The organism is Cupriavidus sp. UBA2010 (assembly GCF_002335265.1).
Lineage (GTDB): Bacteria > Pseudomonadota > Gammaproteobacteria > Burkholderiales > Burkholderiaceae > Cupriavidus > Cupriavidus metallidurans.
Genome location: NZ_DDCI01000004.1, coordinates 1 through 55,757, shown reverse-complemented (window position 1 = coordinate 55,757; position 55,757 = coordinate 1). Strand labels below are relative to the sequence as shown.

Genomic DNA, 55,757 nt, shown 5'->3' with positions numbered 1-55,757 from the left:
GAGCCGTATGAGGGGTGACTCTCAAGTACGGTTCTTAGGGGAGGCAGGAGTGGTAACACTCCTGCTTTACCCGACTGAAGGCGCACATCGGTGTCGATGATGAGTCGGGCTTGGTGCACAGCGTGGTGGGCACGGCGGCCAACGTGGCCGATGTCACCCAGGTCGATAAGCTGCTGCACGGCGATGAGAACATGGTCGGTGCCGACGCGGGTTACACCGGCGTCGAGAAACGCCCTGAACATGAAGGCCGGGAGGTCATCTGGCAGATCGCCGCCCGCCGTAGTACTTACAAGAAGCTTGATAAGCGCAGTGCTTTGTACAAAGCCAAGCGCAAGATTGAGAAGGCCAAGGCTCAGGTACGAGCCAAGGTCGAGCATCCGTTCCGGGTGATCAAGCGCCAGTTCGGTTATGTGAAGGTGCGCTTCCGTGGTCTGGCGAAGAACACGGCGCAACTGGTGACGCTGTTCGCGCTGTCGAACCTGTGGATGGCGCGCCGACATTTACTGGCGAATGCAGGAGAGGTGCGCCTGTAATGTGGGAAATGGCTGCCGCGAGGTGCTCGCGGCGGCTAAAAACACAGAAATAGGCGGGTGATCTGAGCGTTTTTGATCGATTTGCCGCTTTTAAAATCGGCAGGGGCTGAAGTCAGCCAGAAATACACAACTACTTCAGACCATCCCTAGTAGTCGCCCTGGGCGCGGGCCTGGAGTCCGACGCGCCAGTCCTGGTCAAGCTGGTCGTCGGTGCCGAGTTGAGAGATGTCCTTTTCTACCGGTCGGGGACCATGCACCTCGGGGAGCATTTGAAAGTGTCCGTTCGAAGGCATACAATCGAGAGTCTACATGCAAGCTACAGCGCCGCCACGGTGACACCACGCCGGATGCGGTCAGCAGACCGGGAGGTGTTACTTGAAATGCACAACCGATATGCCCGCCAGTGTCATCACGACACTCACCTACCTGGTCAAGCACGATGCGAAGCCCTATGTGCATACCGAGGCTCTGACCGGCGACAGTGAACCGCATTACTTTGCCGAGCAGGAGGAGCGCGAGGTCACGATACACAGCGGTCGTCCGTTGGCAGACAGCCTTTCTCTGGACAAGCAGGGGTTCGAATTCCATCGGCGGGATACGGTGGTCGACGACCTCTACGACGATACCTCAGTGGAAAACGTCTACTATGAAGAGGTCAAGGCCTTGATCAAGGAGTTGACGGGCGCGAGCCGGGTCATCATCTTCGACCACACCAGGCGCAGCGACGCCGAGGGGCGGGATGTTCGCGGCCCAGCCAGCCGTGTGCATAATGACTACACAGAGCACTCGGGGCCTGAACGTATCCGCGACGCGCTGGGCATGGATCAGGCCGCCACACTGGCAGCGGTGCCGGTGGCCCAGATCAACCTCTGGCGCCCGATGAGCGGGCCCGTTAAGCGCTCGCCGCTGGCCGTGCTGGACGCCTCGACGCTCGACCCCAATGACCTGCTGGCCACCGACCTGGTCTATCCGGATCGTATCGGTGAGATCTACCACCTGGCCTACAATCCGCACCAGCGCTGGTACTATTTTCCGGACATGCTCCGTGACGAAGTCTTGCTGATCAAGGGGTATGACTCGCGTCACGACGGCCGAGCCCGCTTCACGCCCCATACCGCCTTCCGGGACCCAAATACGCCGCCGGGAGCCCCACCGCGCGAGAGTATCGAAGTTCGCACCCTGGCCTTCTTTGATTAAGTTTTTGCCACCTGGCGGATAGCTGATCCACCCATGACTGCAGAGCCCTCGGCTACGGTGTGGGTGATGCCAAACCGATGTCGCTCTCTAGGGACACGCTGATCGATTACGGGTTCCGTTTGCCTTCATCGAAGAACAACCGGCCATTGAACTTTGACGAGTTCGAGAAGGTCAAGCCTCAGACCATCTTTGTTTCCGCTACTCCGGGCGACTACGAGCTGAGGGTGTCGAAAGGCAGGGTTGTCGAACAGGTTATCAGGCCAACGGGACTGCTTGACCCCAAGGTTGAAGTGCGGAAAGCGGATGGATACATAGATGACCTGCTTGCCGAAATATCGAAGTGCGTGAAGAGAAAGAATCGAGTGCTTGTGACTACGCTGACGAAGGTCAGTGCAGAAGAGCTAACGGATTTCTTGACGGACAACGGGATTCGAGCGCGCTACATGCATTCGGACATAAAAGCGGAGGATCGTGTTGAGATCATCAATGGCCTGCGCGCAGGAGAGTTCGATGTTTTGATTGGGATTAGTCTTTTGCGCGAAGGGCTGGATATTCCAGAGGCATCATTGGTTGCCATTCTCGATGCAGACCGTGCAGGGTTCTTGCGTTCGGCCCATGCGCTCATTCAGATGATCGGTCGAGTCGCTCGGAATGAAAACGGCAAGGCGATCTTGTACGCCGACGCGGTGACGCCGGCGATGAAGCAGGCGATCGATGAGACCAATAGGCGCAGGCAGCTTCAAATTGCCTTTAACGAGGAAAATGGGATTTCTCCAGCCTCGTCTGTGCGAAAACTAGCAGGGGAAGAGACGAATACGGAGGAGCCCACCGTTCATTCCGAGGCTTTCTGCGAGAACTTGTCCGACCTTTGCGATCAGATCACTGCCAAGGAACAGCAGCTACTCGAATTTACCGATACCGGTGACGAGCAGCGCGTCGAAGACATTCGTCGTCAGTTGGATGGGTTGTACCGGCAATTCATTTACATCTAATCGTTCGCCGGCATTGGGTTGCATGGCCGACCGATCTGCATCTGGGGCAAGCGGGCAGACGGTCGGCTCATCATTCAACCGGAGGGGTGAGCCGCCGAGGCTCAGTGCCCCGCTTTCCAAGATGTGTGCCCTACAGCGTCTTGCGAGGAGTCAGGGCAAAGCTGGCAACGATCCCACGGCGAGCAGCATTTCATCAAATACCGCTCGAACCCGTCCTGGAATGGGGCCACGCTGAGGCCGATAGACGTACAACCCCCATGCCGGAGGTTCTTCGTTCTCCAGCACTCGCACCAGCTTCCCGTTGGCAATGTAGGGGGCAGCCATGTAGTCCGCCAGTTGCGCGAAGGCGATTCCGGCCAACGCTGCCCCCATTTCGATGTCGGCATTGTCAGCGACGAGAGTGGGTGCGGTAGGTGTCCACTGGCGTCCCGCCTTGAAGTGCCAAGGCTAGGGGCGGCCGGTATTGATATCCAAGGCCACGGTAACTGGCAGGCTGCTTAGCGCATCGATGTTTGCAGGTACGCCCACTTTCTTGATCAGGCGCGGAGCGGCAACGATGGGGAGTCTCATGTCGGCGGCCTTGCGTGCGACGAAGCGGCTATCGCGCATGAATCCGACCCTGATCCCGACGTCAATCCCTTCGTCAACCGTATTGCTGATGCGATCGGACAGGCGCACATCCAGCGTGATGCCGGGATGACGCGCGGCCACGCGCTCCAGTGCCGGTAGCACCGCTCTGGTGCCCAAGCTGTGCGGTGCGGTGATGCGAACCGTGCCGGACAGAGAGGCCTGCTGGTCGGAGCTAGGCGTTCGCCACAGATCCTCGAACCGCTCCAATGCGGGGCGCACTTGGTCTAGCAGCCCTTCGCCGAAGGCGGTGATGCGCACCTGGCGCGTGCTTCGATGAAACAACACCTCGCCGTAGTGTTGCTCCAGTTGCTGGATGGCACGGGTTACACCTTGCGGAGAAGTCCCCAGCCGGACGGCCGCATCGCCAAAACTGCTGCTTTCGGCCGCCACCCGAAAGATGCGCAGTAGTTCCATTTCTTTGTTCATGACGCACGCCTCATGGCCGGTTTCGCTGCTCGTTAATTGTTCCAGATTGTGGAATTATAAAATCGCAACAATTCCATATACAAGGAGAGCGCGGTTGCCCAGACTGACAACACCCCGGAATGCTCCGCTCCGAACAACCCAACAAGGAACGCGAATGAACGCTGCGACTCTCATCACTGCCTACTACGACGCCTTCAACCGCGGCGACCGCGAGGCCATGCTGTCAATGTTGACCGATGACGTCGCGCACGACTTGAACCAGGGCGCTCGTGAGGTCGGTCGCGAAGCCTTCCGCGCCTTCCTGCAGCGCATGGACCGCTGCTATGGCGAGCAACTGCGCGGGATCGTGGTGATGGTCAGCGCCGACGGCCTGCGTGCAGGCGCGGAGTACGTGGTGCATGGCGAATACAAGGTGACGGACGACGGGCTGCCGGAAGCCCAGGGCCAGCGCTACGTGCTGCCGGGCGGCGCGTTCTTCGAGATCCGCGATGGCAAGATCGCTCGTGTCACCAACTACTACAACCTCGGCGACTGGATCGCACAGGTTGGAGGGGACGCCTGAAATGACCAGCGACGTGCAGGTGCTGGTTCGTCGTGGCCCGGACATTGCCGAATGGTTCGATGCCGTGGCAGGCCTGCGGGCGAGCGTCTTCCGCAGCTTTCCTTACCTGTACGAGGGCGACACCGAATACGAGAAGCACTACCTCGCCATGTACGCCCGTTCGGCAGACAGCCTGCTGGTACTCGCGCTCGCTGATGATGTGGTCGTGGGTGCGTCCACGGGGTTGCCGCTCGGCGATGCGGAGCCGGCCTTCCATGTGCCGTTCGCCGATCGAGGAATCCCGGTGGAGGCAGTGTTTTACTGTGGCGAATCAGTCCTGCTCCCGGCCTTCCGGGGCCTTGGCCTGGGCCATCGCTTCTTTGACGAGCGCGAAGCGCATGCCCGTTCGTTGGGCGGCATGCAGTGGGCATCGTTCGCGTCGGTGGATCGTGCAGACGACGATCTCCGGCGTCCTTCCAACTACCGCAGTAATGACCCCTTCTGGACCCGTCGCGGCTACGTGCGGCAGTCGGACATGAAGGTTACGCTGCCCTGGAAGCAGGTGGGTGAGCCGAGCGAAACCGAGCAGACGCTCACGATGTGGCTGCACTCCCTGGAGAACGCGAAATGAAAGTAGCAGTTGCGAAATACTCAGTGGGTCAGCCCGCGGGCTTCGAGGCATTTGCTGCGCGGCAGCGGCTGGTTCTGGAGGAGGCGCGCCGTGGCGGGGCGGAACTGGCCGTGTTGCCCGAGTATCTATCCCTCGAACTGGCTGCAACGTTCGAGCCTGGCATCCGCCATGATTTCAACGCCTCTCTGGCCGCGCTGCAGGCCTTGCAGCCTGCGTGGCTGGCACTGTATGCCGACCTGTCGCGCGAGTTGTGCATGACCATTCAGGCCGGTACGTTTTTGACCCAGGTTGGATTGGACCGCTACCGCAACCGGGCTTGGTGGTTTGCGCCTGACGGCACACGCGACTACCAAGACAAATTGCAGTTGACGGGGTTCGAGAAAGACGCCGGCGTCATCGAGGGTGGCGACGAACTGAAGGTGTTCGATTTGAAAGGCGTGCGTGCCGGCATCGCTGTTTGCTATGACAGTGAGTTTCCATTGCCCGTGCGAGCCCAGCGAGAGGCGGGAGTGCGCCTGCTGCTGGTCCCGAGCTGTACCGACACCCAAGCAGGTGCAACCCGGGTCCGTGTGGGCTGCATGGCGCGGGCACTGGAGAACCGAATGTTCATCGCGCAGGCCGTGACGACCGGAGCTGCTGACTGGAGCCCGGCGCTGGACACGAATACTGGCGAGGCCACGATCTATGCACCCATGGATCGCGGATTCCCGGAGGATGGCATTCTCGCGACGACTTGCGGCACGCAGACATGGGCGATTGCTGATCTGGACGTTGAAGCCCTCGAACGAAACCAGGAACAGGCCCAGGTTGCGGTCGATCGTGACTGGGACGGCCAGATGTTGCCTGCACTGAGGAAGGCTCGGTACTCGGGTCGTCAGGTCGCCTAGCCGGTCTCATCTTGATAGCTTCAGCTCGATGAGTTGGCTTAGATAGGCCATATCTATCTGCGCATAGATTTTTCCAGTTTGACCGGTTTTGAACTTGCCCCGATGCTGTCGATACATGCAAGAAATATTCATTGATTTGAATGTTTTGCGCTTCTTGGGAACAAATCTGTACTAGCCTGTAATAGTGCTCGAAGAGCACAGAATTTGTGGCGAAGTTCGGCCGCATATACTATGGTGGAGTATTGTATAATGCGGCGGTGTACCCAAGTAGAGAGGTGTTCGATGCCACACAGCCCGGAAGAAAAGAAGCAAGCCCTGACGCGCATCCGGCGCATCAAAGGTCAGGTAGCGACTCTTGAGCAAGCGCTCGATGCAGGTGCGGAATGCCCTGCAATTCTTCAGCAGCTTGCGGCCGTTCGTGGGGCAGTCAACGGATTGATGGCAACCGTTCTGGAGAGCTATCTGCGGGAAGAGTTTCCCAGTAGCGAAATCAGGAGCGATTCGCAGAACAAGTCCATTGACGAGACCATCTCTATCGTCCGCTCCTATCTGCGGTAGAGGCACCAGGGTGCCCTCGGTGAGGGCAAATTTAGTTAGCTAGTAAAGGAAGCGACATCATGAAATCACGTGCAGCAGTTGCCTTCGGGCCAGGAAAGCCGCTGGAAATCGTCGAGATCGACGTCGAGCCGCCGCGCAAGGGCGAGGTGCTCATCAAGATCACGAACACCGGCGTTTGCCATACCGACGCCTTCACCCTGTCGGGCGACGACCCCGAAGGTCTCTTCCCGGTCGTGCTGGGTCATGAAGGTGCGGGTATCGTCGTGGAGGTGGGTGAAGGTGTGACCAGCGTGAAGCCTGGCGATCACGTCATTCCCCTCTATACCGCCGAGTGCGGCGAGTGCCTGTTCTGCAAGTCCGGCAAGACCAACCTGTGTGTCGCGGTGCGCGCCACCCAGGGCAAGGGCGTGATGCCCGATGGCACCACCCGCTTCAGCTACAACGGCCAGCCGATCTACCACTACATGGGCTGCTCGACCTTCAGCGAATACACGGTGGTGGCCGAAGTCTCGCTGGCCAAGATCAACCCGGACGCCAATCCCGAGCATGTCTGCCTGCTGGGTTGCGGTGTGACCACCGGCATCGGCGCTGTTCACAACACGGCCAAGGTTCAGCCGGGTGACTCTGTGGCCATCTTCGGCCTCGGCGGCATCGGGCTCGCTGCGATTCAGGGGGCACGCCAGGCCAAGGCAGGTCGCATCATCGCCATCGACACCAATCCAGCGAAGTTCGAGCTGGCTCGTACCTTCGGCGCGACCGAATGCCTCAACCCGAAGGACTTCGACAAGCCGATTCACGAGGTTCTCATCGAGATGACCGGTTGGGGTGTCGATCACACCTTCGAGTGCATCGGCAACGTCAACGTGATGCGCTCGGCACTAGAAGCAGCACATCGTGGCTGGGGCCAGTCGATCGTCATCGGCGTGGCTGGTGCAGGCAAGGAAATTTCGACGCGCCCGTTCCAGTTGATCACCGGTCGCACCTGGAAGGGCTCGGCTTTCGGCGGGGTCAAGGGCCGCACTCAACTTCCCGGCATGGTGGAGGACGCAATGAAAGGCGAGATCGATCTCGCCCCGTTCGTCACCCACACCATGGGCCTCGACGACATCAACAAGGCCTTCGACCTGATGCATGAAGGCAAGTCGATTCGCACGGTGATCCACTACTGACCGCCCACTACCCATTCAACACCAACCACCAAGGAAATTAATCATGTCCACTCCTGTCATTTCTGGCGATGGCATCTTTTCGCACATTTTTATCGGCGCTGCCGACCTTCAGAAGTCGGTCGCGTTCTACGACGCCGCTCTGGGTGCTCTTGGCATCAAGAACCTCGGTCCTTTCAACAACGGATGGGTACTTTTCGGTCGCGAAAAGCCGGCTTTCATCATCGCCCGTCCGGGCAATGGTGAAGCGCCCTCCAGCAACGGCGTGACGATCGGCTTTGCGGCCGCCACTCCCGCCGAAGTGGATGCCTTCCATGCTGCCGGCCTTGCCGCAGGCGGCACCGACGAGGGCCAGCCTGGCGCACGTGGTCACCTGCCGGGTGCCTATGCGGCCTACCTGCGTGATCCGGCGGGCAACAAGGTCTGCTCGTACACCTTCGTCTGAAAGCAAGGAAGCTGAGGGCGTTCTGAAAGGGCCAGCACAAGCCTCTATACGGCGAGCCTATTAGACGGACCGTGTAGAGCGGTGCCTGCTCATGAAGATCGGCCCGCAGCCATGTGCGAAACGCATGGCTGCGGGCATTTGCTTTGAAGCGTGTTTTTCAACCAATGAGAAATGAGGTCGTTATGCAAGAGCCGGCCAACATCAATGCGACGACCGTACAACCCGCCCCGACCGCCACCGTGTACGGCATGCCGGCCTATGCCGATCGTGCTGCGGCCGTGGGTGAAGTGCATGCGCGCCCGCATCTGTTGATTCAGGCCCCCCGCGGCATATTGCAGCTCGCTTTCATGACCGAAGGCGATCAGGCCAGGGATCAGATGGCGATGAGTGAGTTGTCTCATCGCTTCGGCGTTGCCGAGCCCGACCACGCTACGCCGCTTCACGGCATGACATGGGATGAGGGAGACCTGCACTGTGAAAAGCACACCGAGTTCTCAACGTATCTCTGGTGCGCTTCGCTGGATTCCGAGACGGGAGAGCCGTGCGGCGAAAATCCGTTCAAGCATGGATTTGTTCCTCCCGGCCCGGTCGTATCCGGCATCCGTTTGAGACTTCTTCCATGGACGCCGGAAACGGAGAAGGAGGCCGATCGCTTCGATCCTGCCAGCCTGTGCTACTCGCTGGTGGAGAACGGCTCTGCCGCCATCCTCACCGACTTCCGACAGGATGAGGATGGCCTGACGCAGATCCTCGTCCTTGCCCGCGATTTGACCCCGGCGCGGGCGGGTGCGCTGGCTCAACGTCTGCTGGAGATCGAGACCTACCGTACCTTGGCGTTGCTGTCCTTGCCGTTGACGCGGTCGATGACGTCGGAGCTGCGGCGCATGGAGTCGCGCCTTGCGGCGATCACCGACGAGATGTGTACGAGCTTGGTGGAACGGCGCGACAGCGACGTGCTGCTGTCCGAATTGACCGGCCTGGCTGCCGAACTGGAAGCTGGCGTTGCGGCGAATCTCTATCGCTTCGGCGCCAGTCGTGCCTACTACGAGATCGTCGAGGAAAGGCTGGCAGCGCTTTCGGAAGAGGCCGTATCCGGGTACTGCACCTGGGCGGATTTCCTGCAGCGTCGCATCGCTCCCGCCATGCGGACATGCCAATCCGTAAAGGAGCGCCAGACCAAGCTCTCCGACAAGCTGACCCGGGCCATCGCGTTGCTGCGTTCCTGGATCGACGTCGAGCTTGAACGCCAGAACCGCGATCTGCTTGCGTCGATGAACAACCGGGCCAAGATGCAATTGCGCCTTCAGCAAACCGTCGAAGGCCTGTCGGTCGCGGCAATTTCTTATTACGTCGTGAGTCTTCTCGGCTATTTGCTCAAGGGCATTCCGATGGTTCACGACAGCGTGGCGCCGGTGATGGCGGTTCTGGTGCCTGCGGTGATGCTGACGATCTGGTGGATCGTGCGCAGGATCAGACACGCCCACGGCGACACGGCAGCGGAAGAGAAATCTTCCTGACGAGCTGCCGTCCTGGCGCGCGAGAGCTGCGCCGTTCCTTTGAACATAGGAGAACTACATGGAACGCATCGAACATCACGCCAGCTTTGATGGTTGGCAGGACGTTTATCAGCATGAATCCACGACGCTCGGTTGCACGATGAAGGTCGGCGTCTATCTGCCTCCGCAGGCACAGCACGGCAAGGTGCCGGTGCTGTACTGGCTTTCAGGCCTCACCTGCACCGAGCAGAACTTCATCACCAAGGCCGCCGTCCAGCGCTACGCGGCCGAACATGGCATTGCCGTCGTCGCGCCCGATAGCAGTGCTCGCGGCGAAGGCGTTGCCGACGATCCTGCCTATGACCTCGGACAGGGGGCGGGTTTCTACGTCAACGCCACACAGGAACCCTGGGCTGCGAATCATCGGATGTACGACTACGTCGTGCAGGAATTGCCGGCGCTGATCGAGGCCCACTTTCCCGTGACAGCGGAGCGGAGCATCAGCGGCCATTCCATGGGAGGACACGGCGCTCTGGTCATCGCCCTGCGCAACCCGGGCCGTTATCGAAGCGTCTCGGCCTTCTCGCCCATCGTCGCCCCCACCCAGGTTCCCTGGGGGCACAAGGCCTTCGAGGCGTACCTGGGCAGCGATCGGGAAGTGTGGAAGCAGTACGACACCGTGGAGCTGATTCGCACCGTGCAGGAGCGTTTGCCGTTGCTGGTTGATCAGGGCTTGGGCGACGAGTTCCTGGAGAGCCAGCTTCAGCCCGACCTGCTGCGCAAAGCCTGCGACGAGACGGGGCACCCGCTCACGTTGAATCTGCGCCCAGGCTACGACCACAGCTACTACTTCATTGCCAGCTTCATTGGCGAGCATATGGCACACCACGCATCGGCGCTGAAACGCTGAGAGAGGAGATCAGGTCATGACAAAGACCTCCAAAAACCGACATCACGTCGTCATTATCGGAGCGGGCTTCGGCGGGATCGAGGTTGCCAACCAGCTTGCTGGTGTCGAGGTCGATGTGACGATCATCGATCGGCGCAATCATCACCTGTTCCAACCCTTGCTTTACCAGGTCGCAGGTGCGTCACTTTCGACATCCGAGATCGCCTGGCCTATTCGCTATCTCTTCCGAAATCGCCCGGAAGTGAACACCTTGATGGCGGAAGTGGAAGGTATCGACCAGGACGCGCGTCAGGTCATTCTCAACAATGGAATGCGGCAAACCTACGACACGCTCGTGCTCGCGACAGGTGCTACCCATGCCTACTTCGGACACGACGAATGGGGGGCTTTCGCGCCGGGGTTGAAGACGCTGGAAGATGCCACGACCATTCGGGGCCGAATCCTCGCGGCTTTCGAGGAAGCTGAGCGCACGAGCGATCCTCAGCAGCGTGCCGCGCTGCAGACGTTCGTCATCATCGGTGGTGGTCCCACCGGGGTTGAATTGGCCGGAACCATCGCCGAGCTGGCACGAGACACGCTGGCGCGTGACTTCCGCTCGATCGACCCGAGCACATCGCGGGTTGTACTGATCGAGGCTGGCCCGCGTCTGTTGTCGGTCTTTCCAGAGGATCTTTCGGCCTATACGCGCCAGGCACTCGAAAAACTCGGGGTCGAGGTCGTGCTGGGTACTCCGGTCACCGAATGCTCGGCCGACGGCGTGGTGTATGGCGGCAAGCCCCTTTCGGCCAAGACCATCGTCTGGGCCGCCGGAGTCCAGGCGTCTCCCGCGGCTCGCTGGTTGGGCGCTGCGTCTGATCGTGCTGGTCGAGTGGTCGTTGGCCCTGACCTGACGGTGGCCGGTCGCCCGGAGGTCTTCGCCATCGGCGATACAGCCTCGTGCACCATGGCCGATGGGAAGCCCGTGCCGGGCATCGCCCCGGCCGCCAAACAGCAAGGGAAGTACGTCGCTAACCTGATTGGACGGCGTTTGAAGGGCAAGCCCGCTGACGGGCCTTTCAAATACCGGCATCAGGGGAACCTGGCCACCATCGGCCGCAGCCTGGCGGTGATTGACATGGGGCGGGTGAAGCTGCGTGGTGCCTTTGCGTGGTGGATCTGGAAGCTGGCGCACATCTACTTTCTGATCGGCACGCGAAATCGTCTCAGTGTCGCTTTGAGCTGGGTATGGAACCACAGCATCGGCTACCGCGGCTCTCGCATCATCATGCATGCGATTGCCGACAAAGAGCCCACGGCGTTGGATAAATCCGGCTCTCTGGATTGAGGTGCCCACCTTATCGGAACGTCAACTATCAGAAATGCCAGGGAGAGGAACTTGACCGATCTATTCACGACAAAGCCCAAGCCTCCCTTGGCCGAACTCCTGCGGCCCAAGACGCTGGACGAATTCGTCGGGCAACGGCACTTGCTCGGCCCCGGCAAGCCGCTGCGTCTCGCGTTCGAGGCGGGCAAGTTGCACTCGTTCATCCTCTGGGGGCCGCCAGGCGTGGGCAAGACCACCCTAGGGCGCCTGGCCGCCAGTGCGACCGACAGCCGATTCATCGCCATCTCGGCCGTGCTGGCCGGGGTGAAGGACATCCGGCAAGCCATCGACGAGGCCCAGGCCGAACTGGACAACCATGGTCGATCGACGGTGCTTTTCGTCGATGAGATCCATCGCTTCAACAAGGCGCAGCAGGATGCCCTGCTGCCCCATGTCGAGTCGGGGCTCCTGACCCTGGTGGGGGGGACGACCGAGCATCCGGGGTTGGCGGTCAATTCCGCACTGCTCTCGCGCGCGCAGGTCTATACCCTCGAACCGCTGTCCAGCGACGAACTGAACCAACTCTACGAACGCGCACTGCCGCATCTCCAGGGCGTCACGTTGGACGCGGACGCGCTGGATCTGCTCAAGGGCTTTGCCGATGGCGATGGCAGGCGCTTCCTCAATCTGCTTGAGCAGGTGACGAATGCGGCGTCGGGCGCTGGCAAGACCGTGGTCGATGGCCAGTCCGCCAAGCTGTCCACCAGTCCATCGCTGCGCAGGTTCGACAAGGGCGGTGACGAGTTCTACTGGCAGCTCTCAGCCTTCCACAAGTCGCTACGGGGCTCCGACCCTGATGCGGCCCTGTATTGGCTGGCCCGCATCCTTGACGGTAGCGGCGACGTCAGCCAGGTGACCCGCCGCATGGTGGTAGTGGCCAGCGAAGACATCGGCAATGCCGACCCGCAGGCGCTGCAACTGGCGCTCAATGCCGCGCTGGCTTATGAGAGGCTGGGTTCCCCCGAAGGCGAAATACCGATTGCCCACGCGGCGACCTACCTTGCTGCCGCCCCCAAGTCGAACGCTGCCTATGCCGCCTGGAACAAGGCGAAGACCTTCGTCAAGAACAGCGGCTCCCTGCCTGTGCCTCTCCATCTTCGCAATGCGCCGACGAAGCTGATGCAGCAGATGGGGTATCACGAAGGCTACCGCTACGCTCCTGACGAGCCCAACGGCTACGCCGCTGGGCAAAGCTACTTTCCCGAGGGCGTGGCGCGGCCGGGCTGGTATCAGCCAACGGACAGAGGTGTTGAGCGCAGGCTGGGAGAATGGCTTACTTGGCTGCGCTCGCTGGATGATGGGACGCTGCCAGAGGCGGACGCCTGACCGGTCGCCTCCGAAACCTGCCCATCGTGATCTCACAAACTACAGGATAAGCACATGCCAGCCTCTTCTTTTGGTGAGTCCTCGGCGCATATCAGACGGAGACGCGTTGCCCACTATCTACGCACGGAGTCTGGCGCTGCGGTGCTGCTGGTGATCGTCACGGTTGTGGCGCTCGTGTGGGCGAACTCGCCGCTATCTAACGCCTATTTCGAGTTGTGGCACCTAGACGTCGGGTTCAACTTCGGGCCACTGCGCCTACACATGGATCTGCATCACTGGGTCAACGACGGCCTGATGGTCGTCTTCTTCTTCCTGATCGGACTGGAGGTGCGTCAGGAGTTCGCCCACGGATCGCTCCGTGACCGCAGCCGTGCCCGCCTCGCCCTGATCGCGGGGGTCACGGGAGTCGTGCTTCCCGCGCTGGTGTATGTCCTGATCGTGAAACTAGCCGGAAGTGAGGGCCTGCACGGGTGGGGTGCGGTGGTCGGCACCGATACGGCGTTCATGCTGGGCACCTTGGCGATCGTCGGCCCGCGGCTATCGGGTCAGTTGCGCGTGTTCCTGCTCACCCTGACCGTGGTCGATGACTTCCTCGCAGTGTCCATCATCGGCATCGTCTATAGCGAGGAGATCCGGATCGTCCCGTTGCTTATCGCCCTCGCCAGCCTCGTTGGATTGTGGTTGTTGGGGCGCACCCGCCAGTGGCGGGCGACGCCGTATGTGTTGATCGTGATCGTGCTGTGGTTCGCAACCGTGTATTCCGGCATCCATGCCTCCCTCGCCGGGATGGCCGCGGGGCTGCTGATCCCCGCCTATGCGACGCAACGTCACGGGGTCGTTGCGGCAAGACAGTTGTTCCGTGACTTCTGGCAGTCGCCGAGTGCCGCATCGGCCCGCGCGGTGGACTGCGGGCTGTCCCGGGGTATCTCGGTGAACGAGCGATTGCACGAGTTCCTGCGGCTGCCGACGGCGCTGCTGATCGTGCCGATCTTCGCCTTGGCGAACGCCGGGGTGGACGTGCGTGGCGGGCTGCTCGCCGAGGCCTTTGGCTCGCCAGTCACGTGGGGCGTCATCGCAGGGCTCGTGCTCGGCAAGCTCTTGGGCATCGGGCTCACCACGCTCGTCGCCGTCCGTCTCGGCCTGGGCCGGCTGCCCGAGGGCGTCGGGGTGGGGAGCGTGTTCGGTGGGGCGGCGCTGTCCGGGATCGGCTTCACCGTGTCGCTGCTGATCATCGGGCTCGCGTTCGGCACGACCTCCGACCTGGGCCGCCAGGCGACGGTCGGCGTGCTCGTGTCGATGGTGTTCGCCACGTTGCTCGGGTGGCTGATCTTCAAGGTCGCCGCCCAGCGGTGGGGTGAGAAGACCGCTGACCTGCCGATGGTGCTTGAGCCGCCGGTCGATCCGGAGATCGATCACATCCGCGGGCCGGAGGACGCCCAGCTCACACTCGTCGAGTACGTGGACTTCGAGTGCGCGTACTGTGCGCACGCCACCGGTTCGTGGGACGATCTTCGCGCCCACTTCGGTGACGACCTGCGGTATGTGGTGCGCCATCTGCCGCACCACCCGCACGGGCCGATTGCCGCGCGGGCGTCCGAGGCAGCGGCGAACCAGGGGATGTTCTGGCCGTGGCTGGACTTCGTGTTCACCCGTCAGCATGCGCTGGAGCGCGAGCATCTGATCGGCTACGCCGCCGAGCTTGGGCTCGACGTCGAACGGTTCATCGCGGATCTCGACAGCCCTGCGGTGATCGAGCGTGTCGAGCGCGACCTCGCCAGTGCGGTCGCCAGCGGTGCGCACGCCACGCCGACGTTCTTCGTCGAGGGTCGTCGTCTGCGCGGCAGCTACGACGCCCGCACTGTCACCGCAGTGCTCGAAGCCAGCCGCCGCGGCACCCGAACTCAGGAAGTCCCGTCCTGAGCGGGACGAACTACAGGATAAAAACTTGCCAAACAATTCTTTCGGTGAATCCTCTTGTACCGCTGCGGCCAGCGGCATGGTGGAAGTGCGCGGTGCGCGCGAGAACAACCTCAAGGAGGTGGACGTCTCCATCCCGCGTAACGCGCTGGTGGTGTTCTCGGGTGTCTCCGGCTCCGGCAAGTCCTCGCTGGCCTTCGGCACCATCTATGCCGAGGCCCAGCGACGCTACTTCGAGTCGGTGGCCCCCTATGCGCGGCGACTGATCGAGCAGGCCGGCGTGCCGGACGTCGATGCGATCGACGGCCTGCCGCCGGCGGTGGCGCTGCAGCAGCAGCGGGGCTCCAGCAACGCGCGTTCCTCCGTGGGCAGTGTGACCACCTTGTCCAGCCTGGTGCGGATGATGTATTCGCGCGCCGGCGCCTATCCGGCCAACCAGCCGATGCTGTACGCCGAGGATTTTTCGCCCAACACGCCGCAGGGAGCGTGCCCGACCTGCTACGGCCTGGGCCATGTGTACGAGGTGACCGAGGCCATCATGGTGCCCGATCCCTCCCTGAGCATCCGCGAGCGGGCGATCGCCTCCTGGCCCCCCGCCTGGCAAGGCCAGAACCTGCGCGACATCCTGGTCAGCATGGGCTACGACGTTGACCGACCGTGGAAGGACCTGCCGAAGAAGGATCGCGACTGGATTCTGTTCACCGAGGAAACACCGACGGTGCCGGTGTACGCCGGCTTCACGCCCGCCGAAACCCGCGCCGCGCTCAAGCGCAAGATGGAGCCGAGCTACATGGGCACCTTCACCGGCGCCAGGCGCTACGTGCTGCACACCTTTGCCAACACCCAGAGCGCGTTGATGAGAAAGCGCGTGTCCCGGTTCATGGAGGGCAAACCGTGCCCCACCTGCCACGGCAAGCGGCTCAAGCCCGAGGCGCTGTCGGTCACCTTCGCCGGCGTGGACATCGGCGCGTTCATGCAGATGCCGCTGGACCAGTTGGCGGCCTTGCTCGAACCCATCGCCCAGGGCGATTTCCGCGCCCATGCAGCGGGGGCGGCTACGGACAAGGAAGCGACCCGACGCGACCGTGCCGAACGCGCGGCCTCCGGCCGCGCCGTCCATGCGGTATCGCCCGACGTGCGCCGCACCTCGGCGCTATCGGAAGAAAAGCGCCTCGCCGCGCAGCGCCTGGCCGGTGGCGTGATGGCACGCCTGCGCCAACTGCGTGGGCTGGGCCTGGGCTACCTGACGCTGGACCGGGCCACGCCGACGCTTTCGGCCGGCGAGTTGCAGCGCCTGCGGCTGGCCACGCAATTGAGTTCCCTGCTGTTCGGTGTCGTGTACGTGCTCGACGAGCCCTCCGCGGGCCTGCACCCCTCCGATAGCCAGGCCCTGTACGACGCGCTCGACCGGCTGCGCGACGCCGGCAACTCGGTGTTCGTGGTGGAGCACGACTTGGACCTGATGCGCCGCGCGCAATGGCTGGTGGATGTCGGGCCGGATGCTGGGGAGCGTGGCGGCCGCGTGCTCTACAGCGGCGAGCCGGATGGCCTGCGCAAGATTGCCGAATCGCGTACTGCACGCTACCTGTTCGATGAGATCCCCGCGCCGGGAAGCCGGGCACGCGAAGCGACCGGCTGGCTGGAGCTGCAGGACATTCACCGCCACAACCTGCATGGCGTGAATGCGCGCATTCCGCTGGGCGTGCTGACGGCCGTCACCGGCATCTCCGGCTCGGGCAAGTCCAGCCTCGTCGCGCAGGCCCTGCCGGAGCTGGTGCTGCTGCACCTGGGCCACGAGCCGGAAGACGATGTAGCCGAAAGCGCCACCAGCGAAGGGCCGGCAGTGATCGAAGCGACCGGCGGCCATCTGGCGGGCGACGTGGACGCCGTACAGCGTCTGGTGCAGGTGGACCAGAAACCGATCGGGCGCACGCCGCGGTCGAACCTGGCCACCTACACGGGCCTGTTCGACCATGTGCGCAAGCTGTTCGCTGCCACGCCCGATGCTCGACGCCGCCGCTATGATGCCGGACGGTTCTCGTTCAACGTCGCCAAGGGGCGCTGCGAGACTTGCGAGGGCGAGGGTTTCGTTAGCGTGGAACTGCTGTTCATGCCCAGCGTGTACGCGCCGTGCCCGACCTGCCATGGCGCGCGCTACAACGAGGCCACGCTGAAGGTGCAGTGGAACGGGCGCAACATCGCCGAGGTGCTGCAGATGACCGTGGACGAGGCCAGCGAATTCTTCGCGGGTGAAGACGCGGTGGCAAGGCCCCTGCAACTGCTGCGCGACATCGGACTGGGCTATCTGCGCCTGGGACAACCAGCCACTGAGCTTTCCGGTGGCGAGGCGCAGCGCATCAAGCTGGCGACCGAGCTTCAGCGCAGCCAGCGCGGCCGAAGCCTGTACGTGCTCGACGAGCCGACTACCGGGCTGCATGCGTCGGACGCCGACCGGCTGCTGGTGCAGTTGCAGCGCCTGGTCGATGCCGGCAATACCGTAGTGATGATCGAACACGATATGCGCGCGGTGGCCCAGGCCGATTGGGTGATCGACGTGGGGCCTGGTGCAGGCGCTGCCGGCGGCAGCATCGTGGTGGCGGGCTCCCCTCAGCAGGTGGCCCGAACGTCTGGCAGCAGAACCGCTCCGTTCCTTGCACAGGAGTTGGCGCGGGCCGAGTAGCTCAGTTCGCCAAATGTTGCCAATTTTCGCGGGGCATTGATCGTCGCCACACGACGGTGGCGATCAATGCCCGAATCGCGTCATCCTTCCTGAGTCAGAGCAAGATAGGGATTGTTGGGCGGTATTTCGGCGAGTGCCAAGGACCCATCTTCGAGGAGGTAGCCATGCAGTCGGCGGGACTTCCTCGGGCCCGTGACTTCACAGGTCCAAATGTTCAGGCCATTGGGCTGCTTTCGATGTAGCTGCAGCTTCTCGAAGCGCTTCTGCACCCACTGCCAATCCTGTTGATTCTCCTGCTTGGCGAGTGCGGCCACTTCGGGATGCTCCTGCGCATAGCGTTGGAACACACCCGGGCTGACCAGGTAGGCCGTCTCATTCACCGTATGCACGAGTGCCTTCGCGTCGTTGATGATGAGCCGTCGTGAGGCGATTCCCTGCTTCAGCCAAACCATGAACTGTTCCCCGGATGGCTTCGTTGCCGATGACCCAGGCGTAGGCGCGGGTGCAGGTGCAGGCGATGGAATGGACGTCGCGGCTGTTGCTGGCGCGGGGGTGTGGAGGAACTCCTCGGCATCCTGGCCAACGCCGGCCGACTCACCCAAGCCCACCATCGCGAGCAAATCCTCCATGACGTCGGGCACGGGCTGGGCTGCGGGCGGTGAAACGATGGTGGTGCTGTCGCCCTCCCAAATCGGAGGCTCTTGACCTCCCTGCGCTGGGTTCACCGAGACGGTAGGCGCGGGAGCCGACATGCAGGCGTCGTTTTCCGCGGGCGTCGCGTCGATCTCTACCGTGCCCGCGAAAGGTGCTGGTCGCTCGCCAGACTCCCAGATCAGCGCGGGAGCGAGACGCAACAGGGTGAACGAATGGGACCAGCCGGTCGTGCTGGTCACGGTCGCGCGCCAGACCGCTTTGCCGTCCGAGGTGGGCTGGAGCATGCCGTGGTCTTGCAGCACGTTGAACACGGCGGTGTTGTTCGCAGGAATGCCATCGATCCCCTGAGACAGGAGGTGTGCGCGCAGTTTGTCCGAAACCGTCTTGCTCACCAGCCACAAACCATCCTCGGTGAGCCAGCCATCGGAGGCTTCCGGCTGGTTCAGCTTCAACTCTTCCTTGAGCAGATAACGCAGCCCGTCGAGCAGCTTGCGTTGCAGTGCGTGCTTGGGTGCTGCCATGACGCGGGCCGGATCACCACCCAGCTCCTGAGCCACAGAAGCGCGATCAGCCTGCACGACAAGCTCGCCCAGGACCCCGGCATGCTCGTACTGTCCGGCCAAGACGTAGAGCAGCGGGGCCCATAGCGCCGGGTAGCCACTGAGCCAGTCCAAGACGTGCCGATCGAGCAGTTGGCGGTAGAGCAGACCTGTTGCAGCACTATGCAAGCGGTATTCACGATCCTCACGATAGCGGAAGCGGTACGGCTGGAGCAGCGGCCCGTGCCAGGGATGCCAGGTGTTGCCGTCGGCGAGTTCGACGTGCAGATCGACAGCGATCTTGCCGATGTCGTGCAGTAGTGCCGCGTAGGCGACGGCGGCGGTCCAGGCCTCGGACTGCGCCGCCTGGTCCTCGGGGCTGGCACCGATGGGCAGCAGATGGGACTGGCGCAGCTTCAGGCTGTAGGCGACGATTTCCAGGCCGTGGTCGAGCATGCCGCCCGGGTAAGCGTGATGGTGGCTTTCGGAAGCGGGAAATTGCTGGACCAGCTCGGCATATCGTTCCAGCGGCGTGCGGTACAGGGTGACGAACTGCTTGCGCGAGAGGGAGGTGCGCTGCCAGATGTATTCCAGCAGCTTCTGCCGGCGCGGCGTGGCCAGCAGCGATGCGGCCGACTCGGGCCGCAGCAGCCCTTTCGGGAGATCGAGGGCGGGCGCTGGCGACGGAGCGGCAGCGACCGGAGGTCGTTTCCGCTGGAACAGAAAGAGCATGCGGGTGTCCTGGTGGTGGGCCGAGCGGGGGGCCTTTTCGCCTTTTCGAGGTAGGGCCTTTCCCCTTGCACCCCATTCCCTTGCCCTTTCGGCCCTTTAGCCTTTAACCATTTGGGTATAGGGCGTGGGGCATTGACCGTCCACGGCCAATGCGAGGTTCGGCGGGCCGGATTGATGCGTGAAGGCTTGGTGTTCCCGCCCTACGATGGGCCGATTCTTGGACTCGGGAGGACGCCATGAGACCCCATATTGACATGGTAAGGAATATTCCTTACCATCAGGGCATCGCTATTAGGAGAACGGCCATGCCTGCCATTCATGAAGTTGCCACGCTGACCTCCAAAGGCCAGATCACGCTGCCCAAGCCCATCCGGCAGGCGCTCGGTGTCGATGCCGGCGGCAAGGTTGCGTTCGACCTGCGTGACGGAGAAGTCGTCGTGACCCGTGCCGACGCCGAGCACGAGGACCCCGCCATCGGTGCGTTCCTGAGTCTGCTGGCCCGCGACATCGAGGCGGGCCGGAACGTCCATGGTCTGCCCGAGGATCTAACTCGCGCCATGCTGGAGCAAGCGGGTCACGGCGTGAAGCTGGACGAGGAAATCGACGGCGAAGTGGAACTCTGATGCAACGGCATGGCTGGGCATTGCTGTTCCACGACTGTGTGATCGAGCAGTTGCAGAAGCTGCACGCAGCCGCACGGCGCGCGCAGGAGAACGACCCGGAGGGCTTCGAGTCCAACGCCAACGTCAAGCTCTTCCGGGCCTTGAACCAGTTGATATTAGATGTGGTGCCCGGTGATCCGGCACGCGACGAGTACCGCCAGGGCAACACCCTGGGGCTGGCCCACCGGCACTGGCGAAGGGCCAAGATCGGAAGGCGGTTCCGGTTGTTCTTCCGGTACGACTCGAAGGCCAAGGTCATCGTGTACGCCTGGGTCAATGATGAGCAGACCTTGCGGTCTTCGGGGAGCAAGTCAGATCCCTATGCCGTGTTCGAGAAAATGCTCGGACGTGGAAATCCACCAGACGATTGGAACGTATTGGTGCAGGCAAGCAAGCAGGATTGGAGCAAACTGGAATAGGCATTCCTCATGTAGCAGGAGACGACCATGAACACGACAACCCGCATCAGCACCGCAGAACGCCTCGGCCGCAGCGTTGGCCGTGGATGGCGCGCCTATGCGCGCGGCGAGCGAAGGTTGTCGTGTTGGCTCGCCTCCAAGGGGATGCCGCTTGCCGGGGCCACCGTGCTCGTATGGGTAGTGAAGCTGGTCGCGCTGGGATTGCTGTTCTACGCCGCGTTCTGGCTGGCGTTGGTGCTTCTGGTTGGGGTTGCCGCAGCATGGACGGCCAGCAATTCGACGGTCAATGATGATCGCTGGACGCAACCGGACGAACTGCGAAACGGCGAGGCAGGCTTTGGCCTGTATTCGTCCAGCGGTCAGCGGATCGACCCGCACGACCCGAACGATCCGTTCAACGACTGAAATGGGCGACCGATCAAAGCACCTTGCCGGTAACCTTGTTTACGCCTGATCCCGCGCTGTCGCGTGCTTCCTTGGAACCGACAGCCAGGTTCTGAGCGATTACCCCGGCTTTTACTCCGACCCACCCAAGCGCTGCCACCCAGAAAGTCGGCAGGACCAAGAACATCGTGCCGGTGACGAACATCAAAAGCATGTCGCCGAAGGCATTGTTCAGCCCCACCAGCGGGTCGAAGTTGGTATGCGGCCGGTTCCAGCCAAAGCCCCACCCGTAGAGCGCATCGAGGATGGTGCTGTCGATCCAGCGTGCGAGCTGAAACCAGAAGTCCGTGAAGAACAGCGCGAACTGGACGGTGCTGACGGTGACGACCATCTTCAGGTCATAGGTGCCCACGACCAGCACTAGCGGAATGCAGATCACGAGCGCCATCTTGAGCAGCGCGAGCACCATGGGCAGTGCTTGGCGCACTACGTCCATTGCCGGGAAGGCGGCGAGAGCCCCAACCGCCAAGCCAACATCGCTGGTGGCACGGTTGACGACATTGGGCAATGTCTTGTCGATCTGACCGCCGTAGTCCGTATAGACGCTGCCTTGGTTCAATTTCTGCTGCCGCGGTGACGCGATGGCGCGGATCACGGAGTCGTCCACCTCGGCCCGGCTCAGGAATCCAGCCCAGCCCGCCAGGCGATTCAGCAGGCTTGGGTCCACTTGCCCCAGCAGCCGCGCGCGCAGTCCGTTACTGCCGTCGGACCACCACTGCCTGCAGGTCGGGTAGCCGCCACCATTGGCAACCTGCGCAAGCCCAGCGTCGCGGGTGTCGTCATAGGGCCATGCCTCGCGCGCCGTGCTAGAGCGGTAGCTGTCGTAGTAACCGCCCGTGTCCGTGAAAAACCTCGAACCGATCCAGGTCACATCGTTCATCTGCGTTTCGTCCAGCTCCGGCCGCGCCATGAACAATTTGGCGCGAGCCGGTCCATAGCAATCGTGCGTGAAATCCGCCACTTCTTGGGCCAGCACCGGGTCGTCGATGCGTGTGGCATCGATCTCCATCCGCATCTGCCGCAGATCCGTGCCGCACGGGATCGCAGCCACCGAGGCGCTCGTGACGGCGCGCGAAAGCGCGTGCATGAAAGCCCACCAGACCGGAACCTTCGCCGACTGGTTGTTGATGGTGCTGAAGGACTGCGACCAGCCAGTTTGCGCGGGCTGCGGCACGCTGACCTGGCACTGCGCCGAGCGCGAGCTGTCGTACTGGATAGTGCTGAGGTCGACGTCGATGAACGGAATGCCGGCGAACATCACGACCACGATGGCCACAAATACTCGGTTCTCGATGCGCGCCGCCGAGAGCACGCCCTTGTTGCCTTCGTCGGCGCCCTCCGCTCTGGCCTTGAGCCATTCCTGGATGACGATCGCCACAAAGGGCAGCGCAAACACCCCGCTGGACACCAGCACGGCCCAGATGCCGTTGTTGACGATCCAGGACACGAGGGTGAGGTAGTACTCCAGGTAGTCGGTCGTGAAAAGCGTCATTGCCTCGATCTCCCCTCAAGCGGCCTGCATCAACAGGCTGGCTTCGAGCGCCACAATGGCAAGGACGCCGGCGACCTCTGCGCGGATCAGCCGACGTCGCGCCTGCGTGCTGTCTTCGCGGGCCAGCAGCCGACGGCGCATCCAGACCCATCCATAGGCCGTACCGCCGTACAGGCACAGTCGCCAGATGAAGAAATACCCTGCGGACGCCGCCAGCCACCGCTCCCAGGCCGCGACACTGCCGACCAGGTAGATGCCCGCGACGTTGGCCCCTACGGCGGCGGCCACGACCAGCACAAGCCATAGCAGGGTTTTCGCCGCGTGCCGGCTGAACAGCCAGCGTAGTGGACGCCAAGTCATGCGAGCCTCGCTCATGGCCGACCTCCCGGATTGCCCTTCTGGAGTTGGTCGAGACGGTCGGGCACCGGATCGCCCTCGTAGATGCCGCGCGAACCCGAAGCGCGCGTGCTATGGCGCTGAATGATGGCCATCGGCGAGTTGTTGGCCAGCTCGCGGCGCAGTTCCAGTTCCGTTTTGAGGTTCTGGATCTCGCGGTCGAGCGTATCGCTCTCCTTGTTCACGGCCTCCACCGCAAGCTCGTTGGCCGCGACGTTGGGCTCTTTCTTGCCCGTGAGCAGCGTGCGCTGTAGCAACAGCGCCTTCTCCAGCACGGAGGACAGCGCGACCTCGGACGCCAGGCGCTGCGACAGCAGGTGCTGGTCCGGCTCGTCACGCAGCGCCTCGATCACGCCGCGGGTGATGGGCAGCGATGCACTGCCAGCCTCGCGCAGGTTCTCGGGCGTCGTGTTCTTCGCCTTGGACACCAGATCCTGGAGCGCCTGCAGCTTGGCGTCGTATTCTTCTTGGATCAACGGCGTCAGCCCTACGCCGGGCGTCGTCTCGGTCTTGGTGCAGGCATCGCAAGTGCGCTGTTCCTTCTCGCCGAGTACGCGCGTGGCCCACTCGACGGCGGCCTGCGGCGAGGTCCAGGTCTGGCACGAGAGACTGCTGCAACTGGTCGGTGCGATGGACGATGTATCGGTCACGCCGCGGCCGTTGACCAGGTTGTAGCCGGCGCGGGTGACATCGCCGACGACCTTGATCGCGGGCTGGCCGGAGCCTCCCGCGTTGCTGCCCCCGACCCACGGCACACCGTCATTGCCGCGGCGCGTCTCGGCCTGCTCGACGGCCGAGACCGCATCCGTGCTCGACACCGCATCGCGCAGCGCCAAGCCTTCTGCCATCTGGCTCCAGCCGAGCTGCCCGCCCGCCGTCTCGGCCATCCTCTCCGCCATGGCACGGCACGTCAGCTTGGAGCGGTCGAAATCGAGCCGTGCCTGCAACACGCCATTGGTGAGCAGGTTGTAGAGGCCGGGATCGGCCCGCTGAATGATCAGTGCCGGCAACGACGCCACCGCGCTGGTGGCGCTTTGGATCACCGATGACATGATTTGCTGGAAGCCGTTGGTGACGCCGTTGAGCTGATTCTTCAACGTGGTCTGGATGCTCATGTCACCGCAGATCAAGTTGCTGTTCCAGCCCACGCCGACCCCGAGAGAGCGCATGCCAGCCGCACGTCCCATCGACACGGCGTTTCCGCCGCCGATCGAGTACATGACGTCATCGCCGATGACACTGCCGCCGGTCTGGTAGCCCAGTTGGCTCCAGGCCACACCGCTCGTCAGCGCGAGCGCACCGGCCACCGCCATGACGATCCTCGTGCGACGTACCCGGCGGGAGAACGGATTGAATGCAGGACGGAACTTCATGGCACCACCTCAGAGGAAATCGACGCTGCCGAGAAACACCTGGCCCCGGCGTTCGCAGCACGCATAGGGCCGCCACAGCGCCCAGGCGTAATCGCCTTGCCGGGCCTGTGTCAGGGCGCCGCTGCGCGGGAAGACCGAGCAGGACGAGGACAGGACTGGCGTGAGTTCCTGCCACTTGCCCGTCGAGGCATCGCTCTCCATGAGCGCGCCAGCCGGCCAGTAGCCATCGCGGGAGTTGGCGAGCAGCGGCTGATAAACGTGGATCTGTCCCCGGCGCGTGACGACATCGCCTGCGCGCTGGGCCACCACTGCACTGGCCTTGTGGTCGTCGGTCTGGTGCAGGAAACCCCCGCGGGGATACACGTTGCCCCAGAGGTTCATCGTGGTGCGTGCACCGACCTCACGCATGCCGGGAATTAGCGCCTCCGGGTAGGCCATCTCGGGCACGTTGTAGCGCCAGGCCAGCGTGTCCAGGGTGCCGAGCAAGTACGGCATGAACGCCGTGCCCGCACCCTCGCAGAAGTAGCCCGAGGACGACACGAACTGGTTGAACACCTCGACGCCCGGGTGCCCGATGACGTCCGCGTTCTTGAACTTGGCGAGGTTGTTTTCGTGGTCCTCGTTCGTCGTTCCGTCCCCGCCGGTTTGGGCGGATGGGTTGGGCGTGCTCATCGGCCGGACTTCGATCCAGGGGTTTTCGCCGGTGTTGCTGTAGCTGGAGACGATCGCATCGGGGATGTAGTGGCGGACCTTGATGGACGTGCGTACCGTACAGCCCGTCCAGGTGCAGTAGAGCCAGTAGCAGATCCCGACGACGCGGTATTCGAGGCAGTCTGGCGATGCCACCGAGCCGACGATGGTTGCGGTGTTGAGCGCGTAGCTGCCCGTGGCGCTGAGCAGCAGAACGGACGCCACGCCAGCACGCAGGCGGCGCATCAGGTCGAATGGGCGGGTCACGGCTGGGCCCTCCAGTGCTGCTCGATGCGAGCGACTGCGCGGGCCACATCCGGTTCGCCATAGACGACGTAGCGTTGATCCACCACGACGGCCGGGATGCTGGTGATGCCCAGGCTCCACGCGTCGGTGACGCCCTGGTAGGCGGAAGCGATGCGGCGTTGGAGATCGGTGCCGCCGCTGTTCAGTCGGCGCTTGACGATGGCGGTCGCCTGCTCGGGTTCGGCGGGCAGTTCCGCAGAAAGCTCCGCTTCGATCCGGTGCGCTTCGTCCAGCTCGATCAGCCGCTCGCCGCCCATGGTCTTGACCGGATGGCGGCTGTCGGTGATGACCAGCACATCGGCAGCGAATGTGGCCGGACTAAAGACACCCAAGGACACCGGCAGTGCAACGGCCAGGCCAAGGGCTCGCCAGCTTGGCGCGAACCTGGGAAAAGATGCTGGCATGACACGTGCCCCGGAAGTTGATCAGGGCCATAGTCAAACGCCGAATCCGGTGCAGCCCCCACAAACAATGCGCATCGCGGACACCCCGCATACCTGCTTGCTTCGGGGCAAGGAAGAAACGGAGGCCGAAGCCCCCGTTGTGATCAATGAACGATGCGCTACAGCAAGCTGTGCTCCGCGAAGGAGTACGGAATCCCCTGGCCAACGATGATGTGATCCAGTACCCGAACATCGATCAGCGCCAGCGCTGCCTGCAGTTGCTGGGTCAGCGCACGATCGGCGCTCGACGGCTCAGTGACACCCGAGGGGTGCTGGTGCGCGAAGACCACTGCGGCGGCTTTCAGCTCCAATACACGCTGCACGACGACACGGGGATAGACCGCAGTCGAATTGATCGTGCCCCTGAACATCGGCTCGTAGGCCAACACTTGGTGCATGCTGTCCAGGAAAACGATTGCGAATACCTCGTTGGGCTCAGCGACCAGTTTTAGACGCAGGTAGTCCCGCACGGCGGCCGGTCGGCTGAGGCACGGTCCGACTTTGAAGATCCGTCTCTCCAGCAGCGCGATAGCCTGCTGGATGATCCAGTCCTCACGCTGGGCTGCGACAGCGGAAAGCGACTCCACGCAGGAGTCATTGACGACGAGAGACATGGCGAACCTCCGGATGATGAGATCAGAGGGCGCACGCCCTGGGAGGGCAAGCCCTCCTGGGGATGAGAACAACGGAACAAGGTGCATCCACCACCACGCAGAGGTGATTGTTCGCGGCCAGGATGCGGAGCGAACGGGGAGCGGTCAGCGCAGAAGACTGCGCCGTAGCCTCAAGGACCGCGGGCTACCTGGGCATGTCGCCGACAACGTCGGCAGGCATTTCGGTGGCGGGTGTGGCGGGTGGTTCATCAGCGGACAGCATGTCCATGGCCGACAGCAAGGCATCGCCTTCGATCGGTCCCTGCAGCAGGATGGACTGACCCGTCTGGCGATCGAGCAGGCGCAGCGACGGCGTGGCCGTCACGCCGCTTTTCGTGGCTTCCGCGGCCTGGGCGCGGATGGCCGCGTCGACCCGCTCGCTTGCCATGCACTGCTCGACGGCCGGCGTCGATTCGGGGTAGCGCAGGCCATCGGGCAGTCCCAGGCCGTCGCTGCGCGTGTGGGCATAGACCCACTCGACGGCTCGCCAGAAGGCAGCATGCCCGCCGGCTTCGGCGACGCACTCGACCAGACGCGCCTCGGCCAACGCGGCCGGCTCGTGCGCAGCCAGCGGCTGGTGATGCCATTGCAGGGTCACGTCGGCGTTGCTGCCGACCCAGCGCTTGAGCTGCGGGAAGTACTCCCGGCAGAACGGACATTCCAGATCGGCATAGAGCGTCAGTGTGAAACGGCCCTCGGGGTTGCCCATTTTCCAGGGCGGCCCGGCCATCTGCGCCGTGCTAGCCGGCGTGGGCGACTGCGATGAGGATTCGCCGGGCGACCGGGACACGAGCCAGATCAGCAGCAGCGCGACCAGCGCAGCAGTCAAGGCCCAAGGCCAGCGGGGCCGCCTGTGGCGACGGCGGAACGCCTGGACTTGTATCGGAATGGAAGGACGCTTCTGCTCCATGGTGTTCTCCGGCTTACGACAGTTCCAAGGCCGGCGACTCGATGCCGCGTGCCTGGTCGATCTTCTCGGCGACCTTGAAAGCTGCTTCCAGCTCGGTGCAGCCGTATTGCTGCATGAGCTGGTAGCGCTCTGCCTTCTCTTCGGGTTCGGTTTGCGCGAGCGCGAGGTAGAGACTTGGCGGCACGGCGCGGAACAGCACTTCCATGCTCTTGGAGAGGATGACGCCCTCGGTGAATTTCCCCGCCTCTTTGCGCGCCGAAAGCATCAGCGCTTTCTGCGCGGGCGAGAGTTCGCGGAACCGGGCGATCTTCTCTACCTCGTCCGGCGGCATCGACAGGCAGATCCACCACTCGATCATGTTGAGCATGGGTTCCGCGGCGCGCGGCAGATCGTCGATATTCTGCGTCGCGAGCCAAAACCAGGCACCCAACTTGCGCCACATCTTCGTGATCTTCACGACGTAGGGCGCGAGCAGCGGGTTCTTGGTGATGATGTGCCCTTCATCGGTCACGTTGACGATCGGGCGGCCCAGGTACTGGTCGCGCTCGGCGATGTTGTTCACCGTGCTGATCAGGCTGATGTAGGCGATGGAAAGCTGCGCGTTGTAGCCTTCGCGGGCATAGGTCGCCAGATCGACCAGGGTGATGTCGGCCTCGGGCCACGGCGTGCCGTCGCGGTCGAACATTTCGCCATCGGTGCCTTGACAGAACATGTCCATGGCATCTGCCATCTCCAGCAGCCGCACGCGCCGCATCTCTGGCAGCGTTGGGTCCTGGCCGCGCTCGCGCAGCGCGTTGCGCACGTCGCGCGTGAGCACCGTGCGCTTCTCGGCCACGCAATGCTCGGCGGCGTCGAGGATGCACTGGCGGATCAGCGAGCGGTCGGCCCGCGTCATCCGCGCTTCTTCCTTGTCTTCGCCGCCCGTGATCATCAGCCGCGCTGTGATCTCCAGTTCGCCCAGCACGTCGCGCTGCTCGTCCGCTTCCATGGCCGAGGCATCGGGGGGCAGGTCTTCGTCCAGCGCGTCGGCATCGAGCGTCTGTACGTCGCTGGGCGTTTCGATCAGCCGGCGTGCGTCGGCGAACGGCGCCAGGCTGATGCCCGATCCGGGGGCCAGCTTGACCCGGTTCACGGTCAGGCCCAGGCGCCTGGCGAAGTCGCTGAACAGGCCGAAGCTGTTGCCGGCTTCCACGATGAAAAGCCGCGGCCGGTAGATGGCCGTCACCTGGTTCAGCAGGTTGTTGAGCGTGGCGGACTTCCCCGAGCCGGTGGGGCCAAATAGAAACAGATGGGCATTCATCTGCCGATCCAACCTGTTCAAGGGGTCGAACGTAATCGGGCCGCCGCCGCGATTGAACATCGTGATGCCGGGATGCCCCGTGCCCTGGGCGCGGCCCCATACTGGCGACAGGTTCGCCGCGTGCTGGGCGAACATCAGTTGCGTGTACCACCGGCGCCGGTCCTTGCCGGGGTTGTAGCAGCACGGCAGCCAGCGCAGGTAGCTGTTGAGCGGCGCCACCTCGTCGTCCTCGCGCACCGGCTGCAGGCCGGCGTTGAGCATCACGTTCGCGAGGTCCAGGCCGCGCCGATCCAGTTCCGCCTCGTCGCGCCCGCGTAGGTAGAACGCCAGAGTGCCCCGGTAGAGCTTGTGCGCGCTGCCGATCAGGGAGCGGGCTTCATGCACGTCCTTGAGCGTCTGCTCCGACGCCAGCGTCTCGCCCACAGCTTTCTTCGCCAGATGGTTGAGGTCCGATTCGAGGACGTCCTGCGGCGTGGCCACCATGGTGAGACACATCAAGGTGTCCTCGGGCATCTGGTCGAACAGCGTGTTGATCGCGTCCCCCTTGCGGGTCTCGCCGGTCAGGTGCCCGGTGCCGGGCGGCATGCGCAGCCGGTCGGTGATCAGCACGCGGTGCGGCATGCCGTCGAAGTACCAGGCCCCTTGCGCCACGTCCGAGCGCGGCTGCCCAAAGAACAGCCGCTGGCTGAAATCCCGCCCGCTCGCCAGCTCGATCTCGCCGGCCTCGCTTTCCTCGGTACTGTCCGGATAGCGCGCCAGCGCATAGAAGCGTTCGCGGTCCTCGACCCCAGGGCCGAGCAGCGTGGGACGCGGGTTAAACCACCGCAGTAGCCAGTCATGGACGTCGGCCGCGACCATGCGCCGGGCCTGGATGCCGGCGTTCGCCAGCCCGCCACACAGGCGATCACAGACGATGCCCAGCATCTGCTCGGGCGTCTGGCCGCGGCGGCTCGCCTGCCCGGTGGCCCGGCGATAGACGACCATGCGCACGCGCCGCGTCTGGCCGCGCCAACGCAGCCGCGTGACCACCGTGTCCTCGAACAGCCCGCCCGGCTTCGCTACCGCGCGCAGGTGGTGTCCGAAGAAGCGAAGGTAGAACTCGGTGAAAGCCGTATTGCGGGCGCGCGGCTGCACGTAGTCGCGCAGGGTCTGCATGTACTGGTCGAAGCTGGGTTCGTCCTGGGCGTAGAGCTGGAGTACCCAGGGGTTCTCGTCCAGTTCATCGAACGAGTCCTGGAGCGCGTTCTCCAAGGCGTCGCGGGCATGCGCGAGCCAGCCGGGTTCCCGGCCCTCGGTGCCCAGCGGCACCAGCTCGTAGAATGCCGCGACCGATTGCCCGTCTTCCAGCAGCATGGACTTCGAATCGGGCAGGAACTCCACCCAGGGCAGGAATTCCGCGAACGACGGCGCGACGTCGTACAGCGCCTGCTCGTCGGCCACGGTCGCCGGCCTGCGGCCATGGACCGCCGTGCCGGGTTCTGGGATGCCGGCCTGGCGCAAGGCCTCGACGTGGCGTTGCCAGCCCTCCGGCCGCTCGTCATCGCCTGCGCCGGATGCGGCCAGCTTCGGCGCGGCCGACTTGTGCCAGGGGAGTTTCCAGCGCATCAGTAGTCCTCCACGCGCTCGCCCGGCATGGCGTACTGCACGCGCTGGTACAAGGGAAAAACCGTCGTATAGCCCGGCACGGGCACCGGGTCCGTGCCTGCCAGGTGCGGGTACACGTACATCACCAGGTCGGGATTCGGCAGGCGCTGGAACTGGCGATAGACCTCGTTGCGCGCTGTGCGCGTGTAGCGCATCTGCTCGGCGGGCGCGGCCTGTACATCCATCTCGGTCAGCGGCCGGCGCAGGCTCTGGCGCGCGTCGAGCAATTGCCTGCGTGCCACCTGGCCGGCGCCACCGCCGCCGTCACCGGCGTTCTGCTGCCAGATGTCCATCATCGTGCTGTCGCCGTGGGGCAGCAGCTTTTCCTTGCTGGTGGCGCAGCCGCCGAGCACCGCGACGGCAAGGGCCAGCGCCAGGCCCTTATTCAAGTTCGAGAGCATGGCTTTCTCCTGCACGGTGATCGACCTTGCGACCTTCGGGATCGAAATCGATGGCGAGCGGCTTTTCGAGGTGGACGGCGACCTTTGCGCCGGGTTGGACATAGACGGCGGCGAAGGCCTGGCCGTACAACTTGTTCACCCAATCGGCCATGTCGCGCACGCCACCGGCCAGGATGCGACCTACGGCCTCGTTGCTGGAAATGCCGACGCTGCCGATGGAACCGTCTGCGCCCACGTAGGACATCTGACCGCTGTCGCTGTCGATGAGCGAGGCCACGCCAGCACCCGCCGCGGTGATCAGCGCCTGCGAACCGAGGTACTGCTGGGCGTTGCTGCGCCGCTCTCCGCTGACGCAGGGAATGCCATAGGGATCGCTGATCCAGCCCAGGCCCCCACTTTGAGAGTTCTGCTGCTGGTTGTTCTGCTGGTTGCCGTCGCGGTCTTCGGGAATCGTCCGAATGGTCCCGTCATGGAACACAAAGGTGATGCTGCGCACCTGGCCGCGCACGCAAGAGAGCGTCCAGTCGCCCGAGGCCGTGCCGGAAAACACGGCGCCCGCCACGTCGGGAATGTCGATACCGTTTGCCGTGAGATTGTCGGGACCGACCAGGACTTTGAACGGATACGGATCGTTGACCGTACCGTCGATCGGCACGCGGCCGATCAGCGCCGTCATTGCCACCGATCCCATCAGCGTCGAGTTGGTCGGCACCGTATAGACCGGCTTGGCGCTCTTGACGCCTGCGGCGCGGGCGCCCGCGTTCGCCACGGTTTGTGCCGTGGTTTCCAGCGTGCTCTGCGCGGGGCCGAAGCTCGTCGGAAAGCTCATGCCGCCACCCGTGCCGCGACTGCCGTTACGCCCATCAGCGGGCTTCGCGTCGTCCGGCTCGACCCAGCGCACGCCGCCTTCCATGCCTGCCTCGTCGCCGTTACGCAGCCCCAGGCCCACGGGTAGATCGGCGTGGCCGCCGCCGCGCCCGCCGATGCCTTCCAGGCGCCGCTGCAGGTCGGCGAGCAGTCCCTCGGTCTGCTGGCGTTCGCTGGCTGCCTGCTGCTGGTCGCGGCGCAGGTTGGAGCGCTCGGTCTCCAGCGCCGAATTGATGCGCTGGTCGATCGAGTTCTCGCGTTGGCGCAGGCGCTGGTTCTCTTCGCGCTGGGACTTGTTGTCGGACAGCGCCGTCTGCAGTTCGGTGCGCAACTGCTTCACTTGCGCCACGAGCGTCGCCACGGTATCGCGGGGGGTATCGCCCTCGATGCCCAGCGCCTTCATCTCCTCCGGCGTGAGCTTGGCGCCGGCATCCGCAGCGGGCGGCGCCGACGAGCCTCCACCCGAAAACAGCCGGATGGCGACGAACAGCACCAGCAGGGCCACGGGGATCATTAACCACTTCAGGAGTCCGTTACTGCGCATGGCGGGCCTCCTTGTCGTCGGTGGCCTCGGCTTCGGGCTGCGGCAGATGCACGGCTGGGTCGAAGCGGTTGATCGCCGGCAGCAGCGATTGCGCGAGGCCGTGCCCCCGCGTCACCAAGTACAGGACGGTCGTGTCCTCTGGCGTCCCGCGCGGGCCGAGTGCTTCGTGCTGGAAGGTGGCGGTGAGGAAATCGCCCTGCAACACGCGCGGGTCCAGGGTGATCCAGCCGCCGCTGCTATTGGTGAGGCGCACGGCTGTGACCCACTGGTCTTCCAGACGCCACGAGGCGAGCGCAACTGCGCGCACCGGCAGCGTCGGCACCAGCGTGCCGAGGTCGAGATCGCGGCGCAGGTTCACCCGCATGACGCCCGGCAGCGGCTCCACGGTGCGCAGCGGTGCGTAGAGGTTCTGCGCGGCGAAGCGCGTCAGCACGACCGGAACCGGGGTTTCACGCCGCGCTGCCCGCGCGCCTGCCTGGTCCTGGGCGCGCGCCGGGGCGTCGTCTGCTCCGTCGGCTTGATCGCCATAGCGCGTCGGGGCGCTGTCGCCCTCGACGATGCGCACCGGCTCCAACTCGGCTTCGCCGTCCTTGGCCGGCTCGGCCGCGATATCGAGCAGAATCAGCGCGCCCGTGTCGGCATCCTGCAATTGCAGCCGTGTGGGCTCGATCGGCTCGCTCGCGCGCAGGTACACCGCGCCGCCCGCACTCTGCACCCGCAAGCGCTCGCCGACGCCCGCGGGCACGCCCACGCGGACGTTCCGGTTGATAAACACGACGCGCTCCTGCCCGACACGCAGGGGCACGGCCAGGGGCATGCGTTCCCAGCGAAGGATCTCCACGGCCTGGGCAAAAGGAGCCGAGGCGACGGCCAGCAGCCCCAGCAGTGCGAGTACAAGGTGCTTCATGGGGTTTCTCCTTGAGGCGCTTGCGGAGACAGGCCGCCAGGTGCCGGGCGCGACGGCTCCGGTGTGCTGATGCGCTGGGGCGCACCCTCGTAGCAGTCGAGCGCCAGGCCAAACGGATTGCGAGCGGGATCGATGTCCACCCGCGTGACTTTCACGGGGTAGCGCACCAAAGCCCGCTTGACTTGTTCCGCCCCGTAGTACTCGTCTGCGGTGATGTCCAGCGTCACCACCCAGTCGCGGTCGGACACCACGCGCACGCGCGCCGTGGGGTCGTCACCGTAGCCGCGACCGGGGATTTCGTAGATGCCGCGCACGCGCTGACGCAGCTCGCCCGTGGAGCGGCGATAGTCGTAGTCCGCCCGCAGGAAGGCCTGGCAGGATGGGGTGAGGTACGGCGAGAGCGTGTGGAGATTACGCGCATAGTCCTCTTCGCCATTCGTCGGCCAGCGGTTGAGGGTCTGAAACACGTAGAACGTGAACGCATAGACCGATTCGGGCGGCACTTCCCACCACTTGCGGGTACTGCCGGAGCGCAGATCAGGCGGGACGTGGATGGTCAGGTCGCGCGGAGCGCTCCACCAGCCGCCGCCCATGACCAGGGCGACGATGACCAGCGCGCCAGCACCCAGGCGAAGCGTCTTGATGTGCGCCTGCAGATGGGTGATCTCGTTCTTGAAGCGGCTCATCGTGCCCCCCTTGCAGCAGACCTTCGGGTGGTCCAGAAGCCGGAGCGTGAGATCAGCACATGGCCGCCCACCCAGCCCGCCACCAGCGGATAGCGCGTGGCGATGCGCCACTGGAGTTGCCGATACAGCCAGGTGTCGGGACGCCCACGCTTGAGGCGACGCAGGATGCCGCCCCCGATGAACACGCCGAAGGCCACGCCCAGCACGACGAACGTGGGCGCGAGCGCGATCGTGCGGAACACCCAGGACAGCGGCGCACCGACCAGCAGGCCGGCGGCGCCGGACAGGCCGCAGCAGATCCACAGCTCGTCGGCGGTGAGGCCGCGCACGACAACGGGATGGCGGTTGAGCCGGTGCGGAAGGAACGTGACCGTCCCGTCAGCACGGACGTGCTGCTGCTCGGACATACCGGCCTCGCCTTACAGGATGCCGGTGGCTTCGGTGAGCAGCCAGATGCCGATCACGAGCAGCACCGCGCCGATGGCGACCGTGAGGCCGAATTGGCCCCAGGTTTTGCGACCAGTGTGGATTTCCGCGTAGGTGCCGTAGGCGTGGTAGCACACGCCAATGAACATCGACGCCACAACCAGCAGGGCCACGAGCATGATGATGTCGTAGCCGTAGTTCCTGATCGTTTCCATGATGCCGTTGCCCGTGCCGCGGGTCGGGTTCTCCAGTTGCGGCAACCCCTGCGCGAACGACAGCGCGGGCAGCGCGGCGGCGCCCAGAGCCACGGTGGCGCGCTGGACAAAACGGGAAGTGAGGATGCGGTTTTGCATGGTCAGGCCTTTCAGGTCAGGAGAGGAGGAAGAAACTCAGGACGAGGTACATCGCGACGAAGCGGATGCAGACGCCGAGGAACTGGCGCTGGTTGAGGTGGCTCTCGGACCACCCCACGTAGGCCGTTCGGATGGCCCAGACGCCCCAGACGAGCAGGACCGCGAACACGACGCCGACCAAGACGGTCGCCATCGCGGAAGGCGCGATGCCGCTGTTGGCTTGAAATGCCGAGACCTGGGCGCCGTTCATGGCTTGACCTCCGCGGTCGTCGGCGATGGCTCGACGGCCCGCTCAGTGCGGTAGTCGCCGGCCAGTTCGGAGGGGTCGCGCGGCTGGGCACGCGAAGGTGAGAGGTGGGCCTGGATACCGGCGCGCACGCGCGCTAGGTCAGCCAGCAGCCGCGGGTAATCGAAGTGGTAGCGCTCTCCCGGCTGGATGGGGGCATGCGCGGCGCTGTCGGCGACGGTGCGCTCCAGCGCGTCGAGCTGGCGCAGCGCCGCGACCAGTTCCTGGCGCTGCGTGGGGGGCTCGGCCAACGCCATCGGGGACTGGCCCAGCAGGAGGGCCGTCACGAGAAAAGTGGGCACGCCGCGATGCGCGGCGCGCAGCCAGATCGGAGCCAACATCGCGCCATTCCTGTGAAATCAGCAATGGCTTGATCGTGGAGATCAGGGCTGCTTTAGGCCACAAACAATAGGAACTGGGGCCGACCGGATTAGGTGCGCAGCGATCCGCAAATACAGGAGCGAACGACGCTTTGTTCTACAGTGCGTCCCAAGAAGATGGCTGTCCAGCACCCGGCCACAAACCCAGGGCGACGAGCCGTTGTTCCTTATCAGGCCACTCTTGTTTGCTGCGGCATGCGACTGTCCATCGCGCCGCGGCAACGCTGGGCTGCTGAAGGAGCGCCTGGAAGTAGATCGCATCCACGGGGGACAGAGAGTGGCCAAGCACGACGACCTTCTGGATGGCTCCCAACGCCTGAAAAAACGTCCTATGCTGGGCGATCAGTTCCTCGGAACGCTTGAAGGTGGCTGAGAAGTAGTCGTCGATGATGTCGTTGGCTTCAGCCACCCGGGTATCGATCTCCTCGATATCCGGACGGTCGTTGAGCGAGGGGCGGGATTGGGGATTCCAGGCGTGGCCCAAGACCAACTCATCGTCTGCCGCATCGGATCGGCCGTGGATGTGCAGAACACGTGCCAGATCGATGCCATAGAGAGTGTCCAACGTGCTCGTGTAGTTGAAGGTCAGGAACAGCGCCTGTGGATCCAGCGTCGCAAGCCGTCGCGGGGCGGTGTCGTGTGTCGGGATGGGCAAGTCTCGGATCCATTCGGCAAAGCGCGTCCGAAGCCCCTTGGACAGTCGCTCGACGACGTTCCCCACCTCGTACTGAAAGTCGTGGTGCCCTGAATCACTCCAGTCCTCGGCACCATAGGCCCCCATGAAGTGCCCCAAGTTGTCGACCAGCATATCGGCATCCAGTTCAGCCAGGGCTAATTCCAAGTCGCACCAGTCGTCTCCGGCTGGAAGGTAGTCCTCGACCTCGCGATGAATGTCCCGGTCTGTGGCCAGGACATACTCCTTGAACTGTCCGAGGCCCGATGGAATGCCGTGCCACAGGTCGAATCCATTGCCGACTACATAAAGCGTGGTGGGGTGCACGGTGTGCTCCTTAGGTCCCAAGAATCCGAAGTGTCTGGGCATTGAAGGTTATGGTCGATATAGTAATATCAAATAGCGTAAATAACCCATTTGAGGAGTCAGTCATGAGCGTCGTTGCAGACCGTCTCGGCGTGTCGACCCTTGTGGGTACGCCCAAAGAGATTCAGGCTCAACTCGCTCGGTCGCAGGCTGACCACGTGCTGGTGGTGGCGTTCGACCACATCAAGCCCAGTGTTTTCGCGGCATTGGCGGAAAACTTCACCAACGTCGCTTCATCCATGTTCGAGGTGCTGCTTGAACGTCAGGACCGCGAATCGCTCGAACGGCTGGCAGAAATGCTCGTGCCGCGCAATCCGCTGTCGCCCCGGCTGCTCAAGGAAGCGAGCCTGCTGGTGCAGGCGCGTAAGGCGGTGTTGGAAAGTGGAGACTGGTTGACCGCCGCGAACATCGCACAACTCGCGGAACTGAGCACCCGGAACCCGAGCGCTCAGCCCAATAAGTGGAAGAAGCAACGCCAAATCTTCGCTATCAACCACGGTGGCATCGATTACTTTCCGGACTACGGGCTGGATCGTGACGCTGGTTTCCGTCCACTGAAATCGCTGGCCAAAGTGATTGAAACCTTCGAAGGACACAAAGACGGCTGGGGCATGGCTTATTGGTTCCGCTCCGAAAACAGCTTCCTGGGTGGAAATCGTCCCCAGGATCTACTCGCTTCGGCACCGGACCGTGTCATTGCGGCCGCTGTGGATGAAATTCTTGAAATGACCCATGACTAAGCGATGCGCCAATCTGCCCGCCGATGGCGAGCCACCTAGTGAACCATCCTCGGCCGCGTCTGAGCCTTCGCACAACGACGTCGGTGCCTACGATGCCGTGCTCGAATTGGCCGACAGGATCGGAGTGTCCATTGTCCAGGGGAAGAGTTGAATGGAATGCTTCCGGATCGATGAAAGTGGTTATACCGGCTTTGACCTGATGAACCCTGAGCAGCGGTTCCAAGGAGCGACGGCCATCGCCATTGAGGATGACGAGGCCGGGCGCCTGATCCGGGAGCACTTTCCCAAGCTTCAGGCGGACGAACTCAAGTACCGGGCGTTGGCTCGGCGCCCAGCCAATCACCCCCGTCTGATGGCGCTGCAGCGCGACTTGCTAACCGACCACAAGTGCGTGACCTACGTCTGCGACAAGCGCTACCTGTTGCTGCTGATGTTCCTGGACTACGCGGTCGAGCCGTTCTACTACGAGCGCGGCATGGACTTCTACGAAGACGGGCAGAACTACTCGCTTGCGTCGCTGCTGTATACGGTTGGACCGACGCTCCTCGGCAAAGGCGCGCTCGACCGGCTGTTGGTCAGCTTCCAGCGCGCGGTGAAGGAAAAGAGCTCGGAGGCGCTTGGGAACCTGATCGATGCGGCGTGCGCATCGCGCTGGTGGGAACTGCCGGAAGCGCTTGGCCCGCTTGCGCAGTTCGCTGCCCCTGAATGCCTGAAGGCGATCGTCACGCCGGGCGTCAACACCGATGCTGCTTTCGTGGTGCTGCAGTCCCTGGTCAGTCGGATGGAAATCATGGCTGACGGCCCGTATCGGGTCGAGCACGATCAGTCCAAGAACCTGCTCACTTATCACGACCTGCTGCAGCGGTACATCCGCCATGAGAAACCGATCACGTTTCGTCAATCGGAGATCGCCAGCATCACCTTTCCGCTCAAGCTTCAGTCCGTGACTCAGATCGATTCAAAGCACAGTCCTGCAGTGCAAGTGGCGGACGTGATGATCGGCGCGGCCATCGAAGCGGCGAATACGCTTACCGGACAACGCGCCGGGGTACTGGATGCCGAGAAGGTCATGGCGCTGTACGCCGATCATCAACTGATCCATATGCTGCCCTCGATCGACTTCGAGGAGCAAAAGCGTTTCCGTCAGGGATCCCAAGCGGGGCAGGTCATCGACTATTTTGCTGAGAACTTCCACAAACCGTAATAGCGAATGGAAGCATGACCCGCCTGTGCCTACTGCGCTGGCGACCGATCAACATCATCAAGGACGCCATCGAAGCGTCTTCCTGTGTAGAGGGGGCTGCATGGCAAGCATTCATTCGGAGTACCACCGCTTCTTGGCGCACTTGGCGCAACGCCAGGTGTGTTGATTTCCAACCAGAATTGACCCACTAGCCCCCGGTTTTTCCATCTCAATCTGACCCACGCATTAACCCTAGCCTGCTGCTTTTATGTGCAGCAGGAGACCAGGAGTGATTGACGTGGCTACTTTGAGTGTCATCCGGCGCTGGGCTCTGCGTGAGCACCTGTCCATCCGAGAGATCGCCCGCAGAACTGGGCTTTCTCGCAATACCATCCGCAAGTATTTGCGCTCCGACGTTGTGCAACCCCAACTTGCACAGCGCACCATCGCCACCAAGCTCGACCCCTTCGCCAGCAAGCTGTCTGGCTGGTTGCGCACAGAAGCCAATCGCTCTCGCAAGCAGCGGCGCACGATCAAGCAGATGTTTCTGGACTTGCAGGCATTGGGCTACACAGGCTCCTACAACCGAGTCGCTGCCTTTGCCAGAGTGTGGAAGGCTCAGTGTCATGCGACTGAGCAGACATCAGGGCGAGGCGTTTTTGTGCCCCTGGTCTTCGGCGCTGGCGAAGCCTTCCAGTTTGACTGGAGCGAGGATTGGGCTGTCATTGCGGGTGTGCGCACCAAGCTGCAAGTGGCTCACTTCAAGCTCAGCCACAGCCGAGCCTTCTATCTACGGGCCTATCCGCTACAAACCCATGAGATGCTGTTCGATGCCCACAACCGTGCCTTTGCGGTGTTGGGAGGCATCCCTAGGCGAGGTATCTACGACAACATGCGCACAGCCGTTGATCGTGTCGGCCGTGGCAAGCTCAGAGAGGTCAATGCCCGCTTCAGTGCGATGGCCAGCCACTTCCTGTTCGAGGCACAGTTTTGCAACCCGGCCTCGGGATGGGAGAAGGGTCAGGTCGAGAAGAATGTTCGGGACGCTCGCCATCGTATCTGGCAATCTGCACCAGCGTTTCCGACACTCAGAGCCCTCAACGATTGGCTAGAGCAACGGTGTCAGCAGTTATGGCAAGAGATTGCGCATGGCCAATTGCCTGGCTCTGTCGCGGATGTTTGGGTCCAGGAGCGCCCAGCCTTGATGCCCATGCCTCGTCCGTTTGACGGCTTTGTCGAGCATGCCAAACGGGTCTCGCCCACCTGCCTAGTTCACTTTGAACGCAATCGCTACAGCGTGCCAGCCTCTTATGCCAACCGGCCTGTGAGCTTGCAGGTTTATGCCGACCGCCTGGTCGTCGTGGCCGAAGGCCAGTTCGTCTGTGAACACCCGCGCATCATTGAGCGCAATCACCAAGGCTCTGGGCGTACGGTCTATGACTGGCGCCATTACTTGGCCGTATTGCAGCGCAAGCCTGGCGCATTGCGCAACGGTGCGCCGTTTGCCGAGTTGCCAGACGCATTCAAACGACTGCAAGCTTTGCTCCTGAAGCAACCTGGCGGCGACCGTGAGATGGTGGAGGTGCTTGCCTTGGTGTTGCAGCACGATGAGCAGGCCGTCCTGGCCGCTGTCGAGTTGGCTCTTGAGGATGGCGTACCCCGCAAGACCCACATCATCAATGTCTTGCACCGCCTCATTGATGGAACACAGGAACCTGAGCCCATCCATTCACCCCAAGCCTTGGCCTTGATCGTTGAGCCACAAGCCAACGTCGTGCGCTATGACCAACTCCGACAGGTGCGCCATGCGTCATGACCCCGCCATCGCTGCGATCATCATCATGCTGCGCCAACTCAAGATGTTTGGCATGGCCCAGGCCGTGACAGAACTTGCCGAGCAAGGCTCACCAGCCTTTGAAGCAGCACACCCCATACTGTCGCAACTGCTCAAGGCCGAGAGTGCTGAGCGAGAAGTGCGCTCCATTGCCTATCAGCTCAAGGCAGCCAAGTTCCCTGTCTACAGGGACCTGGCGGGCTTTGACTTCGCCCACAGCGAGGTCAATGAAGCCTTGGTACGCAACCTTCATCGCTGTGAATTCATCGATAAAGCCAACAATGTGGTGCTTGTCGGTGGACCCGGTACTGGCAAGACGCACATTGCTACGGCACTGGGTATTCAGGCCATTGAGCACCACCGTCAAAGGGTGCGCTTCTTCTCTACTGTGGAATTGGTTAATGCCTTGGAGCAAGAGAAGGTACAGGGCAAAGCCGGACAGCTCGCCCACAGGCTGGTGCATACCGATCTGGTGATACTCGATGAACTGGGCTATCTGCCCTTCAGCTCATCTGGTGGTGCGCTACTGTTCCATCTGCTGTCGACGCTTTACGAACGCACCAGCGTGGTGATCACCACCAACCTGAGCTTTAGCGAATGGGCCAGCGTGTTTGGCGACGCCAAGATGACTACGGCCCTGCTGGACCGCTTGACCCACCACTGCCATATTCTGGAAACAGGCAACGATAGCTACCGCTTCAAGCACAGCAGTGCAGTCCAACAACCGTCCACAAAGAAGGAGAGAAACAAAACCTTATCCACATCTTGAGCCTTACGGCTCAAGCCAAAGGGTGGGTCAGTTTGAGATGGAAATTGCGGGTCAGTTCTGCGTGGAAATCAACAGTCCGGGGTTCGGGCGACCAGCGGACGCTCCTGGTTCTGCGCATTGCGGGCCGGGGCGGTGACCGGCTGCTGCGCCCAGGCGGGCAATTGGGCGGATGCCAGCAGGAGCGCGGAAAGGATGATCGACGGATTCATGTGGTGTGCTCCGGTCAGGGAATCGCCACGCGACGGGTCTGGTTGCCGGCCTGGAACACGGCGGTGTTGCCCTCAATCGCCTGTAAGTGCCACGGGCCGAGCGCATCACCTGGCAGCAGCACCTGAAGCTGGTCAGGCGTGAAGTCCGCACTGCTCGGCGCAACGGACACGCTGCGCTGGCCAGCGCGCAATTCGGCGCCGACGACGCGGAACGGCAGCGGCGGCGGTTCGGGCTTGGCGGCGGCCTTGCCCGATGCGCGCGGCTGGGCGGGTGCTGCGGCGCGCGGAACGGGCGCAGCGGTCTGGCGCGCCTTGATCTGCTCGACCTCCGCGCGCAGCGCCTGGAGGTCGTCGGCCGCTGCGTAGCCACTGAGAGATTTCTCAACCTGGGCAGCGCGTGCTTCCAAGACTTGGCGGGTGTCTTTGAGGTCTGCCGCCGTTGCGACGGCCGAACGCTGCTGGATGGCCTCGATCGACTCGACCAGGCCCGCCGCCCGGGCTTCCAGGCGTTGCAGGCGGGAATCCAGCCGTTCCTGGTCGGCCTGGTCGTTCATGGTCTGGTAGCCCAAGGCTACGAAGACGCTGAGGCCGATCAGCCAGAGCCACAGAAGGCTCTGCACCATCACGACGGCGGCCGGGCGCCGGGCAGACTGTGGGGCGCTCATGGCTGGCCTCCCGAAACCGAAGGCTCCAGCGGGAACGTCTGCACCGCCTCGGCGGCGGGTGGCTCGGATGCGGGTTCGATGACCGCGCTGTCGGCGGGCCGTTCGAAGCAAATCTGCCGTGCGCGATCATCCGCGTGCAGTTCCCAGGCCGGGCCAGCCAGTGTGAGCAGCGCATCGCGCAAGGTCATGGGGCCGAGGTGCAGGTGCGCCGCCGGCAGCGGCAGCGCGTACAGCTCGATTACCGCGTGCGCCGTCTGGCACAGGCTGTAACCGCTGCGCTTGAGCACATGCCGCAGCCCATCGCCGACGGTGGCGCGGGCATCTTCGGGCATGGACACGTCGATGGTCTGCAACAGCAGGTCGCGTTGCGCCGCTCTGGGTGCCAGCTCGACCAGCGTGTAGCGACCGTAGCGCACGACGGGGATGTACTCGGGCGCCTCGGGTTCGGGCGTGGCCAACACTTCCTCGATGGCATCAGGTGCGGGCGGCGCAGTCGTCGTAGCGCAGCCGCCAGCCAGCACCGACCAGAGCAGGCCGAGGACTCCTGCCAGCAGGCGGCGTTCGGGATGGTGAAACCAAGGTGGAGAGGGGCACATAAGCTCGGCGTCCTGAAACAACGAGCCCTCACCATCGCCGCTAAGGCCCGGGGCAGCAGCAAACAATGCGAACCACGCTGCGTCCGATTTGCCGGCAGCGGTCTAGTCGAACAAAAGCGGCCTTGAGGGCGCCGAAACGGAAAAGCTCAGTCGCGGTCGGCGGATGGAGGCCGGCCGCTTGACTGCTACTATTTGTTAAAACACCAGTGGACGGGGGCGTAAATGAGGGTTTCTCGGGTCAGGTTGATCAATTTCGCCAATTTCTCGGATGTTGATGTCGAGACGGGGGAAAGTATCGTCATCGTGGGAGAGAACAAGGTTGGCAAGAGCAATTTCATTCGCGGCCTGCAGTTGATCCTTGATCCGGGCTTGTCTGAACGCGATCGACAACTGGGGCTTGAACATTTCTGGGACGGACTTGGCGAAGACAAGGTTGGTGCGACCATTGAGGTCTCTGTGGATCTAACGGACTTCACAAACGATCCCCGGCTGATGGCTCACCTCAACGATTGCGTGATTGATCCTGGCCCACCCATGGTGGCCCGACTCACCTACCGCTTCCAGCCTAAGGCGGGCCTGGGGCGCGCCCCGGAATCGTTGAAGGACTATGAGTATGTGATCTTCGGTGGCAACGATCCCGAAATGCGTATCGGCGGCGCACTTCGCCGGATGTTGCCAATAGATGTTCAGGTAGCCCTGCGTGACGCTGAGAAGGACCTTGCGAGCTGGCGCAATTCGCCATTGAGGCCACTCATTGAGGATCTTGCCGCGTCGTTGGATGATGACGCCCGTGAGGAGATTCAGAATCAGGTCGACCAAGCACAGCGAGAGCTGGCTGGACACGAGGAAGTGGTAGCGACAGCAGAACGGATCAGCGAACGGCTGATCGCAATCGCCGGGGGGCAACATGCTGTCCCGGTATCGCTCGGACTTGCACCTACACGAGTGGATGCATTGCTGCGTAGCCTTCGGCTGCTTATCGACAACGGTGTTCGCGGTGTCGGCGATGCCAGCCTAGGAACGGCGAATCTGATCTTCCTGGCCTTGAAGAGCCTCGAACTCGACCGTCTCGTCTCCGAGGGGGAGCGCGACCACACATTCTTCGTCGTCGAGGAGCCCGAAGCGCACCTGCATCCGCATGTCCAGCGTCTTGTCTATCGCTACTTTCTCGGCACAAGAGCGGAAGATGAGGACGAAGCCCCTCCACTGACGACAATTCTCACTACTCACTCGCCGCATATCGCAAGCGTTACACCGATTAGGTCCATCGTTCTCCTGCGTCATAACGCAACGGACGGGAAAACCGTCGCGGTTTCGACCGCGAACACACCTTTCACACAGAGGGATGAAGACGACCTCCAGCGCTACATCGACGTCACTCGCGGAGAAATATTATTTTCCCGGGGAGTGATTCTGGTTGAAGGGGACGCCGAGCGCTTCATCATTCCCGCGTTCGCCGACGCCCTCGGGATTCCTTTCGACATACTTGGAATCACTGTGTGCTCGGTCGGGGGGACGAACTTCACTCCTTATGTGAAGCTTTTGGGCCCTAAAGGGCTAAATATTCCACATGTAATTTTGACAGATCGCGACCCGGTCAATGGCAAACCTCCACTAGCCCACAGGCGATTAATTAATCTCTTAAACGAGGTCGATGACGAATATGGTTACGATGACCTGGATATAGATGAGGTGCTCAAATACGCCGCAGAGTTTGGATACTTCGTCAACGAGAGCACGCTGGAATCCGACCTATTTGCCGCCGGAATGACCGAGGCGATGAAGTCGGTAATCGAGCAGGAGTTGCCGCTGAGGCAAGTCACCCGGGACGCATTGCAAGAGTGGGTGGATGATCCGGATCAGGTCGATGAAGACCGGCTGCTGAAGTTGATTGAACGGATTGGCAAGGGGAGATTTGCACAGGCACTTGCGCCGTCGGTGTCTGAGGACGTTTGCCCGGCCTACATTCGCTCTGCGCTGGAGCATATCCGCGATGCCGTCGCGTAACGTCGGTACAGCCTACCTGGCGCAGGCTGCCGAGTTGGCTGGAAATCCAGGGCAGTTGGCAGCTTACAACTCTCAAGGACATTGTGTGGTACTCGCTGGTCCCGGGAGCGGTAAGACCAAGACACTCGTCCTAAAGCTCGCCCGCATCCTGGCCGAAGACGTCGAGGCCCCTCGTGGCGTTGCGTGCATCACTTATAGCCAGGAGTGCGCTCGCGAACTCGCTCGCCGAATTGAAAACTTGGGACTTCAGCAGGCACCTAATCTTTTCATTGGTACGGTCCATGGGTTCTGTCTGCGTCATCTCTTGATGCCGTATGGACGCCTGGCCGGCCTGCCCATATCTTTCCCACTTTCGGTAGCCACTCAACGAGTCAGTGATCGGTTGTTGAAGCAAACTGGAGATGCGCTTTTCGGCCAGAACCATCCGTACAAAGTTATTGACCTCGGGCGGCATCGCCGTTCCGTGCTCAATCGAAATAGCGTCGCTTGGCGTAGCGAGGAGGAACTCGCTGCCTGGGCCGAGGCCTACGAGGCCGCTCTGCGCGACGAGGGGCTGATTGACTACGATGACATGGTTGTCTTCGGCCAGCGTTTGATCGCCGAGCACGACTGGGTACTACCTCTGGTTCAGGCAAAATTCCCCGTGCTCGCGGTGGATGAGTACCAGGATTTAGGCGTGGCACTGCATCGCATCGTCAAACGCCTTGCCTTCGACGGGGGTGTCCGACTTTTCGCTGTCGGGGATGCGGATCAGTCGATATATGGATTTACGGGAGCTGATGGCGCGTTGCTCATGGAATTGGCGGCTCGCAGAGACATTGAGCCTGTCCAGCTTCAATTAAATTACCGTTCTGGTGCAGGGATCGTGACTGCGTCAGAGATGGCGCTTGGAGAAGCCCGAGGCTATCAAGCGAGCGATCCTGCGCGACAAACGACCATCGAATTTGTCCTGCGCCCGGGTGGTATGGCGGACCAGGCTGCGCACGCCGTCGCGCAGATCATTCCGGCGGCCTTAGCCTCCAAGCCGGGACGAACACTGGGCGATATCGCGATCCTATACAAAGACTATCGCGCAGGCGATATCGTGGCTGAAGCTGTGGCAACCGGTGGTCTCGATCACATCCGTGTGGATACCGCAGCACCTTACCGCAAGGTTGCCCTAACAAGTTGGGTAGAAGATTGTGCGGCGTGGTGCGCGGGTGGCTGGCGTGTTGGACGCCCACAATTGCGTGGACTACTCGACCGCTATCGCGCATTTCATCGGGCGAGCTTGGACGATTCACAGGCCAAGCGCGAAGAGCAAGAGCTAACCGCCTTGCTATGGGAGCTGCGTGCTGACCAGCAACCTGCGCGAGAATTTGTTGCTTCGCTGCGCAACGGTGTAGTGGATCATCTGCTGGCGGCTGAATTGGCGCTCGCTGATCAGAAGGAGCAACTGGATCGCATGACGGCAGCGCTCGCTGAAGGCGGTGCACTGGCTTCGCTAGACATCACGAGTTTGGGCGGTCGGGACGGTTCGCCCGATCACCTGAATCTGCTGACACTGCATTCCGCAAAGGGCTGTGAGTACGACGTCGTCATCATGGTTCGACTCGACCTCGGAAATCTGCCGTGGCGCAATGAAACTCCAGAGAAGTTGCGCGAAAGTCGCCGGCTCTTCTATGTGGGACTCACACGTGCTCGCGACGAGGTCCACATGCTGTATTCGGGCTTCGTTGATGGCCGCTATGGCCCTATGCGCTTTGGGCGCTCGCCATTCCTTGATGAGCTGGAGGCGCGAATGCGTGCCGCTGGCATTTGAGTGTGAACCCGGGAATCTGGAGTGTCGGTGCTGCGTCGGCGCATGTCGAGCAACACCACAGTCGAGCTACATCTTTGCAGCCAAGCGATTGGCTGCGAAACGCTCGCGCGCGAGTCTGGCGGCGTTATTCATCGAGTCTAGGTTATCGATACACCATAGACCGTTGATGCAAAGAAAGCGCTCACTAAGCACTGCTTCAAGTATGTTTGGAAGGGTTGCGTTGAAGAATCCGGCACCCTTGACCGTTGGGGCCGGATCTAGCTCAAGCATCGCGACCGGCAGGTCAGAAAGGCACGGGCCGAAGTGGCCGGCCGAAGGGAACTTGCCCCCAAACTCGGTGCGCAGACGCTCCTTTCCCATGCTCTTGGTGAGAGTGCTATATCGCTCCTGCCGCAGCAACCAAAGAGACTTGATGCCCGCCTCGCGGTACCGCTCTTGGCGTTTACGGTAGTCACGGAGCGACTGATACGATCTTTGGATCTCGACAGCCAACCTAACCCCATTGCGCTCACCCCAGACATCAGCCTGCCAGCGACCTGCATCACCCGAACCCGGCATTTCAACCGAGGCACGGAATCCAAGATCTTCAAGCACGCTGCGCACAAGTATCTTGGCCGCCAGGTGCCATTGGCTTTCTTCGGAAGTACTGCACGCACCTCCTAGATGCGCGAAGAAGGGGTACCCATTAGCACTAACCTTGGGAATCGCTGGAGCGTTGCAGCAAGGCATCAGCAGATCACCGACGCAGTACGCCCGTTGCAACTCTTCCCACTGCGCCTGAGACATATGCAGTGCGTTGGCTGCACCAGTACCATCTGCATATGCTGCTTCGATCACCATAGCCATAGTGCCTCCTTGAATCTCGGTATTGTCTGATCAGTTTAGCCTTCCCCGCGCTGGGACCGGGGCGGTGATCGAATCCTCCGAGCAGCAATTTCCTAGAAAAATGCCGGCACCCCCGAAAGGATGCCGGCAGACAGCAGATCACGCAGTTACCAATTGCCGGGCCAATGCGACCTCGACGGAATCACCATCCTGGTTCAGGACATCGAGCCCCGATTCGGGTACATCGCCCGAAGTGGACTGCGAGACCATGATCTTCTTGGCCATCAGCTCCAGGCAGGTCATCTGCGAGGAGCCGGCGTAGCCCAGGTAGATCACACGCACGGGCTGCTTCTGCCCGATGCGCCAGGAGCGGCGTGCCGCCTGCTGGAGCGAGTACACGTTGTAGCCCGACTGCATGAACACGATCGTCGGAAACTCCAACAGGTCCAATCCCGTCTTGACAAGCTCGGGATTGGTGATGAGCACGTCGATGCCACGGTCCAACTGCTCGGCGATCCAGTCCTCGCGGCGGCTGGCATCCACGCTCGCGCGCAGTACCGCCACTTTGAAGCCTTCCTGCTCCAGCAATACCTTCAACCGGCTAGTCGTGTCGCGCGTGCCGGTATAGACCGTGTAGGCCAGAACCTTGCGGCCCTGTGCTTTCTCTTCCCTGCAGATGTCGATCAGCTCACGCTCCTTGGGGCTGATCTCGAACTCGTTGAACTGAGCCGGGACGAACGCCAAGGTATTGCGTGTGCGCGGATGCACCACGGTCTCCGACCGGAAGCAGCAGTCCGGCCAGGCCAGCAGCACGTTGAGGACCACACCCAGCAAGGTTGTATCGCGTCGCGCCAGAGCCTGTTTCAGCTCCGCGGTCAGCCGACCCGCCAAATCGCGGTAGGCCGCGGCTTGCGCCGTGTCCATCGCGACTTCACGGAACTCCTCGTCATACGGTGGCAGAACGTTGCCGCCGATGTCTCTGAGTTTGAGGAAGATCGTGAACGGCAGGATGCAGCGCAGCACGCCCTTGGGGCCGAAGCCCGGAGCTTTGACCGTTCTGACACTGACTTTCGTGCCTTTCGCGGTCTTGTGCGCCGTCCCGGTGCTCTCGGAATAAATGTCCTTCAGGACACCGTGATCGCGCATGAACGCCATCGCGGCCGAGGTCATGCTGCCGCTCGTGGTCGGGCGGTAGCCGTCTTCGATCATCCGCCCCGGAAGGGCTCGGAACAGCAGGTGAAAAAGATCATCACCGTAGCCGCCCATCAGCGTGCCAGTCAGCAGCAAGGTCTTGCGAGCCTTCGCCGCCAGCACGCCCATGGCCTGGCCCTGGGCACTGCCCCCGTTCTTGTACTCATGCGCTTCATCAGCGATGAGCAGGTCGAACGTACCTTGCGGCAAGTACCTCTTGATGAACTCCGAGGGTTGATAACCGCCCTCGCCAAAACCGAACTCCATGTTGGCCATCGCACGTTCCATGCGCGTGGCTTGACGGTCGGAAAACACCAGCTCGCCGTTGCCGTCCATGAGGTTGATGAACTCATGGATGTTGTCGCCCAGCATCGACGCCAGGAACCCGTCGCCGAACTTCTGCATCAGCTTCTGCGCGGTGACTTCCCCGATCGTCGGGATGCGCTTCAACGCTTTCAGCACGGCCGAGGACTGGTCGCTGCCGGACAGGCTGCGCGGGCGGATCAATGTCCACAGGGGCGCGGCGCAATGGCTGCACTTCCTGCGGTACTCCTCGGCTTCGAGCGCGACCGGGTTGACCGGCTCGCCGTCGAGGTCGGTGATGACCGTGCCGCAGTCAGGGCACGCTGCCACGTCGCCATGGCGGGTGCGCCGCGTGGTGAAGACAGGCTTCCAGTGGAATCCCATCCGCATCCTGACGCGCCCCAGGACAAAGAACTCCTGGCCCGTGGGCTGCACACCCAACTGCTCGCGCAGCTTGATGAGCTTGACGAGCGTATCCGGCCCATTGAGCACCCAGACCTTGGCGCCTGCCACCGTCTCCTGGATCTCGCGCCGCCACTTGTAGACCAGGTGCGGTGGAGAAAGAACCAGGGTACGGCGATAGCCTTCGGCGTTGAGCACGGCGGCTGTGGCGATACCAACGGTCGTTTTGCCGCAACCCATCTCGCCGTTGACGATCGCGGCGTGTTCGCCACGGTCGATCAGCAGCTCGGCGGCGGCATGGACGACTTCGGCTTGGGCTTGGAATAGCTTGCGTTTGAGGCTGGCGACGACGAGTTGACGATGCGCCTGCGGCTGGCCGGTATAGACCGGCGGATTGGCGCTGTTGAGGGCGTCGAGCAGTTCGTCGCCGAACTCGCCGACAAAATCCTGAAGGCTCAGGGTCAGAGGGTTGGATTCCGCGTCGAGCAGTTCGCCCTGTACGGGCGTGGCTTCGGCGGTAGTGTTTTCGAGATCGAGGGACATGGTGATGCTCCAAAGAAAATGGGGCATGCACCACCCCCAAAGGGGCAATGGCCTGCCCCAGGGTGGGAAGATCAATCGGCACACGGCCGACGGTGGATGGAAAACGCAGGCGCTGGCGGCCTGCTGGTGAAATGTGCTTAGTCTTCGGACGGCAGCACGATGGATGTGAGATGGCGTTTCGCATCGGTGACGATGCGAATGCGCAGCGCACGATGAATCACGTAGTGCGATTCCAGCAAAGCACCCGATTGAAGTGCGATGCCGTTGGCTTGCCATTGCCCGTCGCTGACGTCCCCCCAGTCGCCACGGACATGGCGACGGAAGTACGGAATCGGGTCAAGACGACCGGCGCGGACCAGGCGGTCGATACCTTCGCTGAGGATGAGTGCACCTACCGGAAACAGCAGGTCCTGGCAGTAGGTTTCGATGTGTCGGGATGCCATGGATTCCTCCTTGATGGATTCATTGAGCCACGACACCCCTGGCGGAGTGAAGTGGCTCCGTCAGGTGACTGGGATGACGATGGGTGACTTCAGATCATGTCGCGCTCTTCGGGAAGCTGGACAACCGTGGTCTGGTGGTCTTCGCTGGTCTTGACGATCAGAACCAGCTCCGGCGTGATCCGGTAGTAGGAGATCATCAGGTTGTCCTGTTGGAGTGCGACGTCGTTGGCTTGGCGGGTGGCCTTGTCGATCTCGCCCCAGTCACCGCGCACATGGCGCTGGACATAGGTCAAGGGGTCGATCAGGCCTTTGCGGGCCAACCAATGCACCTTCTCGCTCAACTTCAGCGAGCCCGGTGCGAACAACGGTTGCTTCTGCGGCGCGGGCCGCTTGAACAGATTTGGGAACATGGTGTTTCTCCTTCGATGTGGTACAGCAGGACAGCAGCGCGTCCGGTGGATTAACGAATGGTCAAGACGTCGCCCCGTGTCGGGGAGCCAGGCGTCATGTCCCACGCGCGGATGACAGGTACGAACTTGTCGGTGAGGATGCGGGTCTCGGCGATGGAGCCGTCTTCGCGTTCGGTGAATTCCCGCTGGAGCGTCTTGTCCTTGTGGGTGTCACCTTTGACGACGAGCACGCGCCCCGTCTTGGAGCGCACAACCCCCGAGATCGCGCCTGCGGCCAGAGCCAGGGCGAGATGCCAGTGGGACAAGGCCCGCGCCGGTGGACGCAGCGACTGCTGCGCGGCCCCCAGGTGCGTGTCCAGCGACGGCCAAAGGCCTTGCAGCCTGCCAACCTCGTCGGCGAACTGCTCGGGCTCCATCGTCACGCGGAAGAAATGCTCCGGCTCGGCCGGACTGGCGGGGACGATGTACGGCAGGAACGGCCATTCGCTCGGCAGTTCGTCAGCTTCGATCTCGCCTTGCCCAACCTGCAGCAGCAGATTGCGCACGGCCTTGACGCCATCCGAGGCCTGCTCGCGCTGGCGCACCCGCCGGCCGAAGATCACAACTTGCTTGAACTGCGTTTCCACCGCTCGGTAGATACGCAGATCGGTGTAGTGGCGCGTCAACCAGCCGACCAGCTCCGCGTCGAGCACGTAGCCGGGGACGATGAAGACCAGCACGCCGCCGTATTGCAACAGCGACAGCGAACGCTGATAGAACAGCTTTTCGAGGCGGGCACGGCCCTGGCCCTGATAGCCGATGTTGCCGTTGACGTCCTTGGACAGGTCGCCATACGGTGGATTCAGCCACAGTAGTCCGAAGGACTGCTTGGAGATCATCGTGTCCATCAGGTCCGCGTGCAGGCAGTGATCGACCAGGCCGCGGGCATGGCGCGCCCGCTCGGCGTCGAATTCGACGGCGAACGCCTTGGTCTGTTCGCGCCCGAGGGCATGAGAGGCTTCGGCGATTGCCACGCCTTCGCCGGCGCAGGGATCGAGGATGCACATCGGCCCGTCGCTGGGCATCAGTGCGTTGAGGGCTCTTTCGAGCGTGGGTTCGTCGGTCGGGTAGTACCCATTTTTGGCGAAATTGCGGGCGAGCCGCGGGAACATGAGAGCCATGGAAGTCTCCTGGTTGGCGGGGATGAATGACGGAAGCACGCCAAGGCGTGCCTCCGAGGGTGGGTCAAGCCGCTACCGCTTCCGGCGTCCAAATCTTGGCCGGATAGGGATAGGCGGTGAGCGCGTCACTGCGGATCAGGGAGCCCAGCGCCAAGCTCAGCGCCGGCACGTCGATGGCGAGCCGATGGCCTTCCAGCGGCCCGAGGGCGAACGGAAGGCGGGCCAGCATCTCGCGGCTTTGCAGCAGTTCCAGCACGGTCTCGCGCCAGTGGTCGAGCAGCGGCAACGGGCAGGTGTCCCGCACCAGCATCCACAGGCGGTCAAGCCGGTGGGCGCTGTCACGTGGCAGCAGTGCCAATGCGCTGGCGTTGGCCTTGTCGGGCTTGACGCAGCGCCGGTCGAACAGCCACACGTTGGACAGCGAACCGAACAGCGTTCGCCGGTAGGCGCGCGTGATGCGCTTTTCCAGGCGATCGACGTTGCCGATGAATACCGGGACGCTGCCGCCCTGGTCGGTGATGACGTGGAACTGGTCCAGTCCCTGCTCGTCGCGCCCGAGGGTCAGGCGTGCAAGGAACTGCTGGACGGCGGTGTCCCGCGCCCAGATGGACAGGAAGATCAGGTTGCCCTGGTCATCGCCGACGCAGGCGTCGGCCATCACGTCCGGGCATTCGTCGATGCGGTACAGCGTGGAAGAAGTGTTTGCGGGCATGGTGGTGTCCTCGGATGAACGGGAACAGCACCGCCCGCTGGGGCAAGTACTGCCCCAGGGGGTGGAAGAAAACCGCTCAGTCCGGCTCGAACTGTTGGGTGTGCGGATTGAAGTGAAGCGCCTCGTCCACCGCGGTGATCGGCGTGAAGCCGTCCAGGTAGATGTTGTTGAGGTACTGGTCGCGGTAGGTCAGCGCCTGCCGTGCCTGCTCCTCGGTGAGGCCGTTGTCGATGAAGTACCCCAGCATTTCCTCGTCGGAGGAAACTTCGTCGTTGGACAAACTGCCTTCAACGAGCTTCAACAGCGAGAGCGGGAGTGCAGCCAGGATCGGGTCCATGTCGGTTCCTCCTGGCTCAGGCCAACAGCGCCGCGGCGGGTGCCGTGACAGCCGTGGGTGTGCGCCGCCGTGCGTGGTAGGCGCGAACGCCTGCACGCCAGTCGGCGGACTGCTCCGGTGCGAGGTCCAGATAGGACAGCGGGCACGAGTAATAGTACGGATGCATGGACTCTTCCAGCGGCTTGTAGCCCCACTGGTTGCCGCTTCGTTCCAGCAGATCGCAGCGGATGTAGCGCAGGGACTGGCCCGGCGCGAGATCACGATGCACACCTTCGACCTTGGCGGTCAGTTCGACCACGGACCACAGCACGTTGCTGCGCAATGCGTGAGCGATAACCTTCGCGCTGACGCGCTCGGTCTGCTGTGGTGCGATCAGTTCCGCGATCAGTTCAGACCGCGATTGGGGAGAGAAATACCAGCCCATGAGAGGCCTCCTCGAAAAGTTGAGCTGGAGGCCTCCCCGTGGGGAAGAACCCCCAGTGGGTGATGGAATGCCGCAGGTGCAGCGAAGGAAAACCTATGCCTTGCCCTTAGTCCCAGTCGTCATCGTCGCGATCACAACCAGCCGGGCAGCTGCCGAACTCGATCCCATGCGAGCAATAGCCGTGCTCCGCATTCCAGTCCTGGGTTTCCTGCCGTTCGGCCGGTGTTGCGTAGTCTCATTCCTGTGCGATCTTCAGCGCCTGTGCGCGCTGTTCTTCGGGCAATCGACCGAGTTGCGCGTCGATCGCCGAACTGAAGCGTTCGACGTAGTAGTCGTGAGACAGTCCGCAACCCTTGGTGGCTTGTGCGGCTGCCGTCTCGCAGAGAGCCCGCCACGCGGGTTCATCCAGCGCGGAGCGGGGGATATCGCAAGCGATGGTGGACATGATGAAGACCTCCAGAAGATGGCCAGGGCCTCCCCCGCATGGGGAAGGAACCCCGGCGGGTGGATGAAGAACACCGCGCATGCGGCGTCTGCGATCACGCAGGTTGCAGTTCGGCCTGGCGGCTCCACTCCTGCGTCTTGAAGTCCAGCGCGTAGCCCAGCTCGCCCAGGCGGACGATCTGTGCACGCAAAGCGCGGCGGTCGATGGTCGAATCCAGTTTCACGGACTCGCCCAGCGGCCACAGCAGGCCGAAGAGCGCGGGGTCACCGTCTTGGGTGCTGCCGGGGGCAGCAGCCTCAGCAGGTGGCGGCGCATCCACGCCAAAGGGCGTGGTATCGACCATCGGGTCCGCGGACGCCTGCACGGGTGCGGGCTTGGCGGGCCTGGACGCTTTGGTGGGCTTGGCCGGCGTTGCCGCAGGCTGCGCCCCTTGCTCTTCATCGAGCGGATCGACGTCCTGGGTGGCGAAGCTGCGGGCTTCGTCGCGGCTGAGTTTGTCGATGCCGTTGAGCGTCATGCCGTCGAGGCTGGCACGGATCTCGAACCGCATGCCGCCGCCGACCGGATAGGACTTCGGGAAGATGTACCTGATGATGAATTCCCCGTCGTACTTGCCTTCGGGGTACTGCTCCAGCTCCGGGTCTTTGACCTCGAACGTACCGAGGTGCGTGGCGAGGCGGCCAACCGTGAACGGGCCGTTCTTGCCGCGGATGGTACGCAGCGTGAGCTGGCCGGGGACGACGATGGGCGCAACCGATTTCTCGGGTGCCAATGGGGTTGCCATGATGGTTCTCCTGATGATGAATGACGGGCCGCCGACGGCACCCGGTGGATGAGAGGAAATGGCTTCGCCCGAGGTGGGCGAGGTCCGCGTGGCATCACGCCTTGAGCTGGCGCATGCCTTCGGCCAGCAGCCACAACGCCCGGTTCAGGCGCAGGTTCTGGTCGATGCCTTGCACCGGACGGGTGCGCTGATTGCGGCCGTTGGCCGTGCGTCCGTTCAGGCCCCCTTTGACGAGGTTCTCCTGGACGCGGTTGAAGACGGCCCACAGGTCGTTCTTGCGGTCGTCCCATCGCCGGGGTGCCAGCAGTTGGCACTCCGTGACAGGCGTGGACTTGGCTGGATCGTCGTACTTGAGTGCGAGCGCGGAGTTTGCAAAGACCTCCGCTTCGCCCTCATCGAGGGTGATGGTGCGCATCGCATCGCGCGCGTTCTGCACGCGCTCGAAGCCGTCGAGGACTCCGTAGGCACCTTCGATCACCTGGCTGACCACGTCGCCCTTGTGGGGAACGCGGATGTCGGCGGTGGTGTCACCGCAAACCAGGCCGTTGTGGCAGACGAACCGGAACATGCCGGCGAGCATCTGATAGCTGCTCGTGCCGTCATGGCTGTTGAGCAGGATGATCTCGTTCGCCTCGTCGCCGTTGATCTGGCTTGCATGGCGAAGTCGGATGAGGTGCTTCGTGTACTCGCGCCGGTCTTCGTTGCGCACGCGCGTCTGACACACCATGAAGGGCTCGAAGCCCTCCTGGCGCAGCTTGGTCAGCACGGTCGAGGTCGGTATGTAGGCATACCGATCGGACCGGCTCCCATGTGGAGCGTCGGCGAAGATCGACGGAACGACGGCACGAATGCGGTCGTCCGAGAGTGGGCGATCAGAGCGCAGGATCGGGGATTGCGGAGCAAAGCGGGATACCAGAGACATGGCTGATCTCCTTTGAGAAATTCGACAACCGCGTGGCCGTGAGACCACGCGGAACTCGGGGGATGAAATGCGCAAGCACGCGTCCTGGGGACGCGGCGTACGTGGGGAGGAAAAGCGACAAGGCCCCGTGAGAGGCCGTGCCGGATCAGAACGAAGCAGCCAATGCCGGCTCCTGCTCCTGGACTTGCGCCTCGGGCTCGCGCTCGGCGGGCTCGGTGGCCGTGTCGATGGCATCGTCGGCTTCGGACGCGGATGCGTCTTCGGCCGGCGGCGCCTCGGCTTGCGCCTGGCTCGTCGGATAGACCTGGGTGCCGTCGATCTTGATGAGACCGATGTGGACCAGCGTCGATTCCAGGCTGGCGGCCGGTTCCCCGGCGTGCTCACCCTTGGTGCGGATGTACGGATCGATCTTCATGTCGTTCAGACGGAAGGCGATCAGCACCTTGCGGTCACCCTCGATGGCCTGAACGCACCGGCGAACCAGGTGCTCGGCTTCCGGGGTGGCGACGATGGTGTCGAAGTACCGATACTCCGGTTCATCGACAGGCCCGGCCAGTGCCGCGACGGTGCAAGAGAGGAACGAGTCGCCAGCTTTTGGGGTGACGTCCTTCACACGATTGAGATAGCCGATGCCGCGGGTGATCAACTCGTGCTGCTCGATCGAAGCCAGTTCGGCCCGGTCGATCAGTTCGGCCTTGGGCAGTCGCGCCTTGAGGGACGCGGCGGCCTGACCCTTCTGCTCACCCTTGTCGCGGATGTACACATCGCCCCACAGGTCACCGAGGCGAAAGCGCACCAGCGGGCGCTG

General features: G+C 62.9%; 55 protein-coding genes and 5 pseudogenes (1 of these 60 running past the window's edge). 25 read left to right on the top strand and 35 right to left on the bottom strand.

From position 1 onward, the window contains the following. Positions 1–2 carry a 2-nt sliver of a group II intron reverse transcriptase/maturase gene (gene ltrA / locus B2246_RS01400; RefSeq protein WP_256588071.1) on the top strand. Its footprint begins 1,546 nt before the window's first position, so just 2 of its 1,548 coding nucleotides fall inside the window; its start codon lies off the left edge, out of view; the stop codon is cut by the window's left edge — 2 of its three bases fall inside, at positions 1–2. A 72-nt stretch (positions 3–74) separates the two neighbouring features. Next, positions 75–533 (top strand): annotated as a pseudogene (locus tag B2246_RS01395) (IS5-like element ISPre1 family transposase); the annotation flags it as partial. A gap of 146 nt (positions 534–679) precedes the next feature. Here the strand turns inward: B2246_RS01395 and B2246_RS01390 are convergent. Further along, a complete protein-coding gene (locus B2246_RS01390; RefSeq protein ID WP_017513125.1) occupies positions 680–802 on the bottom strand; it encodes a hypothetical protein in 123 nt (40 codons plus the stop codon). 106 nt (positions 803–908) lie between these two features. Here B2246_RS01390 and B2246_RS01385 point away from each other — a divergent pair, with 106 nt between their 5' ends. Next, the gene (locus tag B2246_RS01385; RefSeq protein ID WP_024569584.1) at positions 909–1,730 is read left to right on the top strand and encodes a CmcJ/NvfI family oxidoreductase; all 822 of its coding nucleotides are present in this window, start codon (positions 909–911) and stop codon (positions 1,728–1,730) included. An 89-nt stretch (positions 1,731–1,819) separates the two neighbouring features. Further along, positions 1,820–2,722: pseudogene (locus tag B2246_RS01380) on the top strand (helicase-related protein); the annotation flags it as partial. Between the two features lie 150 nt (positions 2,723–2,872). Here B2246_RS01380 and B2246_RS01375 read toward each other — a convergent pair. Continuing rightward, positions 2,873–3,766 (bottom strand): annotated as a pseudogene (locus tag B2246_RS01375) (LysR family transcriptional regulator). A gap of 166 nt (positions 3,767–3,932) precedes the next feature. Here B2246_RS01375 and B2246_RS01370 point away from each other — a divergent pair. The 12 genes from B2246_RS01370 to B2246_RS01315 all read left to right on the top strand — a co-directional run bounded on the left by B2246_RS01370 (position 3,933) and on the right by B2246_RS01315 (position 17,698). Then, the gene (locus B2246_RS01370) at positions 3,933–4,340 is read left to right on the top strand and encodes a ketosteroid isomerase-related protein (protein WP_017514126.1); all 408 of its coding nucleotides are present in this window, start codon (positions 3,933–3,935) and stop codon (positions 4,338–4,340) included. Between the two features lies 1 nt (position 4,341). Further along, a complete protein-coding gene (locus B2246_RS01365; protein WP_007182546.1) occupies positions 4,342–4,950 on the top strand; it encodes a GNAT family N-acetyltransferase in 609 nt (202 codons plus the stop codon). Beyond that, positions 4,947–5,837, top strand: a complete 891-nt coding sequence (locus B2246_RS01360; protein ID WP_007182547.1) for a carbon-nitrogen hydrolase family protein — start codon at positions 4,947–4,949, stop codon at positions 5,835–5,837. Before B2246_RS01365 ends, B2246_RS01360 begins: the two co-directional genes overlap by 4 nt. 282 nt (positions 5,838–6,119) lie before the next feature. Continuing rightward, positions 6,120–6,395 (top strand): formaldehyde-responsive transcriptional repressor FrmR, encoded by a 276-nt coding sequence (gene frmR, locus B2246_RS01355; RefSeq protein WP_007182548.1) that lies wholly within the window; start codon positions 6,120–6,122, stop codon positions 6,393–6,395. 59 nt (positions 6,396–6,454) lie between these two features. After that, on the top strand, positions 6,455–7,564 hold the full coding sequence (locus B2246_RS01350; RefSeq protein WP_007182549.1) for an S-(hydroxymethyl)glutathione dehydrogenase/class III alcohol dehydrogenase: 1,110 nt from the start codon (positions 6,455–6,457) through the stop codon (positions 7,562–7,564). 43 nt (positions 7,565–7,607) lie between these two features. Continuing rightward, positions 7,608–8,006, top strand: coding sequence for a VOC family protein (locus B2246_RS01345; RefSeq protein ID WP_017514589.1), 399 nt, complete (start codon positions 7,608–7,610; stop codon positions 8,004–8,006). Between the two features lie 182 nt (positions 8,007–8,188). Beyond that, positions 8,189–9,523: a DUF3422 family protein gene (locus tag B2246_RS01340; protein WP_023106334.1), complete on the top strand. Its 1,335-nt coding sequence runs from the start codon at positions 8,189–8,191 to the stop codon at positions 9,521–9,523. A 58-nt stretch (positions 9,524–9,581) separates the two neighbouring features. Then, positions 9,582–10,412, top strand: coding sequence for an S-formylglutathione hydrolase (gene fghA / locus B2246_RS01335; protein WP_011871465.1), 831 nt, complete (start codon positions 9,582–9,584; stop codon positions 10,410–10,412). A 16-nt stretch (positions 10,413–10,428) separates the two neighbouring features. Next, positions 10,429–11,736, top strand: a complete 1,308-nt coding sequence (locus tag B2246_RS01330; protein WP_011871464.1) for an NAD(P)/FAD-dependent oxidoreductase — start codon at positions 10,429–10,431, stop codon at positions 11,734–11,736. 51 nt (positions 11,737–11,787) lie between these two features. Next, a complete protein-coding gene (locus tag B2246_RS01325) occupies positions 11,788–13,101 on the top strand; it encodes a replication-associated recombination protein A (protein ID WP_023106336.1) in 1,314 nt (437 codons plus the stop codon). Positions 13,102–13,155: 54 nt separating this feature from the next. Beyond that, entirely contained in the window at positions 13,156–15,021 is a 1,866-nt protein-coding gene (nhaA, locus tag B2246_RS01320) for a Na+/H+ antiporter NhaA (RefSeq protein ID WP_011871462.1), read from the top strand. A 25-nt stretch (positions 15,022–15,046) separates the two neighbouring features. Next, positions 15,047–17,698 carry an excinuclease ABC subunit UvrA gene (locus B2246_RS01315; RefSeq protein WP_020924950.1) on the top strand — a complete coding sequence of 884 codons (2,652 nt, stop codon included), beginning with the start codon at positions 15,047–15,049 and terminating at the stop codon, positions 17,696–17,698. An 80-nt stretch (positions 17,699–17,778) separates the two neighbouring features. Here the strand turns inward: B2246_RS01315 and mobH are convergent, their stop codons facing one another. Next, a complete protein-coding gene (mobH, locus tag B2246_RS01310; RefSeq protein ID WP_009876620.1) occupies positions 17,779–19,623 on the bottom strand; it encodes a MobH family relaxase in 1,845 nt (614 codons plus the stop codon). A gap of 305 nt (positions 19,624–19,928) precedes the next feature. Here mobH and B2246_RS01305 point away from each other — a divergent pair, with 305 nt between their 5' ends. Genes B2246_RS01305 through B2246_RS01295 form a run of 3 tightly spaced genes read left to right on the top strand, consistent with a single transcriptional unit; the run spans position 19,929 to position 21,109 of the window. After that, complete coding sequence (locus tag B2246_RS01305; RefSeq protein WP_009876619.1) at positions 19,929–20,246, top strand: type II toxin-antitoxin system PrlF family antitoxin; 318 nt, start codon at positions 19,929–19,931, stop codon at positions 20,244–20,246. Continuing rightward, positions 20,246–20,704 carry a type II toxin-antitoxin system YhaV family toxin gene (locus B2246_RS01300; RefSeq protein ID WP_009876618.1) on the top strand — a complete coding sequence of 153 codons (459 nt, stop codon included), beginning with the start codon at positions 20,246–20,248 and terminating at the stop codon, positions 20,702–20,704. Before B2246_RS01305 ends, B2246_RS01300 begins: the two co-directional genes overlap by 1 nt. A 27-nt stretch (positions 20,705–20,731) precedes the next feature. Next, positions 20,732–21,109 (top strand): DUF3742 family protein, encoded by a 378-nt coding sequence (locus tag B2246_RS01295; protein WP_011871459.1) that lies wholly within the window; start codon positions 20,732–20,734, stop codon positions 21,107–21,109. 13 nt (positions 21,110–21,122) lie between these two features. Here the strand turns inward: B2246_RS01295 and B2246_RS01290 are convergent, their stop codons facing one another. From B2246_RS01290 to B2246_RS01210, 17 genes are all read right to left on the bottom strand, one after another. Further along, complete coding sequence (locus B2246_RS01290) at positions 21,123–22,640, bottom strand: conjugal transfer protein TraG N-terminal domain-containing protein (RefSeq protein ID WP_009876616.1); 1,518 nt, start codon at positions 22,638–22,640, stop codon at positions 21,123–21,125. Positions 22,641–22,655: 15 nt separating this feature from the next. Beyond that, the gene (locus B2246_RS01285) at positions 22,656–23,015 is read right to left on the bottom strand and encodes a hypothetical protein (RefSeq protein ID WP_009876615.1); all 360 of its coding nucleotides are present in this window, start codon (positions 23,013–23,015) and stop codon (positions 22,656–22,658) included. Further along, on the bottom strand, positions 23,012–24,349 hold the full coding sequence (locus B2246_RS01280; RefSeq protein WP_009876614.1) for an integrating conjugative element protein: 1,338 nt from the start codon (positions 24,347–24,349) through the stop codon (positions 23,012–23,014). Before B2246_RS01280 ends, B2246_RS01285 begins: the two co-directional genes overlap by 4 nt. Positions 24,350–24,418: 69 nt before the next feature. Beyond that, positions 24,419–25,366, bottom strand: coding sequence for a TIGR03756 family integrating conjugative element protein (locus tag B2246_RS01275; protein ID WP_009876613.1), 948 nt, complete (start codon positions 25,364–25,366; stop codon positions 24,419–24,421). Continuing rightward, positions 25,363–25,809: a TIGR03757 family integrating conjugative element protein gene (locus B2246_RS01270; RefSeq protein ID WP_011871456.1), complete on the bottom strand. Its 447-nt coding sequence runs from the start codon at positions 25,807–25,809 to the stop codon at positions 25,363–25,365. The genes B2246_RS01275 and B2246_RS01270 overlap by 4 nt, the downstream gene beginning before the upstream one ends. Positions 25,810–25,967: 158 nt before the next feature. Continuing rightward, positions 25,968–26,462: a JAB domain-containing protein gene (locus B2246_RS01265; protein ID WP_009876611.1), complete on the bottom strand. Its 495-nt coding sequence runs from the start codon at positions 26,460–26,462 to the stop codon at positions 25,968–25,970. 184 nt (positions 26,463–26,646) lie between these two features. Further along, positions 26,647–27,411 carry a DsbA family protein gene (locus B2246_RS01260; RefSeq protein WP_011871455.1) on the bottom strand — a complete coding sequence of 255 codons (765 nt, stop codon included), beginning with the start codon at positions 27,409–27,411 and terminating at the stop codon, positions 26,647–26,649. Positions 27,412–27,424: 13 nt separating this feature from the next. Beyond that, a complete protein-coding gene (locus B2246_RS01255) occupies positions 27,425–30,316 on the bottom strand; it encodes a conjugative transfer ATPase (protein WP_286962382.1) in 2,892 nt (963 codons plus the stop codon). Continuing rightward, entirely contained in the window at positions 30,316–30,756 is a 441-nt protein-coding gene (locus B2246_RS01250) for a TIGR03751 family conjugal transfer lipoprotein (protein WP_003158644.1), read from the bottom strand. Before B2246_RS01250 ends, B2246_RS01255 begins: the two co-directional genes overlap by 1 nt. Beyond that, the gene (locus tag B2246_RS01245) at positions 30,737–32,167 is read right to left on the bottom strand and encodes a TIGR03752 family integrating conjugative element protein (RefSeq protein ID WP_011871453.1); all 1,431 of its coding nucleotides are present in this window, start codon (positions 32,165–32,167) and stop codon (positions 30,737–30,739) included. The genes B2246_RS01250 and B2246_RS01245 overlap by 20 nt, the downstream gene beginning before the upstream one ends. Next, entirely contained in the window at positions 32,157–33,074 is a 918-nt protein-coding gene (locus B2246_RS01240; protein WP_009876606.1) for a TIGR03749 family integrating conjugative element protein, read from the bottom strand. The genes B2246_RS01245 and B2246_RS01240 overlap by 11 nt, the downstream gene beginning before the upstream one ends. Then, positions 33,071–33,760: a PFL_4703 family integrating conjugative element protein gene (locus B2246_RS01235; RefSeq protein ID WP_009876605.1), complete on the bottom strand. Its 690-nt coding sequence runs from the start codon at positions 33,758–33,760 to the stop codon at positions 33,071–33,073. Before B2246_RS01235 ends, B2246_RS01240 begins: the two co-directional genes overlap by 4 nt. Then, positions 33,757–34,167: a TIGR03750 family conjugal transfer protein gene (locus tag B2246_RS01230; RefSeq protein WP_003158639.1), complete on the bottom strand. Its 411-nt coding sequence runs from the start codon at positions 34,165–34,167 to the stop codon at positions 33,757–33,759. Before B2246_RS01230 ends, B2246_RS01235 begins: the two co-directional genes overlap by 4 nt. 12 nt (positions 34,168–34,179) lie before the next feature. Further along, positions 34,180–34,539: a TIGR03745 family integrating conjugative element membrane protein gene (locus B2246_RS01225; RefSeq protein ID WP_009876604.1), complete on the bottom strand. Its 360-nt coding sequence runs from the start codon at positions 34,537–34,539 to the stop codon at positions 34,180–34,182. A gap of 16 nt (positions 34,540–34,555) precedes the next feature. Next, a complete protein-coding gene (locus B2246_RS01220) occupies positions 34,556–34,789 on the bottom strand; it encodes a TIGR03758 family integrating conjugative element protein (protein WP_009876603.1) in 234 nt (77 codons plus the stop codon). After that, positions 34,786–35,166: an RAQPRD family integrative conjugative element protein gene (locus B2246_RS01215; protein ID WP_009876602.1), complete on the bottom strand. Its 381-nt coding sequence runs from the start codon at positions 35,164–35,166 to the stop codon at positions 34,786–34,788. The genes B2246_RS01220 and B2246_RS01215 overlap by 4 nt, the downstream gene beginning before the upstream one ends. 136 nt (positions 35,167–35,302) lie before the next feature. Next, positions 35,303–36,205, bottom strand: a complete 903-nt coding sequence (locus B2246_RS01210) for a bacteriophage abortive infection AbiH family protein (RefSeq protein WP_017514686.1) — start codon at positions 36,203–36,205, stop codon at positions 35,303–35,305. 104 nt (positions 36,206–36,309) lie between these two features. Between B2246_RS01210 and B2246_RS01205 the strand changes: the two genes are divergently transcribed. The 4 genes from B2246_RS01205 (at position 36,310) to istB (ending at position 40,770) form a co-directional block, all read left to right on the top strand. Next, positions 36,310–36,984, top strand: coding sequence for a hypothetical protein (locus B2246_RS01205; RefSeq protein ID WP_011871451.1), 675 nt, complete (start codon positions 36,310–36,312; stop codon positions 36,982–36,984). 151 nt (positions 36,985–37,135) lie between these two features. Continuing rightward, on the top strand, positions 37,136–38,188 hold the full coding sequence (locus B2246_RS01200; RefSeq protein WP_011871450.1) for a DUF3800 domain-containing protein: 1,053 nt from the start codon (positions 37,136–37,138) through the stop codon (positions 38,186–38,188). A 268-nt stretch (positions 38,189–38,456) separates the two neighbouring features. Next, positions 38,457–39,983 (top strand): IS21 family transposase, encoded by a 1,527-nt coding sequence (gene istA / locus B2246_RS01195; protein WP_286962376.1) that lies wholly within the window; start codon positions 38,457–38,459, stop codon positions 39,981–39,983. Beyond that, entirely contained in the window at positions 39,973–40,770 is a 798-nt protein-coding gene (gene istB, locus B2246_RS01190; RefSeq protein WP_269199104.1) for an IS21-like element helper ATPase IstB, read from the top strand. The genes istA and istB overlap by 11 nt, the downstream gene beginning before the upstream one ends. A gap of 74 nt (positions 40,771–40,844) precedes the next feature. Here istB and B2246_RS01185 read toward each other — a convergent pair. The 3 genes and pseudogenes from B2246_RS01185 to B2246_RS01175 all read right to left on the bottom strand — a co-directional run. After that, positions 40,845–40,979, bottom strand: a pseudogene (locus B2246_RS01185) (TIGR03759 family integrating conjugative element protein); the annotation flags it as partial. A 14-nt stretch (positions 40,980–40,993) separates the two neighbouring features. Beyond that, entirely contained in the window at positions 40,994–41,644 is a 651-nt protein-coding gene (locus B2246_RS01180) for a hypothetical protein (RefSeq protein WP_286962374.1), read from the bottom strand. Continuing rightward, a complete protein-coding gene (locus tag B2246_RS01175) occupies positions 41,641–42,240 on the bottom strand; it encodes a PilL N-terminal domain-containing protein (RefSeq protein ID WP_020924956.1) in 600 nt (199 codons plus the stop codon). Before B2246_RS01175 ends, B2246_RS01180 begins: the two co-directional genes overlap by 4 nt. A 222-nt stretch (positions 42,241–42,462) precedes the next feature. Between B2246_RS01175 and B2246_RS01170 the strand changes: the two genes are divergently transcribed. Together B2246_RS01170 and B2246_RS01165 are read left to right on the top strand one after the other, a co-directional pair. Beyond that, positions 42,463–44,247 carry an ATP-dependent nuclease gene (locus B2246_RS01170; protein WP_011871446.1) on the top strand — a complete coding sequence of 595 codons (1,785 nt, stop codon included), beginning with the start codon at positions 42,463–42,465 and terminating at the stop codon, positions 44,245–44,247. Then, positions 44,234–46,048, top strand: coding sequence for an ATP-dependent helicase (locus B2246_RS01165; RefSeq protein ID WP_286962372.1), 1,815 nt, complete (start codon positions 44,234–44,236; stop codon positions 46,046–46,048). The genes B2246_RS01170 and B2246_RS01165 overlap by 14 nt, the downstream gene beginning before the upstream one ends. 66 nt (positions 46,049–46,114) lie before the next feature. Here the strand turns inward: B2246_RS01165 and B2246_RS01160 are convergent, their stop codons facing one another. The 12 genes and pseudogenes from B2246_RS01160 to B2246_RS01105 form a co-directional block, all read right to left on the bottom strand. Beyond that, positions 46,115–46,894, bottom strand: coding sequence for a competence protein CoiA (locus B2246_RS01160; protein ID WP_017514159.1), 780 nt, complete (start codon positions 46,892–46,894; stop codon positions 46,115–46,117). Positions 46,895–47,032: 138 nt separating this feature from the next. After that, positions 47,033–49,312 (bottom strand): helicase-related protein, encoded by a 2,280-nt coding sequence (locus tag B2246_RS01155; RefSeq protein ID WP_286962371.1) that lies wholly within the window; start codon positions 49,310–49,312, stop codon positions 47,033–47,035. Between the two features lie 137 nt (positions 49,313–49,449). After that, a complete protein-coding gene (locus B2246_RS01150) occupies positions 49,450–49,755 on the bottom strand; it encodes a hypothetical protein (RefSeq protein ID WP_009876590.1) in 306 nt (101 codons plus the stop codon). A gap of 89 nt (positions 49,756–49,844) precedes the next feature. Continuing rightward, positions 49,845–50,165, bottom strand: coding sequence for a methyltransferase (locus B2246_RS01145; RefSeq protein WP_100773606.1), 321 nt, complete (start codon positions 50,163–50,165; stop codon positions 49,845–49,847). A gap of 50 nt (positions 50,166–50,215) precedes the next feature. Beyond that, complete coding sequence (locus B2246_RS01140) at positions 50,216–51,349, bottom strand: DUF6094 domain-containing protein (protein WP_286964015.1); 1,134 nt, start codon at positions 51,347–51,349, stop codon at positions 50,216–50,218. Positions 51,350–51,389: 40 nt separating this feature from the next. Next, entirely contained in the window at positions 51,390–52,037 is a 648-nt protein-coding gene (locus tag B2246_RS01135; protein ID WP_003098901.1) for a hypothetical protein, read from the bottom strand. Between the two features lie 76 nt (positions 52,038–52,113). Beyond that, positions 52,114–52,374 (bottom strand): hypothetical protein, encoded by a 261-nt coding sequence (locus B2246_RS01130; RefSeq protein ID WP_003098905.1) that lies wholly within the window; start codon positions 52,372–52,374, stop codon positions 52,114–52,116. Positions 52,375–52,390: 16 nt separating this feature from the next. After that, a complete protein-coding gene (locus B2246_RS01125) occupies positions 52,391–52,798 on the bottom strand; it encodes a hypothetical protein (RefSeq protein ID WP_003098908.1) in 408 nt (135 codons plus the stop codon). Positions 52,799–52,904: 106 nt separating this feature from the next. Next, positions 52,905–53,243, bottom strand: a pseudogene (locus B2246_RS01120) (hypothetical protein). A gap of 94 nt (positions 53,244–53,337) precedes the next feature. Then, the gene (locus tag B2246_RS01115; protein ID WP_003098913.1) at positions 53,338–54,027 is read right to left on the bottom strand and encodes a DUF3275 family protein; all 690 of its coding nucleotides are present in this window, start codon (positions 54,025–54,027) and stop codon (positions 53,338–53,340) included. A gap of 94 nt (positions 54,028–54,121) precedes the next feature. Continuing rightward, positions 54,122–54,949 carry a DUF932 domain-containing protein gene (locus B2246_RS01110; protein ID WP_003098915.1) on the bottom strand — a complete coding sequence of 276 codons (828 nt, stop codon included), beginning with the start codon at positions 54,947–54,949 and terminating at the stop codon, positions 54,122–54,124. Positions 54,950–55,094: 145 nt separating this feature from the next. Then, the coding region (locus B2246_RS01105; RefSeq protein WP_286964014.1) for a DUF3577 domain-containing protein at positions 55,095–55,757 on the bottom strand (663 nt) is incomplete at its 5' end.

What these genes read in the sequence shown, in the direction of transcription:
- B2246_RS01390 (WP_017513125.1), bottom strand. Translation starts at nt 802, where the DNA reads ATGCTCCCCGAGGTGCATGGTCCCCGACCGGTAGAAAAGGACATCTCT.
- B2246_RS01370 (WP_017514126.1), top strand. Translation starts at nt 3,933, where the DNA reads ATGAACGCTGCGACTCTCATCACTGCCTACTACGACGCCTTCAACCGC.
- B2246_RS01365 (WP_007182546.1), top strand. Translation starts at nt 4,342, where the DNA reads ATGACCAGCGACGTGCAGGTGCTGGTTCGTCGTGGCCCGGACATTGCC.
- B2246_RS01360 (WP_007182547.1), top strand. Translation starts at nt 4,947, where the DNA reads ATGAAAGTAGCAGTTGCGAAATACTCAGTGGGTCAGCCCGCGGGCTTC.
- frmR (WP_007182548.1), top strand. Translation starts at nt 6,120, where the DNA reads ATGCCACACAGCCCGGAAGAAAAGAAGCAAGCCCTGACGCGCATCCGG.
- B2246_RS01350 (WP_007182549.1), top strand. Translation starts at nt 6,455, where the DNA reads ATGAAATCACGTGCAGCAGTTGCCTTCGGGCCAGGAAAGCCGCTGGAA.
- B2246_RS01345 (WP_017514589.1), top strand. Translation starts at nt 7,608, where the DNA reads ATGTCCACTCCTGTCATTTCTGGCGATGGCATCTTTTCGCACATTTTT.
- B2246_RS01340 (WP_023106334.1), top strand. Translation starts at nt 8,189, where the DNA reads ATGCAAGAGCCGGCCAACATCAATGCGACGACCGTACAACCCGCCCCG.
- fghA (WP_011871465.1), top strand. Translation starts at nt 9,582, where the DNA reads ATGGAACGCATCGAACATCACGCCAGCTTTGATGGTTGGCAGGACGTT.
- B2246_RS01330 (WP_011871464.1), top strand. Translation starts at nt 10,429, where the DNA reads ATGACAAAGACCTCCAAAAACCGACATCACGTCGTCATTATCGGAGCG.
- nhaA (WP_011871462.1), top strand. Translation starts at nt 13,156, where the DNA reads ATGCCAGCCTCTTCTTTTGGTGAGTCCTCGGCGCATATCAGACGGAGA.
- mobH (WP_009876620.1), bottom strand. Translation starts at nt 19,623, where the DNA reads ATGCTCTTTCTGTTCCAGCGGAAACGACCTCCGGTCGCTGCCGCTCCG.
- B2246_RS01305 (WP_009876619.1), top strand. Translation starts at nt 19,929, where the DNA reads ATGCCTGCCATTCATGAAGTTGCCACGCTGACCTCCAAAGGCCAGATC.
- B2246_RS01300 (WP_009876618.1), top strand. Translation starts at nt 20,246, where the DNA reads ATGCAACGGCATGGCTGGGCATTGCTGTTCCACGACTGTGTGATCGAG.
- B2246_RS01295 (WP_011871459.1), top strand. Translation starts at nt 20,732, where the DNA reads ATGAACACGACAACCCGCATCAGCACCGCAGAACGCCTCGGCCGCAGC.
- B2246_RS01290 (WP_009876616.1), bottom strand. Translation starts at nt 22,640, where the DNA reads ATGACGCTTTTCACGACCGACTACCTGGAGTACTACCTCACCCTCGTG.
- B2246_RS01285 (WP_009876615.1), bottom strand. Translation starts at nt 23,015, where the DNA reads ATGAGCGAGGCTCGCATGACTTGGCGTCCACTACGCTGGCTGTTCAGC.
- B2246_RS01280 (WP_009876614.1), bottom strand. Translation starts at nt 24,349, where the DNA reads ATGGCGGTGGCCGGTGCGCTCGCGCTGACGAGCGGTGTGGCCTGGAGC.
- B2246_RS01270 (WP_011871456.1), bottom strand. Translation starts at nt 25,809, where the DNA reads ATGCCAGCATCTTTTCCCAGGTTCGCGCCAAGCTGGCGAGCCCTTGGC.
- B2246_RS01265 (WP_009876611.1), bottom strand. Translation starts at nt 26,462, where the DNA reads ATGTCTCTCGTCGTCAATGACTCCTGCGTGGAGTCGCTTTCCGCTGTC.
- B2246_RS01260 (WP_011871455.1), bottom strand. Translation starts at nt 27,411, where the DNA reads ATGGAGCAGAAGCGTCCTTCCATTCCGATACAAGTCCAGGCGTTCCGC.
- B2246_RS01255 (WP_286962382.1), bottom strand. Translation starts at nt 30,316, where the DNA reads ATGCGCTGGAAACTCCCCTGGCACAAGTCGGCCGCGCCGAAGCTGGCC.
- B2246_RS01250 (WP_003158644.1), bottom strand. Translation starts at nt 30,756, where the DNA reads ATGCTCTCGAACTTGAATAAGGGCCTGGCGCTGGCCCTTGCCGTCGCG.
- B2246_RS01245 (WP_011871453.1), bottom strand. Translation starts at nt 32,167, where the DNA reads ATGCGCAGTAACGGACTCCTGAAGTGGTTAATGATCCCCGTGGCCCTG.
- B2246_RS01240 (WP_009876606.1), bottom strand. Translation starts at nt 33,074, where the DNA reads ATGAAGCACCTTGTACTCGCACTGCTGGGGCTGCTGGCCGTCGCCTCG.
- B2246_RS01235 (WP_009876605.1), bottom strand. Translation starts at nt 33,760, where the DNA reads ATGAGCCGCTTCAAGAACGAGATCACCCATCTGCAGGCGCACATCAAG.
- B2246_RS01230 (WP_003158639.1), bottom strand. Translation starts at nt 34,167, where the DNA reads ATGTCCGAGCAGCAGCACGTCCGTGCTGACGGGACGGTCACGTTCCTT.
- B2246_RS01225 (WP_009876604.1), bottom strand. Translation starts at nt 34,539, where the DNA reads ATGCAAAACCGCATCCTCACTTCCCGTTTTGTCCAGCGCGCCACCGTG.
- B2246_RS01220 (WP_009876603.1), bottom strand. Translation starts at nt 34,789, where the DNA reads ATGAACGGCGCCCAGGTCTCGGCATTTCAAGCCAACAGCGGCATCGCG.
- B2246_RS01215 (WP_009876602.1), bottom strand. Translation starts at nt 35,166, where the DNA reads ATGTTGGCTCCGATCTGGCTGCGCGCCGCGCATCGCGGCGTGCCCACT.
- B2246_RS01205 (WP_011871451.1), top strand. Translation starts at nt 36,310, where the DNA reads ATGAGCGTCGTTGCAGACCGTCTCGGCGTGTCGACCCTTGTGGGTACG.
- B2246_RS01200 (WP_011871450.1), top strand. Translation starts at nt 37,136, where the DNA reads ATGGAATGCTTCCGGATCGATGAAAGTGGTTATACCGGCTTTGACCTG.
- istB (WP_269199104.1), top strand. Translation starts at nt 39,973, where the DNA reads ATGCGTCATGACCCCGCCATCGCTGCGATCATCATCATGCTGCGCCAA.
- B2246_RS01180 (WP_286962374.1), bottom strand. Translation starts at nt 41,644, where the DNA reads ATGAGCGCCCCACAGTCTGCCCGGCGCCCGGCCGCCGTCGTGATGGTG.
- B2246_RS01175 (WP_020924956.1), bottom strand. Translation starts at nt 42,240, where the DNA reads ATGTGCCCCTCTCCACCTTGGTTTCACCATCCCGAACGCCGCCTGCTG.
- B2246_RS01170 (WP_011871446.1), top strand. Translation starts at nt 42,463, where the DNA reads ATGAGGGTTTCTCGGGTCAGGTTGATCAATTTCGCCAATTTCTCGGAT.
- B2246_RS01165 (WP_286962372.1), top strand. Translation starts at nt 44,234, where the DNA reads ATGCCGTCGCGTAACGTCGGTACAGCCTACCTGGCGCAGGCTGCCGAG.
- B2246_RS01160 (WP_017514159.1), bottom strand. Translation starts at nt 46,894, where the DNA reads ATGGCTATGGTGATCGAAGCAGCATATGCAGATGGTACTGGTGCAGCC.
- B2246_RS01155 (WP_286962371.1), bottom strand. Translation starts at nt 49,312, where the DNA reads ATGTCCCTCGATCTCGAAAACACTACCGCCGAAGCCACGCCCGTACAG.
- B2246_RS01150 (WP_009876590.1), bottom strand. Translation starts at nt 49,755, where the DNA reads ATGGCATCCCGACACATCGAAACCTACTGCCAGGACCTGCTGTTTCCG.
- B2246_RS01145 (WP_100773606.1), bottom strand. Translation starts at nt 50,165, where the DNA reads ATGTTCCCAAATCTGTTCAAGCGGCCCGCGCCGCAGAAGCAACCGTTG.
- B2246_RS01135 (WP_003098901.1), bottom strand. Translation starts at nt 52,037, where the DNA reads ATGCCCGCAAACACTTCTTCCACGCTGTACCGCATCGACGAATGCCCG.
- B2246_RS01130 (WP_003098905.1), bottom strand. Translation starts at nt 52,374, where the DNA reads ATGGACCCGATCCTGGCTGCACTCCCGCTCTCGCTGTTGAAGCTCGTT.
- B2246_RS01125 (WP_003098908.1), bottom strand. Translation starts at nt 52,798, where the DNA reads ATGGGCTGGTATTTCTCTCCCCAATCGCGGTCTGAACTGATCGCGGAA.
- B2246_RS01115 (WP_003098913.1), bottom strand. Translation starts at nt 54,027, where the DNA reads ATGGCAACCCCATTGGCACCCGAGAAATCGGTTGCGCCCATCGTCGTC.
- B2246_RS01110 (WP_003098915.1), bottom strand. Translation starts at nt 54,949, where the DNA reads ATGTCTCTGGTATCCCGCTTTGCTCCGCAATCCCCGATCCTGCGCTCT.